We start from the raw sequence: 57,671 nt of genomic DNA, 5'->3' as shown, positions 1-57,671 counted from the left end.
TATGTTAAAATGATTGAGCAGTCACAGGAAAGTGCTAAATTAATGCATATTATTATATTCATCAATCTATCTCATTCCTACAGATAAAAACTTATTTGTAACCGTGTCAGCTTGCATCAGAAGGGAGGTTAGTCATGTCGAGAATAGTAGTTAAAGAGAACGAAGGTTTGGATGATGCATTGCGCAGATTTAAACGTCAAGTATCTCGTAATGGAACCCTTGCTGAGGCTCGTAAAAGAGAGTTTTATGTAAAACCAGGCGTCCGTCGTAAACTAAAATCAGAAGCGGCTCGTAAAGCGCGTCGTAAAAAACGTAAATAATTAATTAACTTGTATCCGAATAGTGATACAAGTTTTTTTTATGATATGATGTAAATAACAAGGAGGATTTCTTTTGACAACTCGAAATTTTGATTTATCGGATAGTAGTATTAGCCTACAGGATTTGGTAGGCGTTGAAAGTAAAACGGTACAAGCGGTTGAAAACCATTATAAAGTACGGATTAACGAACGAAATAATGCCTTAGAAATTTCAGGGGTTGAAGATGATGTGGAGCAAGCAGTTCGTTTTTTTGAACTTGCTTCTGAGGTCATTAAACACTATAAGCGTATTGATGCTCAAGACTTGGACTATTTGTTTGTACTTGTTGATAATCGTCAATCTGATCGTTTTATTGAGGTTATGGACGATGTCTTGACTCGTACGTTTGCTGGTAAACCCATTCGTGCGAAAACACTTGGTCAAAAACAATTGATAGATGGCATGAAGAAAAGGGATATGACGTTCGCAATTGGTCCTGCTGGAACTGGTAAAACATACTTGGCAGTTGCATATGCAGCGGAGCTTCTTAAAAAGAATGAAATTCAAAAAATTATTCTAACGCGTCCGGCCGTAGAAGCTGGAGAGAATCTTGGATTCCTTCCAGGTGACTTAAAAGAGAAAGTAGATCCTTACCTTCGTCCATTGTATGATGCTTTGGATGATATGTTTTCAGCTGAGCGAACACAACGTTACATAGATAAAGGTATCATCGAAATTGCGCCGCTCGCGTATATGCGTGGTCGGACATTGGATGATGCGGTGGTCATTCTTGATGAAGCCCAAAATACTACCAAAGCTCAGATGATGATGTTCTTGTCACGACTTGGTCGTAATTCGAAAATGATCATTACTGGTGATATTGATCAAATCGATTTGCCGCGTAACGCTCAGTCGGGATTAAAAGTTGCGAAAGCGTACTTGAGTGATATCCCAGAAATAGCATTTGTTAATTTATCGCATACGGATGTTGTGCGACATCCACTTGTCATAAAAATACTTAAGAAGTTTGCGGAAGGAGATCGCAATGAATCGGAAAATTCTAATAATCGAAGATGAGGAGGGCATTCGCCGACTATTACGGTATGATTTACGTCAAATGGATTTTGAAGTAGAATCTGCGCGAGATGGTCGTGAAGGCTTACAGATGGCAAAGGAAACCAACTATGACGTCATTATAGTGGATTGGATGCTTCCATATCACTCTGGTGTTGAATTAGTTACAGAGTTTCGTAAACTTGGGATGGATTCCATTCTCATCATGTTAACAGCGAAAGATGAAGAGAGTGATATATTAGATGCATTTGAGGCTGGTGTGGATGATTATCTGACAAAGCCATTTTCGCCACGCGAACTAACTGCTCGAATCAAAGCACATCTGCGTAGAGCAACAACGTCGTCAAAGAGCCATACCATTGAAGTTGGAAATATAACGGTTCTGTTAGATCAACATACTGTAAAAGTCAACGAAGATATTATCGAACTTACGAAGAAAGAGTTTGATTTATTAATCTATCTCTTGCAAAATGAGAATATTGTCCTATCGCGAGATCAAATTCTATCAGAAATATGGAATTATGATTATGATGGTGACACCCGTATTGTTGATGTCCACGTGTTTAAGTTGCGATCAAAACTAGAAGCATCGGATGTTAAAATAAATTCATTGAGAGGGGTTGGATACGTTGCGAAACGTGAATCGAATTAATGTTATTATTTTCCTGTTTATTGCAGGGATAACCCTTTATTATCAGAACTTGATTTCGATAATTGTCCTCATTATTGCGGCAATATGTATGCTTGCTGTGAACAGCCTTAAGCAAAGTGATGCTGTCCATAGTATTCGTAAGCACGCAGAAAAAGAAAAAAAAGAAGCACATTATCGTGCAGATGATGCTACAGATAAGCTTGTTAAGCTGATTAATGCAATCCCATCGCCATTGGTCTATATCAACCAACGTGGTGATTTTGAGGTTAGCAATCAATACTTCGATCAAATGCTCGTATCACAAGCACAAAATGTTTATGATGTGAATATTGATTCGCCAATCCGTCAAACGCTTCTTGATGCCTTTCTCAATGAACAACAATTTGTGCGTCAATTCAGCTATAAGGACATCGATTATCAAGTCTTGTCAATTCCACTTTTGACTGAAACGCGACGTTATCATGGGTGTATGCTAATATTTCAAGATGTTACCCGTGTCGTTGAAGGTGAGAAGATGCAAAAACGATTTATTGCAGATGCTTCGCATGAACTTCGCACTCCCATTACGTCGATTAAGGGGATGGTCGAGATTATGACACGACCTGACTTTGATGATGATCAAACACGAACTGAGTTTTTGGACCAAACAAAAAAAGAAGTAGAGCGTCTTGACCGTATCGTTGAAGACTTGTTGTTACAATCCCGTCTGCGTGCCAATCAAGTATATCTTGAGAAAACACATTTCAATTTGAAACAGTTTTTTGAAGGTTTGATTTATGATCGTCGCCAAGCGTTGCATCAACACAATATAGAAGTACAGCTCAATTGTCCATCTGATTTAGAGATATTCGCTGATCAGTTCCGAATGAGCCAGGTATTCTTGAACCTCTTCAATAATGCCATTAACTATGCTCATGGCGGATGCATTCGTATTGTCTGTACTGCCGAAGGCCGTCGTGTAAAGATTGATTTCTCAGATGATGGTGACGGTATCAGCGAGAATTTGCTGCCGCATATCTTTGAACGCTTCTACCGTGGTGAAGATTCTCGTACCCGAGATACCGGCGGAAGTGGCTTGGGGCTAGCGATATCCAAATCAATAATTGAAGCACACCGTGGCCAACTGAGTGTCACAAGTCAAAAAGGAAAAGGAACAACCTTCACAATCAATATCTAGGAACTCATCTGAGTTCCTTTTCTTATGTATTTAACAATTCTTCGTATTAATTAACGCACAATTAACAAAACGACAACTTTATTTTCATGAATAGGGGGTAATATACACGTAGCAGGTTGATACTGCAGGAGGACACCATGAAAAAGCTATTAGTTAGTGCATTAGCTTTATTAGTATTAGTAGGATGTGGAGCACAAGGCTCAAAATCATCAGAATCAATAAAAGTTTATACTCGTGATGGATCATCAGGAACTCGAGAAGCCTTTGAAAGTATTATTGGACTTGAATCACTTACAAGCAATAGTGCTGAAACAACTTCAAATGGAGATATGGCGAAACAAGTAAGTTCTAGTCCAGCCGGAATTGGTTATGTTTCATTAACAACTGACTTTGAAGCCAATGAATTAACACCGGTTTCATATGAAGGCGTTAATCCAACTGTTGAAACGGTTAACAACGGAACTTATAAGTTAGCACGTCCATTTAGTTTTGTAACACGTGCTGCTGGTGATTTTGGTTCACAAGATAAAGAGCAACTTGTTGCTGCATTCCTTGACTACCTTGTAAATTCAACAGAAGGACGACAAGTCGTGCTTGCAGCTGGTGGAATTGTTGATGTCGGAGCTGGTAAACCTTGGTCTGAACTCAAAGCAAACCATCCAATTGTTGATCAAGATAACAGTGGCATCACTCTTAAAACAGGGGGATCAACATCAGTTGATAAAACAATCACTGCTGCAGTTCAATCATTCATTCCGATGGCAGGTAATTTCAAATTTGAGCCAAACCATACAGGTTCAGGAGATGGCTTCAAACGTACACTCGGCGGTGAAAAAGACGGTGCAAACGCAATCGATATTGGTTTCGCATCCCGTGCATTTAAATCCGAAGAAACAGTAGCATCAGGCTTAATGTCTGGAGAATATGCAAAAGATGCAGTCGTTGTTGTTGTTCCAGTAAAGAACGATGCAATCAAAGATCTTACAGCAGCTCAGCTCGTGGAAATTTTTAGTGGAAACGCTAAAACATGGGCAGACATTAAGTAAGCTTAGCAATCGCTAAGCTTTTTGTCAGTAATTGAAATGTAAAAGAAAAGAAGGGTTAGATTATGAATACTCAGTGGTCCGAATCATATCAAAAACGAAAAAAGATAATCGATTTGATATTCCGTTCATTATTTAAAATTGCAGGAATTTTAGCTGCATCGATGATTGTTTTTATTTTCATCTTTATTTTCCAAAAAGGGATTTCTGTGTTCTTGCCAACTTACGGCGATTCACAGGTTAATTTTTGGTCATTTATATCAGGCTTTACATGGCGTAATGATAAACAAATCTATGGTGTCTTGTTTATCGTTATCAATACGCTCATAACAGCATTCTTTGCGATGCTGATAGCATTCCCAGTATCAGTCTTAACAGCGCTCTTTATTGTAAAAATTGCTCCCAAAGCATTGGGATCGATTCTAACAACTGTTATTGAGCTATTGGCCGCAATTCCGTCGGTAGTTTACGGGGTTTTCGCGTCCGGGGTTATCGTTTCTTGGGTTGACAATGTCGCGCAAGTGTTCGGATATTCAACATTTGGTGGTCGCTCAATGCTTGCTGTTGTTATTTTGCTAGCGATTATGGTTATCCCAACAATGACATCTCTTTCAATAGTTGCAATTAAAGCTGTTAAACCGGAACTTGAATTAGGTTCGCTTGCACTTGGCGCTTCTAAAACACAAACAAACTTTAAAGTAGTTCTTACAAGCGCTAAATCCGGTATTTTTGCAGGTCTCATTTTAGGACTAGCGCGCGCATTTGGAGAGGCGACAGCGGTATCCATGGTTGCGGGTAATAAAGCCATGGGACCAACATGGAATCCATTTGATATTACACGTACACTAACATCAACTATGCTCTCAGGTTTAAAAGAAACGACGGGTGTTGATTATGATATTCGCTTTTCAGTCGGAATTGTGCTAATGGTTACGATTCTTCTGTCAAACCTCATCATTCATATCGTTAAGAAGAAAGTGGGGGCAGAAGGACAATGACACAATCGCGTAAAATTAAAGATGGTATTGCTAATTTCTTTACTTATCTTGCATCATCTGCAACATTCTTAATTCTTATTGCAATCTTTGCCTTTGTTATTGCAACTGGTAAAGATACGCTGAGCATGGAAATGTTACGGAATGATTATTGGTCACAAAACTACCTTGTAGAATGGACAGACCAAACACAACAAACATTTATAAAACCCGATCATTTGGGTGACGATGTCGTTTATAGTACGAAATATGGTATTGGTTTTACGAATGAGATCAATCATGAAAAACAACGCCTGATTCGCGTATCATACATCGATGATAATTCTGTGTTTAATCAATCGGTCAACGCAACCAAAGGTCCGAGTTATGGTGAGAGTCTGACAGTATCCATTGGTGATCAAATCGAAAAAATTGAAGGTGTTAACGCAACAGGAACCACAATTCTAATGGGAACAACCTTTGCGGATAAAGCTGAATCGATGGTTATGAAACTTGATTCTACTGAGACGCTTACATCGCTATACTATAAAACACCTGGTGGCGGAATTTGGGGATCACTCATCGCAACCTTAATGCTCATTGGTATTTCATTGCTTTTTGCACTTCCAATTGGAATTTTTGCAGCAATCTATTTGACGGAAATTGCCCAGCCTTCCAAATTCAACAGTTTTATTGAACGTTGTATTGAAATGCTAGCAGGTGTTCCAAGTATCATTTTTGGGTTAATGGGAATTGTTGTCTTGTACCCGATTACTGCATTTTTTAATATTAGTGGTTTAAGTATCCTACTTGGTGGTATGACGATGTCTGTAATGCTTTTGCCGGTCATTATTCGATCGGTTCAAGAATCGCTCATAGTTGTACCGCGAGATTATCGCTCTGCTTCACTATCCCTAGGCGCAAGCCAAACGCAAACGATCTTTAGAGTTATTTTGCCATCGGCACTGCCTGGAATTCTCTCGGCAATTTTACTTGCTGTAAGTCGTATTATTGGAGAATCCGCCGCACTTATTTATACTATGGGTACATTTATTAATGATGCACCACGTGTGGGTGAAGGTGCTACGACCCTAGCAGTCCACATTTGGTCCGTAATGAGTCACGAACAACCGAATTTTGAATTAGCAAGTGCCATCTCTATTATTATTCTTGCTTTAGTACTCGTTTTAAATTTATCAGTAAAACTTATGAGTCGTCGACTCAATAAGAAGTTAGGAGCTTAAGATGAATAGTTTTCACGTAACAGACCTTGATTTGTTTTATGGCGATAATCAAGCCCTCAAGAGTCTAAGTATTGATATTAAAAAACAAAAGGTAACCGCATTTATTGGACCATCAGGTTGTGGGAAATCAACGTTCCTACGTACATTTAACCGTATGAACGATCTAATTCCCAATGCACGCATTGAAGGGATCATCGAATTTGATGGGGTTAACATTTATGCGCCGAAAACAGATGTTGTTGAATTGCGAACAAAGGTTGGGATGGTTTTCCAACATCCAAACCCGTTCCCAATGAGTATCTATGATAATGTCGCATACGGCTTACGGGTTCAAGGGATTAAAGATCGTAAAATTCTTGACGAAGTTGTTAAGGAATCCTTGCAAAAAGCTGCACTTTACGATGAAGTTAAAGATCGTTTAAATCAATCAGCACTTCGTTTATCTGGTGGTCAACAACAGCGTCTTTGTATTGCTCGTGCGATTGCTCTCAAACCTGAAGTTATTTTGATGGATGAGCCAACATCAGCATTAGATCCAATTGCTACTGCAAAAATCGAAGAACTTATAGTAGAATTAAAGAAAGACTTTACCATTGTCATCGTTACGCACTCAATGCAACAAGCGGCGCGTATTAGTGATATGACAGCATTCTTCTTGTTAGGGGAAATTGTAGAGTATGATGAAACGAAGAAATTATTCCATACGCCTAAGGATAAACGTACGGAAGACTATATTACAGGTCGATTCGGATAGGGAGGTCCACAATGAGAATTGAAGACAAAATGATTGATTTCGAAAGCGAATTGCTAGAAATGGCATCACGCGTCCGTAAATCAATGTCACAAGCCATAGAAGCTCTAAATACGCATGATAAAGAACTTGCATTACATGTTATTGAGCGTGATGATCAAGTCAACTACTACGACGAAAGCATCAATGACTCAGCAATCCAAACATTATCGTTAATGCAACCGGTCGCACGCGATCTACGCTTGCTTGTAGGGGGTATTAAAATTGCGACTGATCTTGAACGCATCGGTGATTATGCGAAAAATATAGGTCGATTTGTGATTAAAAGCAATGTTGATAAAGAATTTCTTAATGAAGAAATTACAGAATTAGGAAATATTTTCCTTGAAAATTTCGATAGTGTTATTGAAGCCTTGAAAGCACTTAATGTAAAACAAGCGTATGCAGCTGCAGAGTTAGATGATAACCTTGACGAAGCATTCGCAAAAGTTATGATGAAATTCGTTGATATTGCGGAAAAAGAAGGCCGCTTTCCAATTGAGACGACAGGAATTCTAAGGAATATTGAACGTGCCGGTGACCATGCTAAGAATATCTGTGAGCAGATAATCTATATCGCCAAAGGTCAACACGTTGATTTTGGATAAAAACTACCATTCGGTAGTTTTTTTTACTAGGTGGGCCGAGAAAGACTCAATTATAAATTCACGAATATTAAGAGATAATTATATTTTGAACAAGTCTATTAATTTACGATTTGTGTGTTTCATATAGAAGCGTTAACATATTCTTATTATCTAGGGGGGGTAATTATGAAAAAGTATACAGCAAGTTTACTTGCAGTTTTTTTAGTTATGAACAGTTTTACAGTACCTATGCATGCAGAAGAAATAGGTACTGTAAATCTTAAAGATCGTGAAATGGAGGGTGTTGTTGATGCATCAACTCTTGAAAACTATGAATCAGAAGCGTTGATTGCAGATGGAAACACAAATGAACCCGCATTAATGGAACAACAAGAAGGAGTGGTTTTAGCTGATGATCCTGAGACTATCGTTTCCACCTATATGCAATTGGTTGATGCACTCGCTATTGCCCAAAATGGTGATACTATCACAATTCAAGAAGGGGCGGTTATCACTTTAGACCAGAGCTTGAAAATCAATACTGGTTCACTTTCGGATATCTCCTTCAAATCCAGTGGGGATGCTGCAGTTACTTTATTAAGTACGTCCAACCATCGACATGTGGAAGTAATGGGAACAAATCATTCCTCCATTCATTTTAATAATATTGTGTTGTCGGGAGATAACTCAGCTACAAAAGGTGGAATAACCTATAATGTTAAAAATGATAATCACGTTCTGTCGGGACTTGTTGTGCGTAATAATGTTTTGAAGACGGATTGGTATGACGGTTTTATTAAAGTAGCTGGAAATGGTGGCTCTTTCCGTTTGGAGAATGCACTTTTTGATGGCAATACATTTAAAGCATGGACGGATGGAAAAGGATCAGGAATTGTAATTCTTGACACGGTAAAAACAGATGTCACGGTGTCCGATGTTGTATTCTCAAAGAATGTAACAGCGAATCAAGATGGCGAACCGTTGCAAGTTTTCAATAACAATGGGAATTACACATTTGAGCGTGTTTCGTTTTTGGATAATTTAAGTCATGGTCGATCCGCAGGGATTGCCTATTCTGGATCTTCAAATTCAAATTTAACGATTGACGATTCGCGCTTTGAGAATAATATCCATCACGGATATAAAGGCGGTGCCATTTCGTTTGATTTAGAGGGCGCCGCGAATGTGCAAATATTAAACAGTAATTTTGAAAGTAATACTTCAAACCGAGGTGGTGGTGCTATTTATGCAGATATCGATTCAGATGGTGGCGCACTGACGATTGATAATTCAAGCTTCACAAATAACAAAGCGTCGCGCATCGTCTATAATCCAGAGACAGGTGAATCAGTAGGTGAATTGAGTGATGGAGGCGCTATTTCGATAACGCAACTCAGAAATTCTAGTCATGTTGCAATCACAAACAGTCAATTTGCAAATAATGAAGCAACAACTGGTGGTGCATTCTACTTGGACAATGAACATGGAGCAACGACCCAAGTCCGGATAGATAATGTGGAATTTGATGGTAACACTGCAGACTATACTGGTGGTACATTAAACTTTAATAACAACAATGACATGACATCAGACGATTTGTATATTATTAAGAATAGTCGTATTGCTAACAGTACAGTTTTGGGACATCACGAAGATTCTGGATACAATGAGGGTGGTGATGGCGGTGCTATTTATTATGCAGATATCGAAAACTATCCCTCACTGCTAAGGTTGGAAAATGTCCAGTTCGAAAACAATGTGTCTCAAGCACCAACATATTGGCAGTACAAAGAAGGGACATCAGGTTTAAGTGCCTATTATACGTCGAACTTCAAAGATGTGACGCCAAGTACTGGTCGAAACTCATTTATGAGTGCATACTCCAATGCATTAAATAATGACGATGTCTACTACCCATACAGTGGATTTACATACTTTGAATTTCTTGATGATAATGATATTGCGGATAACTTCGAATCGTTCCAGTATATTCATTCTGTTGTAGGAGAAAAGACACAAACACCATTAATGCCAACTGCATCAGGATTCCGCTTCATAGGATGGTTTGATGGTTCCGATTCACTTTGGAATTTTGAAGGTGAAGCGCAAACCGAAACACACCATGAACTTTATGGGAAATTTGAAAAAATTAGAACGTACATTGTCACATTTGAAAGCAATGGAGGATCTAAAATAACGTCGCTTAAGGATATTCAAGCGGGATCGTTAATTGCTTCTCCGTTAAATCCAACCAGAGAAGGATATGTGTTTAAAGGTTGGTTTGTTAATCCCGAATTGACTACCCCATGGAATTTTGTGGAACATCGTATCAATGCGGATACAACATTGTATGCGTCATGGGAAAAGGTGATGACTGAGACGTTCACCGTTCATTTTGATTCACAAGGTGGTACAGCAGTAGCATCATACATTGATATCGAAAAGGGTGCTTTTGTCGAAGAACCTGTCGCACCAATCCGAAAAGGATTTGTGTTCGGTGGTTGGTATCAAGATGCGACACTCAATAATCGCTGGGAGTTTTCATCGCATGCTGTGACCGAAAATATTACATTATTCGCTAAGTGGGCCAAAGTTGCTGAGTTTATCGATCCAGTTGATCCGACAGTACCTGTTAATCCGGTAAAACCGATCGGACCGGAAACAACAACACCGGAAACAGGACAACCGGTAACCTTACCACAAACGGGAGTATCACAACGAAATGGTGGTATGATGTTATTGGTAGGTGGATTAAGTGTGTTAATTTTACATGCAAGCTTGATCCGTCGTAAACAGCAAAATCGCAAATTATAAGAAATGTGGAGATATCTGTGTTATGCTGAAATGCAGGTCAACAATTAAACCACTTAACCAGTAGCATTTGCTACTGGTTTTTTATATAATGAACATACTAAAAACAATTGTGAAAGATAACATCTCAGAGTGAAAAACAGGCATTCTAAGTGGAGGTTATCTTGTTTCAATGTGTTTTAGCCTGTGATATAATAGATTAGGATGTGATAATTATGCAAATTAACTATATTAATAACAGTTCGGAAGCGTCATGGCGTGCCTATCAGAAATATTTGAAACCAATTCTGAAAGAAACGTTACGCTTAACAGGTAACCAAGAGCACGTAAGTGTCAACGTCGTGTTGGTTGACGATCCTGAGATTCATACATACAACAAGGATTTCCGTGATATTGATAGACCAACCGATGTACTTAGTTTTGAAGATGGAGAAACTGAAGACGGAATTTTCCAAATGGGAGATATTATCATTAGTGTTGATGCAATTCGACGCCAAGCAAAAGACTATGAACACACACTCAAAAGAGAGTTCTGTTTTTTAGTCGCACATGGCTATCTTCATTTGCTGGGATATGACCACCATACTCCTGAGGAAGAGAAAGAAATGTTTGGGCTTCAAAAGGAGATACTCAATGACATCGCTCCAAAAAACGATTAAGCGCGGGGCATCAAAATTCGGTGCAGCATTCGCTGGAATAAAAGCTGGACTTTTATACGATCGAAGCATACTGCTTCAAGTTGTTCTTGGTGTAATTACAGTCATTGTTTTTGCACTACTTGATATAAGTACAGTAGAGTGGTTGTTTGTGATCAGTGCGATTTTCATTGTCTTAATCACAGAATTTTTAAATTCTGCAGTGGAAGATTTATGTGACTTACTCATTCAAAGTTACAATTTACATGTAAAAGAAATAAAAGATATTGCAGCGGCGGCAGTGCTTCTAGCGGCAATATACGCAATTATAGTGGCCAGTGTTATTCTGGCGGGGAGAATCTTATGAAAGAAGAATTGATTGAATTAGCATTTGGTGCAATGGAAAATGCATATGCACCATATTCCAACTACCATGTTGGATCATGCATACGTACACGTGATGGACAAACATTCATTGGCGCAAATATTGAAAATGCTTCGTATGGAGCAACTAACTGTGGTGAGCGATCTGCCGTATTTGCATGCTACTCACACGGGTATCGTGCGGATGATATTGTAGGGATTGCGATTGTAACAGATGGCGATATTCTTGCAGGACCATGCGGGATTTGTCGTCAAGTGCTTTCGGAACTTCTTCATGAAGATACGCCAATCTATCTATCGAATCGCAAAGAAACACAGACAACGAATATGCAGAATTTATTGCCAATGATGTTTGGAAAGAAGGACCTTAAATAGTGAGTTTTAAATCAGGATTTATATCTATTATTGGACGACCTAATGCAGGGAAATCCACATTAATTAATCAACTCGTAAAACAAAAAATTGCAATTGTTTCCGAGAAAGCGCAAACGACTCGCGATGCAATTATCGGGGTTTTAACAGAAGAGGAGTATCAACTTGTATTTATTGATACACCCGGAATTCATAAACCAAAGCATGAATTAGGGTCACGTATGAATCGTGCATCATACGCTCACTTTAAAGGTGTTGATGTGATTTACTATATCATTGATGGGACAGAGCCTTTTGGTAAAGGTGATCAGTTCGTTATGGATAAATTAGCGACGGTTAAACTTCCGAAATTCCTCATCATCAACAAAGTTGATGCGATGAGCGAAAATGACTTGATTGCGAAAATCAACCAATTTTCTGAGTTTGGGTTCACTGAAATTATTCCGATTTCTGCGAAAGAAAACAATAATGTCGACAAACTCTTAGAAGTAACACTTGATTATACGGAAGAAGGGGTTATGTATTACCCTAAAGACCAAGTAAGTGCCTATCCTGAACAATTTATTTACGCAGAAATTATACGTGAAAAAATCTTGCAATTAACTGAAGAAGAAATTCCTCATTCAGTTGCTGTAACGATTGAACGGATTGTAAAGAAAAAGAATTCGACACTTATTAATGCGGTAATTCTTGTTGATCGAATGTCTCAAAAAGGAATAATCATTGGTAAACAAGGGTCAATGATTAAAGAAATTGGATTGCGTGCCCGTGAAGAATTAGAAACAATTATCGGTGAAAGTGTTTATTTAGAGACATTTGTTCGTGTTGAAAAAAACTGGCGCAACCGCAGTCGAATGCTAAATCAATTAGGTTATATCGAAACTGAGTATGAATAACCAATCAAGTGATATTGGTTTTGTATTAAGTACGACACCATATAGAGAATTTGACTGTATGGTGCATTTTCTTGGAGAAAAGTCCGGTCTGATCAGACTTGTTGTTCCAGGATACTATAAACCCACTTCAAAACAAGGAAGTTTGGGGTTAGAATTTTCGAAAGTAAACTATCGTTTTAACTTTAAAGAAAACAGTTTAATTCGAGTCAGAACGGGAGAACTCTTAGAGAGTCATCACCAATTACGACAAAATTTCAAGTGGTTACTGCAAATGTCATTGATTTGTGAGATAATCATTCGGACCTATGATCCAAGTCATCATGACATTTTCTATGCGAGAATGGATAAAATTATGGGAAGTGATGCGACACAGACACAAATAATTCTGGCTATCACTGAAATAATTAGGCTCCAGGGAGTTTCTCCCAATGTCGATGCGTGTGTCCGATGTGGGAATACGGGAATTAATACATTCTCCATTGAGTACGGTGGTTTTCTGTGTGCTAAGCACAGCCCGTCGACACATAAAGATTCAAAAATGGTATTGGTTGCATTAAAAGGTCTGTTTGATAATCAAAATGTTGAAGCATATCTCAACTCATTTGATACTACGCCACTATTAGAGAGACTTGTGCGCTATTTAGAATATCATTCTGATATGACATTAAATAGTTGGCAACTCATGTTGAATGTTTAAATATTGAAAGGTGATATTATGAAGAATAAAAATTTTGAAACAGTCGTTAACCATGTACGAACTTCTGGATTTGTTTTCCAAGGAAGTGAAATTTATGGTGGTTTAGCAAATACATGGGACTTTGGACCATTAGGAGTTGAACTCAAAGAAAATGTAAAGAAATTATGGTGGGAATCTTTTGTTTCACGTAATCCCTATAACGTTGGAATCCAATCTGCGATTCTAATGAATCCGCAGGTTTGGAAAGCAAGTGGGCACTTAGATACATTTAATGATCCACTCATGGATTGTCGTATTTGTAATACACGTCACCGTGCTGATAAACTTATCGAAGAGTTTAGTGATGTGGAAATTAATGCGGGAGTTATGACATTGGAAGAAATGGAAAACTATATCGAAGCACATAAAGTTCCATGTCCAAAATGTGGTGGACACGATTTCACAAAGATTCGCCAATTTAACTTAATGTTTAAAACATTTCAAGGAGTTATCGAGGACAGTTCAAATGCTATCTACTTGCGTCCGGAAACTGCACAAGGAATGTTTGTAAACTATCGTAATGTTCAACGCTCAATGCGTAAAAAATTACCATTTGGTATTGCTCAAATTGGTAAATCTTTTAGAAATGAGATCACACCAGGGCAGTTCATTTTCCGTACACGTGAGTTTGAACAAATGGAACTTGAATTCTTTGTTAAACCTGGTGAAGACATTAAATGGTATGAGCACTGGCAAAAATTTGCAATGGATTGGTTAGTAAGTCTTGGTATTGATCGTGATAATTTACGAATTCGCGAGCATGATGCTGAAGAATTGTCACATTACTCAGTAGCAACTTCAGATATCGAATACCGCTATCCATGGGGCTTTGATGAACTTTGGGGTATTGCTGATAGAACTGACTTTGATCTTAAACAACACCAAGAACATTCAAAAGTAAGCATGGAGTATCATGATCCTGAAACTAACGAAAAATATATTCCTTATACTGTTGAGCCATCATTGGGAGTGGAACGCTTAATGCTTGCACTTATGTGTGAAGCATACGATGAAGAAACACTTGAAAATGACGATACACGTATTGTTATGCATTTCCATCCTAAAGTTGCACCAACTCAAGTAACAGTATTGCCACTTTCAAAAAAATTAGGCGAAAAAGCGACTGAAGTGATGCACGAATTAATTGGTGATTTCGCATGTGATTATGACGAAACTGGAAGCATCGGAAAACGCTACCGCCGTCAGGATGCAGTCGGAACACCTTACTGTATTACAGTTGACTTTGACTCTTTAGAAGATAACCAAGTTACAATTCGTTTCCGCGATTCAATGGAACAAAAACGTGTTACGATTGATGAAGCTAAATCAATCATGAAACAAGAAATTTACGGGTGATGTAAATGCGGCGAATGCCAGAAGAACTCATCAACGATATTCGCTCAAAGAGCGATATCGTTGATACAATTTCACAGTATATGACGCTGACGAAAAAGGGCAAAAACTATTGGGGAGTTTGTCCTTTTCATGATGACCACGATCCGTCGATGTCGGTTTCGCCCGATCGTCAAATATATAAATGCTTTGTATGTGGTGCGGCAGGTAACGTATTTTCATTTATAGAGAATTTTGAACATATTACCTTTATTGAATCAGTCACACGGGCCGCGAGTCGCCTTAACATAGACGTCTCGGAGTACCAAACGGTCAATGTTGTGCCCAAGGACCCCGAAAAAGAAAAAATTTATGAAGCACTCAAAGAGGCGCAACAATTTACTGCATTACAATTATCAACTAAAGATGGTAAAGAAGCACACGAAAAGCTGCAACAAAGAGGATATACTCAAGCTACGATTGACCGCTTTGGCATTGGTGTAGCACTTGGTAATAATCAAATATATAATTATCTGTCCGCTAAAGGGTTTGATGATGAATTATTGATTAAAGCAGACCTTATTCGAATGACAGACGATGGCTTCAGAGATGTTTTTTATAATCGGATTATGTTCCCTTTACACGATCCATACGGGAAAGCAATTGGGTTTAGTGCCCGGGCCTTACATGATTCAAATTCCGTCAAATACATCAATACGTCCGAAACTGAAGTGTACACCAAGGGAAATATGGTCTATAACTTTCATAATGCGAAGGAATATGCGCGAAAAGAAGGATATTTAATCATTACTGAAGGGGTAACAGATGCGATTTCATTTAGCACCATAGGTGTTGAGAATGTCGTGTCCCTATTAGGGGTAGCTTGTACTCCACAGCAGATTAGAATCTTGAAACAAGCAACTAATGACATCGTGTTAGCGTTCGATGGGGACCGTGCCGGTCTTGAAGCGACATTTGCAATTGGACAGAAGTTAAGAGACGCGCAATGTACAGTGTCAATATGGTATAATGATACAGGTATGGATCCAGATGATGCGATACGAAATCTCGGTCCAGAAAAAGTGAAAAGCGGTCTGGTAGACCGCATTGGTTGGCTTGATTTTCTAATTAGTTATGCAATCGGAAATTATGGTCTTGAATCCTTTGAAAATCGTAAACGTATCGTAGAATTTATGCTCGAACATTTACGAACCGAAGATGAATTGACCCAAAGTTACTACACGAAGAAAATTGCAGATATGACGAATTTTGAAGTAAGTGTTTTAAATCAACAATTACAAGCAAAAGTTCAAGCACCAATCCATCGACAGACACCCATAGTTGTTCAGAGTAAAGACTATAAAGTACTGATACCTGAGCGTGCTATCTTAAAGCAAATGTTGGAGTCGAAGGAAGCAGCATACCAATACCGTGACCAACTTGGATTTTTGGTCAATGATATCGCAACTGATTTTGCATTAATTATTCTTGATTTGTATCGTAAAAACGATGCAATTGAAATCGCTGATATTTTATCACATGATATTCAAGAAAATATGAGACAATTTGCAATAGAAATCGATTCGAGTGATGTTGTTGGTGACTATGATGTTCGCAGTCTTGAACAAAACATAGCACTAATTCGCACTGAATTGAGTCGCCTTGGGATTCGAGGGCTAAAAGATGAAGGACGGAAGCAACTTCAACTTGATGAGCAACAAAGGCTTCTTGAAGCTGCAATACGATTAAAAAGAGAGAATAATAATCAAGGAGGAGAGAATTAGTATGACACGTAAAAAAATGAAAACACTTGATGAAGTAAAAGAGTTTTTTATTAAAGAAAATGAAAAGCAAGGTGCCTTACTGAATGCTGTTGTTGAAAAATCGACAAGTCATTTATCACTAAGTGACGAAGATAACGAGGAATTATTCCAATGGTTTAGCGATAACGATATTCGTTTAGTAGATGAAATCGGCGAAGCAGAAATTTCTGAAGAGATGATCGAAGACGATGATGAAATTGCTGAAGAATATCTTGGTGAAGATGGTGAAGATGGCGAAGGGCCATTTGACGATTCAATGAACAAAGTTGACCTCAGCTCCTATGAAAATGAATTAACAAGTGCAAACATGGTTCGTATTAATGATCCAGTTAAAATGTATCTCAAAGAGATAGGCCGCGTTAACTTACTCGATGCGAAAGATGAGCCAGAAATTGCACGTCGACTCCAAGAAGGGGAAGAAGCACGGGTTCTCATTATAAATATTTATCGCGAACGCTATGCACCAGATGTAACCGATGAAGAATTTGATGAATTATTAACGACGATTAAAATTGAAGAAATATTTGAAATCTTGAAAGAACATTTTGTTGATGATGAAGCAAACCTTGCTTATATCGAAAACTGTGAAACTACCTATTATGACGGGCTTGAAGCACGCCGTATTTTGATTTCAGCAAACTTACGTCTTGTCGTATCAATTGCTAAAAAATACGTTGGTCGTGGTATGTTGTTCCTTGACTTAATTCAAGAAGGAAACATGGGGCTTGTTAAGGCTGTTGAAAAATTTGACTATACTAAAGGCTTTAAGTTCTCAACATATGCAACATGGTGGATTCGCCAAGCAATCACACGTGCGATCGCTGACCAAGCGCGTACGATTCGTATTCCAGTTCATATGGTCGAGACTATCAATAAATTAACACGTATTCAACGTTCATTAGTTCAAACATTAGGGCGCGAGCCAACAGCAGAAGAAATTGCTGCTGAAATGGAAAATATGACACCTGATAAAGTACGCGAGATTCAAAAAATTGCACTTGATCCGGTATCACTCGAAACCCCAATTGGTGAAGAAGATGATTCACATCTTGGTGATTTCATTGAGGATAAAGATGCGATGTCACCAGATGACTATGCAAATAATCAACTTTTAAAAGAAGAAATCAATATGGTCTTAGAGGGTCTTACTGAACGTGAAGAAAAAGTTCTACGTCTTCGTTTTGGTCTTGAAGATGGCCGTACTCGTACACTTGAAGAAGTTGGTAAAGAATTTAATGTTACACGCGAACGGATTCGTCAAATTGAGGCAAAAGCGCTTCGTAAATTGAAACATCCAACACGTTCAAAACGTCTTCGTGACTTTGTTGACAAACGATAATTTATGAAGTTATCGCAACGATTACAAAGACTATTAGATATGGTTCCTAAAGGGGCTCGAATGGCAGATATTGGGACCGATCATGGTTTACTAATGATCAAATGCCTTGAAGATGGCATTTGTGACTTTGCCTATGGACTTGATATTGCCCCGATGCCTTTGGATGCAGCACGTCAAAACGTCGTGAAGCATGGTTATGAAGATGTGACGGAGCTTGTTTTAAGCGATGGTCTTAAATCATTTAATGGGCTTGCAAATTGTTATGTCGCTGCTGGTATGGGAGCGGAAACTATTTGGGAAATTATCAAAGAATACCAATTTAAAGACAATGATGTAATTTTGATACAGTCTAATACTAAAAATGCATGGTTTCGGGATATTGTGTCACAATCGGGGTTTACGATTGTCGACGAAGCGTTTCTAATGGAACGCGATATCCCAGTCTTTATGATGAAGCTACAAAAGACCGGAATTGCCGTCAAACTAAGTTATGAAGAGATAACTCTTGGTCCAATTCTTATGAAGAATCTGGATACTGACTACACAAAATATCTGATAGGACGTAAAGAACATCTGGATCGCATCAAGCAACACGATGCGACACTTGAAGAAGAGTTTCAATTATTAAATAAAATTGTATAGAAAGGAGTGTTAGTATGAATAATATCAATAAAGCACTAATTAAGAAAAATGGTTTTAAATCATTAACATCAGTTCAAGAAAAGGTGCTCGACCAAATCTCAAAAAAACGTGACTTGATTGTAAAATCGGACACGGGTACAGGGAAAACACATGCCTTTCTATTTGCGATTTTAGAACTTATTGAAGTAGATTTAGAACAAACACAAGCAGTAATACTCGCGCCAACACGCGAACTAGCAATGCAAATTTTCGAGTTTTCGAAAGATATCATGGAAATCGATAATCGATATAGCATCGATTTAGCCATTGGAGGGATGGACAACTCACGTTTACGCAGTAAACTTGAAAAACAGCCCCACATTTTAATTACAACTCCAGGAAAACTTTTAGATATACTATCTTGGAATGTTATTCGTATGGACTACATCAAAGCATTTATTGTTGATGAAGCCGATATGATGCTTGACTATGGATTTATCGAAGAAGTAAATACTATTGCGTCACGAATTAAAGATGATGCACTATTTATGTTGTTTAGTGCGACAATTCCACAAGGATTGCGTGCATTCATTAAAAAATATTTGAAAAACCCAATTGAAATCGTTTCAGAGGAAGAAGTTTTAAAACCTCGAATTGAACATATTTTGATTAATCAACGTCATCGTGATATGAACGAGGCGGTTCTGGATGTTCTTGGAAGTATTAATCCATTACTTGCCATTGTATTTACAAATACAAAAACACAGGCAACTGAGATTGCTGCATATTTACGTGATTATGGTATTGATTGTGTTGAAATTCATGGTGATGTGAGTGACCGTGGACGTAAACAAGTTATTAGCCGAATTCATAGCAAGAAAGTTCGTTACATCGTTGCAACTGATTTAGCGGCTCGTGGTATCGATTTACCCGAGATTAGCCATGTTATTAATGCAGGATTGCCAACCCACGATTTGGACTTCTACACACACCGTACAGGACGTACAGGACGAAGTGGTCGTGAAGGGTTTGCGATAAGTATCGTTGGACCTAAAGATCAAAGTTCGGTTACACGTTTGATGAAAACTGGTGTGAACTTTGAATATAAACGAATTCGTGATGGTCAATTGGATGATGTCCGTCCTTGGTATAATATTCAAAAACGTACAAAACAACTTGATCCTGAAGTTGTTCAAATTCTAAACCGTAAAAACGTTAAAGTTAAACCAGGTTATAAGAAAAAACGAAAACGTGAAATTGAATCACTAATGCAAAAGAAACGTAGAGATATGATTCGAAATGAGATTCGTGAGCAAAAGAAAGAACGTGCTAAAGAACGCCAACGTGAACGTGAGACTTACGAAAATTCATAGGAGGTAGTTATGGATCGTCGAAGACAAAAAGATAAAGTCAAAAACTACAGTGGTAGTAGTGAACATTTGAAAAAAGATCTCAATATCAAAAAAGTCATCGATGTCCGTTTGCAGATATTTATGATTTTGTTGGCGGCAATTGCCGGAGGTTTGATTTATCGTCTTTATACGATTCAAATTGTTCAAGCAGATCATTATGCAAACCTATATGAGAAATACCAAACACCACCACTTTACTCTCAAACAATGCGCGGCGAAATGGTGGACCGTAATGGTGTTAACTTAGTGTCAAATCAAGCTAAAAAAGTTATTGTTTATGACCGACCAAGGAATACATCTGCAGCTGATCAATGGGATGTTGCAAAATTGTTTGCCAAAACTTTTAATATCCAACATTCATTGAATGAAGATGACAACAAGGTACTATGGCTAAGACTAAATGACTATGGCGAAGATTTAGTTACTGAAGAAGAATACAAGTCGTATACAAAAGGCAATATGACGAAGGAGGAGTATGATGAACTTATAAAATCACGTATTACTCCAGATCATTTGAATACACTTACAGAAGAAGACAAGGCCACATTTGAAATCCAAGTAAAGATGAATAATGGTCAACTGGGTCAGTCGTCTATCGTATATGAAAATGCAACCAACGAACAGATTTCATATCTTGCTGAACATTCAAATGATTTTCCAGGGTTTAGCTATGATACAGAGTGGGAACGTGTTTATAACGAAACGGTTGATATTAAAAATTTATACGGATCACTTGGAGATATTCCCGAACAAAAACTTGATACCTACATTGCCAAGGGATATCAAGCAGATGATGAAGTTGGTGTTTCGGGACTTGAGTATCAATATGAAAATGAATTATCGGGTATTGACACACAATATGAGTATCAGTCAGGAACAAAACAATTGCGTTCTGAAGGACGTAAAGGTTATGGTTTAAAACTTGCCTTGGATACGGATCTACAGAAGTTTGTAGAAGCAGAGCTTACCAAAAGAATTACGGATGTTAATAAAGATCCGCAACGTACAGCTATGGATCAAATGCATATGATTGTTTCGGATCCACGGACAGGAGATATTCTTGCAATTGCTGCTATGAAGGAAAATAATTCAAGTGGTGAAATGAAGTATTGGAATGATATTCAAAGTACAATGCTTTCAAACGGAACGTTTGCTGTCGGTTCGACTGTCAAACCGGCAACGGTATATATGGGTCTATCCGAAGATGTAATTCAACCGAATGAATTAATTCTTGATGCACCGATGAATATCGGAGGACTCATTCGACATTCATGGAAAGATGGAATTGGCAATGTTGATGCGCGTTCGGCGCTTCAGATGTCAAGTAACATCTATATGTTCAATGTTGCAATTCGCCTTGGTAATGCAACTTACGTACCTGGAAGTTCACTGATTTTCCCAGATGGACCAGCAACATATGACTTAATGCGTTCATACTATTCACAATTTGGTTTAGGGGTTCCAACTAATGTTGACTTCCCACGTGAAGAAATTGGATACATTGGATCTCGTGAAGCTGATAGTAAATTACTCGAACTTGCTATTGGTCAATATGATACCTATAACGTCATGGAATTGAATCAATTTGTTGCAACTATAGCAAATAATGGAACGAGAATGAAACCACGTCTCGCAACAGGGACGTTCAACCAAGATACTAAAGCGATGGTCAGTGAAAACACGCCTCAAGCATTGAGTACGCTTGATGATCTTGAATCGTTGCGTGTTGTTCAAGAGGGGATGAGACTTTATATTTCCTCTGGAGAAGGGTATGCATCTGGAAAAGAAAATTACAAATCAGCCGGTAAGTCTGGAACGGCTCAAATTAGTTCTGACGGCATCGAATTACGAAATAGTACGTATATCGGATATGCTCCGTATGAACAACCAGAAATCGCAGTCAGCTGTATTGCACCGAAATCTGTAACTGAAGCACAAGCGACGCGACAAACAATCGCTAACGAATGCGGGTATGCAACGCATGCTGTTATGGATTACTATATGGCACGTAAATCACAATAATTTAGTATAGGCATTGCAAATAAAGTATGGTATAATGTCTAGGCTATGAGTAAATGGAGGTAATTATGAGAGCACAAGCTATTTTAAAATGCACAGAGTGTGGCGAAGAAAACTACTACACATCACGTAACAAAAAAGTCCAATTAGAGCGTATGGAAATCAATAAATATTGCCCACGTGATCGTAAACACACTTTACATAAAGAGAAAAAATAAGTCGTAAATCGACTTTTTTTCTATTATGAAAATAACGAAACAAGTAATGGGGTATGTTGAGACCAATACATACTATCTTGAAATTGATAATAAGGTAGTTGTAATTGATCCATGTATGGACCCGAAAAATAACGCTCAACGTTTATTAAAACCACTAGAAGGTAAAGAAGTCATTGCAATTTACCTTACCCATGGACACTTTGACCATATATCTGGTGTTGATACAATTACTGAAATATATAAGTGTCCAGTCTTTGTATTTCATGAAGAAGCACACTATTTAACGAACCCCAATGTTAATCTCTCAAATCAAATGCCTGAATCTGTTGTTCTGACTTCGGATTTTGAGACATTTTTTGAGGAACCACAAACAGTCGGACCGTTTAGTTTTGATGTCATCAAAACTCCAGGCCATACAAGTGGTTCAGTGAGCTTTATTTTTGAAGAGGATGCCATTGTTGGTGATTTTATATTTAAAGGAACCATTGGACGTACTGATTTACCTACGGGAAGTATGGCAACGATGAATAACTCTTTAAAGATGTTTATTGAAATGTTTGAGGATGAGCAATTAAATCTTTATCCCGGACATGGCGATATTACGGATTTAGATACCGAGAAATTAACTAACCCATTTATTCAAAAACTAAAATAGCCTAAAGGCTATTTTTTTATTTTAGGTTAAATTAAAAAACAAGTGTATTTAGAAGTATGACTAAAATAGAGATACAATTCGACCAACTTATTAAACAGTGTGTTCAACATCGAATCAGTGATATTCATATTTATGGGTCGGAATCACAACAAGAGATAGTTTTACGTAAGCATAAGCATATGGTAATGAAAGTAGATGACATTGATCCGAAAGCGTTATTTATCTATTTGAAGTTTATCGCGGGTTTTGACATTACAAATCCAAATCCGCAGACGAAGGTATTCCATTACTATATTGCTGAACAAGACCTTCAAATACGGTTTGCGGGCATCCACAATTCAAATAAATACAGTGGTGTTGCTCGAGTTTTAAACATTAATGATAGTAATCTTTGGGCTGATTTATGCCCATTTAAAACGATTCGTAGCAAAATTCATGAAATCATACAAAGTAATTGTGGAATTCTTTTATTTGTTGGTCGAACTGGAAGCGGAAAATCAACAAGTATGTTTTATGCACTATCACAACTCAAGACCAAGCAAATTTATACTTTAGAGAATCCGGTCGAACGGATCAACGAACGGTGGATTCAAATCGATACAGAATGTGTTGGTACTCATCTAACGCAACTATTGCGCCATGATCCGGATATTATTGTACTTGGAGAACTAAGAACCGTTCTAGATATATCTGAGTTAATACGTGCAGGACTCAGTGGGCATATGATTGTCGCAACAATGCACGCATCAACGTTACAACAGGCATTACGAAGGCTCGCTGAATTGGGGGCAAGTGTGGAAGATTTACGCGAATTACTGGAAGGCGTTGTACTTCAGGAAATGAAGATGGATGTTAATGGAGAGGTGAAGGTTTTTTTTGAAATGTTTGATAAGGAAAAAATTAGAGAAAATCTATGAACAACGTCGATTGAAGATGCAAAGCGAAGAAATCCTAGAGTCTTTAAAAAACGGTATGAATATTCAAGATATCAATACACAGTACGGTTGTGACTTTACTTCACTGGAGAGACTCTATGAGTGCTTGGACGCAAAAGGTGAGGGTATTGTTATAAATCCCTTTGTTAGTTTAAAATCTTATGTATTTTGGATTAAACTCAAGCAAAAAATATACAGCGAAATTGCACAGAAAATAGCTTATCCAATTCTTCTTCATGTAGTGTGTATCGTGATGATTAGCATTTATTCTAATCAGATAAGGTACCAGATAAGTGTTCTTTTGGAAGATAGTGCATTGAGTAGTACTAGTATTGAAACTGTATCCAATCTATTTGCAATCATTTTAGCAATACATTGCATCGTAGTTGGAATAATTGCATGTTGCTGTTTTAGTCTGCGTGTTTATCCAACACTAAGTTTAATCATAATTAACAAATTTTCGCGGATATATCGACTCATGGGCACAATACGGATTATTAATCTCTATAGCAATAGTACACTTTTTGCAATCTCATTTCATGATACGTTTTCATTACTAAAAACCTCGAATTGTGAGATCCTAAAATGGTATGGATATCACGTTCTAGACAATTTAGAAACTGGGAAAAGCATACAAGAAATATTTTCGCATGATATTTTTGACAAGGATTTAGGTAGATATTACGTATTCAAACAAAATGTTTTAAAGCAAAAAGAAGGGCTCGATTCATACATACGTCACGCTACAAAGAAACTTAGTAGATATTTCGGGCGTGTAATCATGATTTACAAACTGCTTGTATATGGTTTTGTGATATTAACTGTGTATGGATACTATCAAGTAATGTTGATTCCAATCAATTTGATGGAGGGACTATGAAAAAAGGATTTACATTGATAGAAATGGTCTTGGTTATGGCGGTGATTGTTGTATTGTTGTTGCTAACAATGCCGAATATTCAACGAACATTGAATGTAATTAATGAAAAAGGATGCGATGCACAACTAAAAATAATCGATGCTGCTATTTTACAGTGGCAACTAAAGCACGATGGAGTTCCTGTATCCATTCAAAATCTCGTTACAGATGAGTTTATAACAGAAAGGCAGACACGATGTTCTGATGGAAAAAATATTGAAATTGTTCACGGTCAAGCGACAATACAGTAATGGCTTCACGATGATCGAACTATTAATTGTACTTAGTTTTGTTATCTTTGTTACAACGATGGTCAGTCACCATCAGATTTTCAAGGAATTACCGTATGCTAACAAAGGGATTATCACACTTCAAGTTGAAGCGATGTATAAACTGAGACGCAAGTATGTTACTGCAGATGTGTGGTTTAATGCTAACGGAAATGTAAATCATGCAAGGGATTTTGATTACAACAACAAAAAATGTACGATACAACTAGGTTTTGGACGTTATCGTTGTGTATAAAGGATACTTAATGGTGGAGCTTCTTTTGGCAATTTTGATAGTTGGAGGTGCATTCAAGTTAGTCGTCGATGTTTTCAAGCTGGTTTCACGTTAGTTGAGTGCATGATAAGTTTTACAGTGTGGGGACTTATTACCATATTGATTCATCAAATCCTCATATTAATGGTGAAAATTCACCGTCCAACAATTTACCCGATTTCAGTATTTAAACTACAGCTTACGCAACTTTTAAACCGTGCAGCCAATGTTAATACCGAGAATGGCACCATATTTTTTTCTTTTGATGAGAAACAATTTGGTATTTCATGCAAGGATTCACGGGTAGTCAAAGAACCGGGATATGAAATTTTAATTGATGAAGTAACAACATGTCAAATTGATAGGAGTCTTATGAATGTATGTACAAAAGATAAATGTGAAGCGATATCAACGTGGCATGATTTTAATACATAGTCTTATATTTTTGACAGTTATTTGTTTCTGGATTAAACGGGAAGTTTCTATATCCAAAGAGTATTATGAAACTGTAAGCTATATGGAAAAGATTGAAAAACGTCTAAATATAGAAAGAACAGTCTTTAATTATTTTAGAAAAAATCCCGAAAGTACCGCATATGAGGATAGTGGAAACCAGGTTTCTGCTGAAAAAATTGAAGATAAAATCTATATAAATATAAATGGAGTTATCCCATATAGATTAGAGTATGCTATAATGAAAGACGAAAGTTTCAAACTTTACATAACGGAGGAATAATTATGATTTCATCAAACGACTTACGTTCTGGAATGTCAATTTTACATGAAGGCAATCTTTATGTAGTTATTGATACATCACACAATAAAACAGCACAACGTCAAATGATTATTAAAGCAAAAGTACGTAATATGCGTACAGGTTCAGTAACTGAACTCAGCTTCATCGGAGGAGACAAGATTGAGCAAGCTCACGTTGAAAAACGACCAATGCAATATCTGTACGATGCTGGTGAGATGATCGTGTTCATGGACAATGAAACATATGAACAAATAGAAATCGATAAAGCTCGTCTTGAGTGGGAATTGAATTTTATGAAAGAAAATTCAGAAGTAACAGTTGTAGTTTATGAAAGTGAAATTCTAGGAGTTACACTTCCAGAAAAAATTGCGCTTACAATTACACAAGCAGAACCAGCGGTTAAAGGCGATACAGCTACAAACGCGCAAAAAAATGCAGTACTTGAAACAGGATATGAAATCCGTGTTCCTTTATTCATTAGCGAAGGTGAAGTTGTTGTTGTAAATACTTCTGACGGAAAATACTCAGGACGTGCATAATTAATTAAAAAAGACCTTTATTACACATAGATAAAGGTCTTTTTTTATATTTGTAAATAATTATCACAAATCATAACGTCAGAAAGAGTATAAGTGTAGACAAATAAGTACTGAGTTCATATAATTACAATGTACTTCAGGGCAGGGTGAAATTCCCGACCGGCGGTAGACCCCGCGACCCATCAATGATGGTTGAATTGGTGAAATTCCAATGGCGACAGTATAGTCTGGATGAAAGAAGTTGTTTTTTCATGTCGCCTTGAGTCTTATTTTTTCACAAGGAGGACAAAAATGAAAAAATTAAGCACTCGAATTATGGTGAAGATATCAATACTTACAGCAATGTCGGTGATATTTTACTATTTTGAATTTAGGGTTATACCTGGATCGCCATTAAAAGTTGATTTGAGCGATGTACCGGTCTTAATTGGCGCGTGGTTAATGGGACCACTTGCAGGTTTTATGATTGCGCTATTGAAAAATTTAGTTCACTTTCTAACAATTTCAAGTGATGGCAATATTGCTGGAGAACTTGCAAACTTTGGATTTTCGGTATTACTCATGCTTCCAGTAGTGTTCATTAAAACCGATCGTAAATTCAAGAATGGGATACTCACGATTGTTTCTGTCGTCGGCGTTTCTCTAATAATGAACGTGTTCAACTATTACGTAACATTTCCTTTGTATGGGTTAGACCAATCGAATGCATGGGACATACTAAATGCCGTTTACTTACCATTCAATATCGTTAAAGGTACCATACTTATGGTCTTATTTATGCTTATTAAACCAACACTAAAAAGAATTCAATAGGACTCCGGTCCTTTTTTTTATGAATGCAAGGAAAAATTTGTTATAATAGATAAAGGTCATGAAGCAATTAAAATAACTTATGTAACTAATCCAATCATTAGTGACTTTTAATATGCTATAATTTATCAAAGGAGTGATATTGTCATGAAATCTCGCGTTCAAAAAAATCAAGCACTACATGAGGCATTGTCTTCAAATGCAGAGAGTGGAATCGAAAATTCAAATCTTTCACAATTTGCTAATCGATTAAATCAAATTGATGATCAGTTTAGAAAAATGGATGAAAACGAACCCAAAGTCGACCATGAACCAACTCGGGCGCGCCAACATATTCCATCACAAAGTGAACCAGTTGAACCCAACACATTTGACACATTTGAGAATACATATTTAAAAGAGTTTTTGAATGAAGTTAAAGAGTACAATGTTAAAAAAGGGTATCGTGATGAAGGCAATACACAGTCCAATATCTTTAAAGAACTTGATATTGATGCTGAAACAATTCAAAAAATCAACCCAGACATTATGCAATCGGTTATCAATGAAATTGATCCAAGTCTAAAAGCGGATGCTAACATACTTGAAGAAACTCGTGTTTTCCGTGTTGATTCGCTTCAAGACGAACATAGTGTTCCAGATTTAGAAAAAACAATTTCAATGGCCGTTCATGAGATGGCGCAAGATGTTGATACTCCTGCGGATACTCAAGTGGCTAAAACACAAACTCAAGAAACTGAAGCGGAGCCTGCTGTCGAAGTATCTCAAGATGATTATGTTGATGTTGCACCAATTGATGAAGTTGTTGAATTGGATATCGATATGTTAGACGATAAATATGAAGAGAACTTAGATGAGGTTGGATCATTTAATTTTGACTCAGAAAAATTCAAACGAGAATTATTAGACCAAACACAAACGTTACAACACAAAATTATAGATCAAGAACGTCATATTGAGGAAATCAGTGATACAATGGTTAAAACGAATCGTATGATGAATGTCGTTATTTCACTTCTTGTCTTAGCTATTTTTGTTGTTATTATTTTAATATTGATTCAAAAAGTATAATTAGAGGTGAAAAAGTGATTAATATAGCAATTGATGGGCCGAGTGCATCGGGAAAAAGTACGATCGCAAAGCGGTTAGCAAAAGATTTAGGATATACACATATTGACACTGGTGCGATGTATCGTGCAGTAGCATATGAGTGTATTAGACAAAACGTGGATCTCGAGGATGAAGTAGCTTGCTTTGAGGTTGCTATGAAAACAGAAATAGAACTTTCGCCAGAAGGTTCTATCTTTGTGAATGGCGAGGACGTAAGCAATAATATTCGTACTGATGAAGTATCTCAAGGTGCTTCAAAAGTATCAAAATTTGCAAGAATACGTGAGCTGCTCGTTGCAAAACAACGTAAAATGGCTGAAAAGAAGGGGTTTGTGATGGATGGTCGAGATATAACCTCCGTTGTACTTCCAGATGCTGAGATTAAAATTTTTCAAACTGCGGATGTTACTGTACGTGCTCAGCGTCGATTTGAAGAATTAACCAAAAAAGGATTCGATGTAGAATTCGATACCTTATACAAAGAATTAGTGGATCGAGATTATCGTGATATGAATCGAGAAGAATCACCATTAATCAAAGTTGAAGATGCAATTGAAATTGATACAACCTATCTCAGTGTTGATGAAATTGTAGCGTTAATTAAGAAATATATAGAGAGTAGGTAGTAAAAATGATAGATGGAGTTGTTGCGATCGTTGGTCGCCCAAATGTAGGGAAATCCTCATTGTTCAACCGTATCATGGGTGAGCGATTATCAATCGTTCACGATGAAGCAGGAGTCACACGTGACCGCTTATACGGAAAAGCAACATGGTTAACTAAAGATTTAAGATTTATTGATACAGGTGGAATTCAAATCGAGGGACAAGCATTCGCGGATGAAATTCAAATGCAAGTCGATATCGCTATTGATGAAGCAGATGTAATTGTTTTTGTTGTTAGTGGAATGGAAGGTCTGACTAATGATGACCAGCATATTGCCCGCCTATTACGTGAAACGAATAAACCTGTTATTGTAGCGGTCAATAAAGTTGATGATATTCAATTTCAAGCAGATATTTATGAATTCTATGCACTTGGCTATGATGAGCCAATGGCAGTAAGTAGTTTGCATGGAATTGGTGTTGGGGACTTACTTGATACGATTATTCGAAAACTCCCTGAAAAGGGTCTGACAATGTATGAAGATGAATTGAAATTTTCAATCATTGGTCGTCCGAATGTAGGGAAGAGTTCACTTGTGAATGCAATGCTTAATCAAGAACGTGTAATTGTTTCTAATATTGAAGGAACAACTCGTGATGCAGTTGATACACCGTTTAGATTTCACGATAAAGATTATGTCGTTATTGATACAGCAGGAATTCGTAAGCGTGGTAAAGTATACGAAGACGTTGAAAAGTATTCAGTCTTACGTGCGATGAGTGCCATTGAACGATCAGATGTGGTTTTATTTGTGTTGGATGGAGAGCAAGGAATTCGTGCTCAAGATAAGCACGTTGTTGGTTTTGCGCACGATGCAGGAAAACCTATCATTATCGTTTATAACAAATGGGATACAGTTGATAAAGAAGAAACATTGATGGATGATGTGCGTAAGCAAGTTGCTGGTGAATTCTTGTATCTTTCATATGCGCCGATTGCGTTCGTATCGGCTCTAACCAAAAAGCGTGTTCATACTTTGCTTCCCCTTATTGATCAAGCGTATGAAAATAGTAAACGCCGTATAGGAACAAGCGTTCTTAATGAAGTTATTCAAGATGCAATTCGTTTAACGCCACCTCCATCACACCATGGAAAACGTTTAAAAATTCTATATACATCACAGGTTGCTACAGCACCACCAACGTTTGTCGTGTTTGTAAACGATCCAGAGTTATTACATTTCTCATACAAACGTTATCTAGAAAATGCTTTACGTCGTGCGTTTAACTTTGATGGTACGCCGATTCGTATTTTAGTCAGGAAGCGAGGAGCGTAATGAAAATTGGGATTATTGGTTCAGGAAGTTGGGGAACCGCATTAGGACAAGTTCTTGCTGATAATCAACATGAAGTTCTCATCTGGGGGCGTAAGCTGGATGAAGTTGTTGATATACATTTGTACAGCCAAAATGAAACATATTTTCCAGGTATTAAATTGAATGAATCTTTGGATGCAACACAAGATTTTGAAGAAGTAGTAAATGCCGATGTCGTATTACTTGCAGTACCGACAGGTGCTGTTGAAGAAGTCTCGAAGCGTTTGAATGAAACATTAACAAGACCAGTAACAATCATTAATGTTGCCAAAGGGTTTCATCCCGAGACTCACGAGCTCTTAATTGATGTTATTGAGCGAGTGGTTGATGCTGAAAAGCGTCTTGGGGTTGTGAGTCTGATTGGGCCTTCCCATGCTGAGGAAGTTGTATTACGTGATTTGACAACAATTAATGCGGTATCTTTAAATCAAGATGCTGCAGAGCTTGTACAGAATCTTTTTTCAAATGATTATTTCCGTGTCTATACTAATAATGATGTGATTGGTGCACAGGTTGGTGTGGCAATCAAAAATATCATTGCGATCGCAAGTGGATGCTTGCAAGGATTAGACTATGGGGATAATGCTCGTGCTGCATTAATGACCCGTGGTCTTGCAGAAATGACACGTTTTGGAGTTGCATTGGGTGGAGAAGCAGAGACATTTTTAGGACTTTGCGGGGTTGGAGATTTGATTGTAACAGCTACAAGTCAACATTCACGAAATTTTCAAGCAGGGTTTATGATTGGAAAAAACAACTCAGCCCAAGCATTTTTTGACACAAATGACAAGACCGTTGAGGGTGTTTTTGCGGCTAAAGTTGTCCATAATATGGCGAAATCAATGAATGTATCGATGCCAATCACAGAAGAGGTCTATAAAGTCGTCTTTGAAGGCAAAGAACCAGTCACCGCAATTCGTGAATTAATGCAACGCGATTTAAAAGCAGAGTAGCTTTAACTTGTGTTTTAAGCAGTATAATGATATTATTTCAATATGAAATGGAGGTTTCAATATGAGTGAAACATACAACAAAAAGTTATTAGGGGAAGCAATTGCAACAAACCTAGACGTAAGTAAGAAACAAGCTAATGAGTTTATTGATGCATTCTTAGATGAAGTCAAAAAAGTCTTAGAAGAAAAAGGTACAGTTGATCTTGCAGGGTTCGGTAAATTTGAAGTTCGTCACCGCGCAGCACGTGATGGTTTCAATCCACAAACAAAAGAAAAGATCCGTATCGAAGCTTCATACAGTGTAGGGTTCAAACCTGCAAAAGCATTAAAAGACGCAGTTAAATAATAATTAATTGAGGAGCGATGCTCCTCTTTTATTAATAGAAATTTGGAGATTAATTTATGATGCCATATCTTTATTTTAATCCCGTAGGTATGGGTTTTATTCTAGTTGCCGCAATTTTATCATTAGTTGCACAAATGTTTGTAAAATCTAACTATAGCAAATATAGTAAAGTCAAAACTATGGGATCAATGACAGGTGCTGATGTAGCACGCCGTATTCTCGAATTGAATAATATTACAGATGTTGAAGTGGTTCAATCAAAAGGAGGGGTCTTAAGTGACCATTATGATCCTACTAAGAAAATTGTAGCCCTTTCACCAGATGTATATAAAAATAATTCAATTGCTTCAGTGTCAGTTGCAGCCCATGAAGTCGGGCATGCTATTCAACATGCGGAAGCATACGCTTTTATCGGAATGAGAAACAAGTTATTGCCTCTGGCAATTACAGGTAACAGTATTTCTATGATAGCAATCATGATTGGGATTTTTGCGCAAGATACTACGATTTTCTATGTCGGAATTGGAGCATTATTACTGATGGCTGCATTCCAGTTGGTTACACTGCCAGTTGAGTTCAATGCTTCTGCAAGAGCCTTGAAAATTTTAGATCAACAAGCAATTTTGACCCAAAATGAGCTTCCAGGAGCTCGTAAAATGCTATCAGCAGCCGCATTAACATATGTTGCAGCTTTAGTAGCGACATTAATGTCGGTGCTAAGATACATCGCAATTTTTAATAGCAGAAAAGACTAGCATAAACATGCTAGTTTTTTTATGATTAGGCGAGTAGATAGCATATTTAAGATAGAGGTGATGTGATGAAACGATTCTACAGTATCTTTATCATGCTAGTTTGTTGCATTTTTATTCATTGTATTTCGATAAGAGTTGTAGCGGAACGTCAGAGTTTTATGCATGAAGTATCGAATATCCAATTGAATGAAACAGGGTTAGTGATAGAAGGGTGGGCATTAGTGCGAAATCGTACTCACTTATTGAATGAAAAAACACATGCATTCAAATTGGAATTAAGAGGGAATATGCATTCAATCTGGGAAACGGGTACCGTTAAAAATATTTCACTTACGGATTTGATGGAATATCGTGGATATCCTAAATGTAACTTTTTCGACAAGTATAAAACGGATTGCAATTACGACTATGAAAATGTTGGGTTCAAATTTGAAGTTCCACTTTCAAAACTAAAAATTGACAATTACTCAATACGAATTCATATGAATGTAGCAAGTACAGACGAAAGTTTTTCGAGTCGACTCAACTATCTAAACGAGAGTGACATAGCGCACAAATCTAAAATGTTATCATATACACTAAATAGTAATTTTCGATTTCAAAATATTAAAATCATACATCCCACAGTAGTTGCTAGAGCTAAACCATATTTGAATTTTCAAACACCAACTGTTCAGTATGGAAAATGCTCACAAAACTATGGAAGAGATAGTTTTTACATGCACAATACCTCTTTTAAGAAGATCAAGAGTATCCGGTCGAACGGGCTGGTAAAAGCAATCGAACTGGGTGTTCGTTTGGATAGCTGTGATGGTTTGCGTAATCGGGTTGTAGAAGGTGATGAAAATATAGCTTTCGTACAAAGCAATTTTGTATCGTATCCTCAAGATAAAGGCTTAACATTGAGTGTTGTTTCACTTAAAAGTGATCCGGTAATCATGGCTCCGGATTTAACGGTATCGCAGTATGAAACCATTGATGTAATGCACAATGTAACTGCTAAGGGCTATGATAAAGAATCAGTAACGTATCAAGTGAAGCCAAGTCAATCATCAGTTAATACGCGTAGACCTGGCAAACAAGAAATAAAGTATCGTTTTGATAATCATAGTGTTACTAGAACAATTTTAGTTCTCCCAATCGAGAAGAAATATCGCTATGTATCGAATGATAGCATAAACCAACTTATCTTATGGAATCAAAAAGAGTTTAAAGATGAGCTCCAAAAATTGGTAAAATAAAAACTCAGCCGAAGCTGAGCTTTTATTAAGCATTTTCTTTATCAAGTGCGGCTTGAGCAAGAATGTTTAAATAGTTCCAAGGGCGGTCAAAATGTGGTTGGAAGAAGAAATCAACATATGCAAGATCTTCAATCGTCATTTTATTTTGAACTGCCAAGGATAATGTGTTTGCTGATTGTGTTACGTCATATTTTGAAATAACTTGACCACCAACAATACGTCCAGTTCCTTTTTCCCAAACAAGTTTCATCATAACTTCTTCAGTTGTAGGCATAAACTCAGGACGGTAGTTATCTTTAACAACTACAGAATCAACTTCAAGACCGAAGTGTGGTGCTGAGTTTACAGTGACTCCAGTTGATCCAATGTTGTAACCAAATAAGTAAAGACCAGAAGTTCCTTGTGTGCCTCGGTATTTTACTTTATTCTCGACGATGTTACGACCTACAAGTGATCCCATACGTACCGCATTTGTTGCAAGGGGAATGTATGCATTTTGTCCATTAGGATTGTAATGAACAGCAACATTGTCACCAGCTGCAAAAATTTCTGGGCGGCTTGTTTGCATGTATTCGTTAACAATAACAGCACCATTTGGTAATGTATCTACTTTACCTTGGATTAATTCATTACTTGGACGGAATCCAACGCAAAGAATGACCATGTCTGCTTCAAATTCGCCTTCTGATGTAACGACTTTATTAACTTTACCGTTTTCATCAGCTTTGAATTCTTGAACAACTTGATTCAATGCTATGTTTACGCCACGTTCTGTAAGGTCTGCTTCTAAAACGTCTGTAAACTCAGGATCAAGATATTTATTTAAAATACGATCAAGACCATCTACAAGTGTTACTTGTTTTCCTGATTCAACAAAAGCTTCAACGAGTTCGATTCCGATGTATCCACCACCGACAACAACGATTCGTTCAGCATCTTCTTTGCGAGCGATGATTTCTTGAGCTTGGTTGTAGTTTTTACATAACAAGATATTTTCAGATTGGATACCAGGGATTGGTGGCGTGATTGGCCATGATCCTGTTGTTAGCACCAATTTGTCATATGACTCAGTAAATGATTCATTTGTAAGCATATTAGTTACACTTACAGTTTTTGTGTCAACATCAATGTTGGTGACATTGTGTTCCATATGTACGTCTGCGCCAAGACCTTTTAATTCTTCTGGATTTGAGTAAAAAAGTTCTTCCGCTTTTTTAACAACGCCTCCAACATAGAGAGCGATACCACATGATAGGAATGATACGTTATCATTTCTTTCGAAGACTTTAACTTCTGCTTGTGGTGCTTCTTTCAAAATTGCTTTAACTGCTGATGTACCCGCGTGTGTACATCCGATTACTACTACTTTCATACATAAACCTCCTATATGTACTTTCCAATTATACGTGAGCAATTTGAGAGAAGATATACTTTAAAAGTGAAAAGTAGTGAAAATCGTTGACAAAAATAACAAGCAAATCTATAATTGTAGTTGCAAAAGATTTGCAACTGGAGGGAATATGAAAAAAATACTGATCATCATAAGCACAATGCTTATGTTAGCAGGGTGTTCAGCGGCACAACAAAGAGCCTCTTTGAATGTCGTTACAAGTTTCTACCCACTTGCAGATTTCGCTACACGAGTGGGTGGAGAGCATGTAAACGTCTATAATATTCTGCCGAGTGGTGCAGATGCTCACAGTTTTGAACCAACACCCAAAGATATGAAAAAAATCTCAGAAGCAGATGTATTTATAGTTCATGGTCTTGGATTTGAAGCTTGGACAGATTCAGTACTCAAAAGTTCGATTGTGAAAAATACGCACGTATTAACAAGCGGTATGTATAGTGAAGTCATCGAACGTGAAGAGATTCACAATGATGAAGGTGAAACGGGACATGAAAGTCATGACCATGACCATGACCACGATCATGGTCCGATGGATCCTCACACTTGGTTAGATCCGCTTAATGCACTCCGTCAGGTTGAGGCAATCAAGGATACTTTTATCGCTCTTGATCCAGTGCATGCTTCGGATTACACAGATAATTTTGAGATACTGAAAAAAGAACTGGAAGACTTAGACAATGCCTACCGAACTGCATTAGGTCCGTATGAGGGGAATACTATTGTTGTTGAGCATGAAGCTTTTGGTTACTTAGCACACGCATATGGATTAGAACAACGTGGCGTTATAAATGGACTTCTTAGTGAAGAACCGACACCTCGACGTCTGCAGCAATCAATTGACTATATTAAGGAAAATAATATTTCTGTATTATATGCGACGCCTTCTGGCTCTTCCAAAACGCTTGATGTTATTCAAAAAGAAACGGGTTCTCACATTTTGGAACTCTATACCTTAGAAAGTTTGACCCGAGCACAGATTGCGGAAGGAGAGAACTATACAACCATTATGTATAAAAACTTAGATTCATTAAAGGACGGATTATCTTATGGAAAATAGATCAGTAATAAAGGTGCGTGACTTATCATTTTCGTATGATAAACGGTCCGTATTAAAAGATGTTAGTTTTGATATCAATCAAGGAGATTTCTTGGCGCTTGTTGGCGCAAATGGATCAGGTAAGTCAACATTGATGAAACTTATGTTGGGTCTTCTAACACCCCAACAAGGTTCGGTTGAAATATTTGGATCCAATATTTTGAACCTCAAAAATTTTGCGTCAATCGGATATGTACCACAAGGTGGCCTGGGTACCGTTTCTAACTTTCCAGCAACTGCTTTGGAGGTTGTATTATTACGAATCAAGGGTGGTAATTTTTTCAATTTTTCAAACAAAAAACGAAAAAAACAGGCGATGGATGCATTACGTCACGTTGGACTTGAATCAAAAGCGAATGATTTAATTTCAAATCTTTCAGGGGGGCAATTGCAACGTGTTCTTATTGCACGTGAACTCATGATGAATCCGGAAATTATGTTTCTTGATGAACCTACAAGTGGATTGGATAGTCAATCGATTGCGACTCTTTTCGAATTGCTCCAACATATTAACGAAAAGCACAATATAACTATAGTAATGGTTACGCATCAATTGGATCAAGAGAACTTACCCATTAATCGTGTACTGACAGTATCCGATTATGATGTGAAGGAGATATAGAATGTTTCAGTATGAATTTATGAGAAATGCCTTTATTATTGGTGGGATTTTGGCAGTTGCTATTCCTTTAATTGGGGTCGTGATTGTATTTAAACACATGTCGATGATTGGGGATGCATTGTCCCATGTGTCTTTGAGCGGTATTGCGTTAGGACTTATTCTAAATGTTAATCCATTAATAGGTGCGATTGTGATGGCGCTGATTGCGACATTAAGTATCCAAATCATTCAAAATCGTTTTGGGAAGTATACTGAGTTAGCGATTGCAGTGATCATGTCTTTTGGGATTGGATTATCAGCAATTTTGATGGGATTTGTAGACAATCCGGCCAATTTCAACAGTTTCCTTTTTGGAAGTATCGTGGCGATAGGCGGAAGTGATAACATTTTGGCTATCATTCTATCAATTGTACTGATAATTGCATCCATTTATTTTTACCGTCAATTCTTCTTTATCGCTTTTGACGAAACTTCTGCACATTTTTCGGGAATTAATGTCAAAAGGACAAACATAATCTTCTTAATTCTAACTGCATTAACAGTATCTGTCGCCTCTAGAATTGTTGGGGCTTTAATTGTTTCCTCTCTGATGGTAATTCCGACTGCAACAGCAATGCAAGTTGGAAAGAGCTATCGTCAAACAATGTACTATGCAATTCTATTCTCGCTTATGTCAGTTTGGGGTGGTCTTGCTGCATCGTACACATTCGATATTGCACCTGGAGGAACCATCGTTATGGCTGGGATTCTGATTTTACTTGCAGTCATCATTCCAACAGCTGTAAAGGATCGACTTAAGTCATAATGACTATGATATACTATAAATATAAGTGTAAATTACAATATGATTTACACTTTTTTTATTAGGAGGTTATCATGAGATTCTCAAGTATTTCACCGATTACATTCAAGATTGCTGTGAAAGGTCATATCTTTAAGCGACATGCTCGCAATTTTTTGGACTCTAATCGTTATGCTAAAACATTTTCCGATGAAACGTTACCTTATAAAATCTATAGTCATAAGTCATTAATAATGAGAAAGCTAGGAAATACAAACCTGCAGCTCCAAGCTAATAAAAAAGTCAACCTTGGCATCGCTGCACCAAAAATCACGAATATTCTAATTCGCCCTCAAGAAACCTTTTCTTTTTGGAGTCTTGTGGGACCACAATCTTCGCGAAGAGGGTATCTTGAGGGTGTGACCATATCAAACGATCGGATATCTCAGGACTATGGCGGCGGCATGTGTCAATTCACCAATTTATTACACTGGATTGTCTTGCACACACCTTTAACAGTTACTGAATATCATTCTCATGATCGATTTGATTTGTTTCCGGATTATAAACGCCAAGTTCCATTTGGAATAGGAACATCTATTTACTACAATTACCTTGATTATTGTTTTAAAAACGAAACAGAAAACACCTATCAATTATGCGTATGGTGTGATGATACGTATTTAAACGGTGAAATCTACTGTTCAAATCCGCTCCCAATGAAATATCACGTCCGATGTGAAAATGAAGTCTTTGTTATGAATGATGGGGTTGTTTACCGAAATAATGAAATTTACCGGGTCATGAATGATAAAACTACAGGAATTCAATTAAAAAGAGAATTACTAAAAAGGAATCATGCACGGGTTATGTACGATTATGATTTAATTCCTGTACCTGTTGAGGGGATGACTAAGGTCGTAGCAATTTAAGACATTATTTCTAATGCGGTAGATAAATGGTAAACAAGGAAACATCCTTGATTAATACCAGTGAATTAGGTATAATTGATTCGATATAAATCGTTGAAGAGGAATAGTAATAACACCCTTTAATTTACAGAAACTTAGGATGATGAGACCTAGGAATTAAACTGTTATGAATTCACCTTGAAGAGAAGCTAATCACTTCCGTGTTGTTTGCGTTAAAAACTTTAGAGATGTATACATTAGTATAAATCAGGATGGTACCGCGCTTGACGTTCCTGGACGTGTGGTACTTTTTTATATTTTAGGAGGAAGTTATGGACTTAAAAGAAATTATGGAAAAAGGTCTTGCAGCAATCGGGCATGCACATTCATTAGAAGCATTGAATGATGTACGTATCGAATATTTAAGCAAAAAAGGCCATCTAACCAAAGTAATGGGAACAATGAAGGATCTCTCAAATGATGAGAAACCACTATTTGGAAAGCGTGTCAATGAAGCTAAAGAAGCGATTGATTCAGCGCTTAAAGCGAAACAACAACAATTGGAATCAGTCCGATTAGACGAAAAAATGAAAGCTGATGCAATTGACGTCACGATGCCCGGAACGCTCTTTAATATTGGAACACAGAATCCAATCATTTCAATTCAACGAGAAATTGAAGAGCTATTCCGTGAGATGGGGTATCAAGTCGTTGAAGGGGATGAGGTTGAATTGGATCTCTACAACTTCGAACGTGCCAATATTCCTCAAGATCACCCAGCTCGTGAGATGCAAGACACTTTTTACATTGATGAACATACGTTACTTCGTACGCATACCACAGCCATTCAAACACGCACCTTGGAAGCATATGCACCTCATGTTCCATTGAAAGTAATTTGTCCTGGAAAAGTTTACCGACGTGATGATGATGACGCAACACACTCCCACCAATTTGTTCAAATTGAAGGACTTGTTGTCGGTCATGGTATTACACTGAGTGACTTAAAAGGAACTTTATCACTATTTGCTAAGCGTATGTTTGGGGAGTCACGTGTGATTCGTTTCCGTCCGTCATACTTCCAGTTTACTGAACCTTCAGTCGAAGTTGACGTATCTTGTCACATTTGTGATGGTAAAGGTTGCAATGTCTGCAAGCAAACGGGTTGGATTGAAATTTTAGGTGCTGGGATGGTTCACCCCCAAGTATTGAAAGATGCTGGTTACACCGATGAAACCCTTACAGGATTTGCATTTGGTGCTGGTGTTGAACGTATTGCCATGCTCAAGTATGGAATCGAAGATATTCGGTCATTCTATATTAACGATAAGCGCTTTATCGAGCAGTTTAAGCGATACGAGTAGGAGGAGTCTATGTTAGTTAGTCGAAAATTATTAGGAAGATATGTAGATATTAAAGGAATTACAACTCAAGAAATTGCAGATACCTTAACAAATGCTGGATTAGAAGTTGAAGGCGTCGATAGTTTACTGCAAGGAACAAAACTTGTGGTGGGTCATGTTCTTGAGTGTGAACCACATCCAGACAGTGACCATTTGAACGTCACTCAAGTTGATTTAGGGACTCATGTCGAGCAAATTGTCTGTGGTGCATCGAATATTGCGAAAGGGCAATACGTTGTTGTTGCGACAGTGGGCGCAGAGCTTAAAGATTTGACAATCAAAGAAACTAAAATTCGCGGCGTCGAATCAAAAGGAATGATTTGTTCTTTAACTGAGTTAGGCGTTGCAGAAAAATTCCTCACAGACGAACAAAAAGAAGGCATCGTTGTTTTACCAGAAGCAAAACCAGGGAGTAACCCAGCAGTAGCATTGGGCTTGGACGATGAGATTATGGATGTCTCACAAACACCAAATCGCTCAGATTTCTTATCTATGTTTGCGATAGCACACGAAGTGAGTGCACTCTTTAAACGTCCATTGACATTACCAACTTTTGAAAATGCTGCATCCGATGGTGCACCAACAAATCTAAAAATCACATCATACACAGAGAAAAGTCCATTATTTTTGGGTAAAGTTATCAATAGCGTCACAATAGGCCAATCTCCAGACTGGATTCGTGAAGCACTGATTGGTTCTGGCATTAAGCCAATCAATAACGTTGTTGATATTTCAAACCTTGTTATGTTAGAAACAGGTCAACCACTTCATTTCTATGACATTGATTTCTTAGCGAATCAAGATTTATCCGTTCGTGATGATATTGAAGGAAGTTACGAAGCCCTTGACGATAAAACCTACACATTGAACAAAGGTGACCTCGTAATTATGAATGGCGATACACCAGTTGGAATTGCCGGCATCATGGGACTTGGAAATTCAATGATTCAGGATAACTCACGAAGGATTGTGATTGAAGCAGCTCGTTTTAATCATGTTTCAGTACGAAAAACGGCAACTCGAATTGGTGTAAACACAGACGCTTCAGCACGTTTCACGAAAGCAATGGATCCTTTATCAGCACACCAAGCAATGGACCGCGCAGTTCAACTCTTAATTGAATATGCTAGTGCAACCGAAATTGAAGCAACAGTTCAATATGGATCTATTTCCTACGAACCAAAACAAGTATCCATTACAGTTGACCGGATCAATGCTTACCTTGGAACGCATTTAACGGAAGATGTTGTGATGGATGTATTTGAACGTCTCTATTTCGCACCGACGGTTACGGATGGTGTTATTACATGTACTGCACCTTCATTTAGAAACGATATCGAAATTGAAGTAGACTTAATCGAAGAAGTCATCCGCGTTGTTGGATACGATGTTCTTGAAGAGACATTACCGCTTATGGATTTAACATTGGGTAACTTGACACCATTCCAAAGAAATATTCGATTAATTGAATCAGTGATGTTAGGGTTTGGAGCCTATCAAACCAACACCTATACTTTAGTTGAAAAAGCGATGACTGAGGGGTTCGAAAGTCTTGGTGAACCTGTTGGTCTTATGAGTCCAATGAGTGATAAACGTGCATATCTGCGAACCCAATTATTCCCATCAATGCTGGAAGTAGTTGCTTATAACAATGCACATAAAGTGTCTGATGGTCTTTATTTCGAACATAGTGCAATTACAGCAAAAGATAAAACATCATACCGACTTGCAATAATTGGGCAAGGAAAAGTGTTCAGTGAAAACTGGACAAAGTCGTCAGTGGATATTGACTTCTTTAACGTAAAAGGAATGTTGATGTCGTTACTTGATAAACTCGGCTTTAGCGAAAAACGTATCGGCTTTAATACAGATACTGTGGATACATCTGTTTTACATCCTTACAAATCTGCGGAAATTACCTTGAACCGACAACATCTTGGTGTGATCGGTCAGGTGCATCCAACACTTGCAGCTGAACATGACCTCAAAGATGTTATGTATGTTGAAATTGATTTGGACTTCCTGCTCAATCAAAAGCGTGGTCAAATTAAAGCCGCACCTGTTGCGAAATATCCAATTGTTACCCGAGATCTTGCAATCTTATGTGAGAAGTCTGTTAAAGTTAGCGACTTGAGTGCATCAATTGAGAAAGCATCTCGTCGTTACCTTGTTGGATTAAATGTATTTGATGTGTTTACATCTGAAAAACTTGGTGACAAGCAATCCATTGCATTTAAATTATCAATGGGTCAAAACCGTACTTTATCGGTTGAAGAAGTTCAAGAAGTAATGGATGCCATTACGCAAGAACTTGTATCAAAATATAATGTAGAAATTCGTTAACATAGACACTAGAGGAGGAAAATTTATGGGACGCGCATTTGAAGTTCGAAAAGCATCCATGGCGAAAACGAACGCAGCTAAAACAAAAGTTTATTCACGCTATGGAAAAGAGATTTATATGGCTGCGAAGGCAGGGGTTCCTGACCCGGAAATGAACGTTGGCTTGAAACGTATTATTGATGAAGCCCGTGCAAAACAAGTTCCTGCTGATGTCATTAAACGTGCTATTGAAAAAGCTAAAGGTGGATCAGAAGAAAGCTATCATGCAGTAACGTATGAAGGATTTGGACCTGGAGCTTCAACCTTTATTGTTGAATGTTTGACGGATAACGATAACCGTACTGTCAGTGAGGTGCGAAACTGCTTCACAAAATCCAAAGGTAAAATGGGCGTCAGTGGTAGTGTAATGCATGGTTATGACCATGTCGGCATTCTTTCATTTGAATACGATAACGACGAAGCGATTATGGAAGTCTTACTCGAAAATGATGTTGATCTTCAAGATATCGAACTGGAAGAAGGCTCTATTACAGTAACAGTAGATACTGCTAGCCTACATAAAGCAAAAGAAGCAATCGAAACATTATTACCAGACGTGACGTTTGATTTTCTTGAAATCACATTCTTACCACATGAATATGTAGCGGTTGATGAAGAAGATCAAGCCAATTTTGAAAAACTCATTAATATGCTTGATGAAGTTGAAGATGTTCAAAATGTCTTCCATAATGCGCAACTTTAAGATGAAAATTGTGTGGTAAATAATCACCATACTTGAGACTTCTTAACAAACCCCTTATAATTTAAATATGAAAAGGGGGTATACATATGGAAAATATTGTAGATAAAGCAAAAGAACTTTTAGAAAAAACAAAAGATCAAGCAAGCGAAACCACCGACGAACTTAAAGATAAAGCCAGTGATGTAGCTGAAGATCTTAAAGAAAAAGCAGATGAACTAGCCGATAAAGCTGGAAAAACTGCTGAAAATCTAAAAGACAAAGCTGAAGATGTCGTTGAAGACATCAAAGAAAAGTTTAATAAATAAAAAACGCCATCAGGCGTTTTTTTATGTGTGGGTGTGTAAATGAAATCGGTGTATGATATGATAAAGAAAACGGAGGGATTGCGATGTTTGACTATCTAAATGTTTCAGATAATGTTTCGCTATTTTACATGAAGCACTTGGTTCCAAATCCACGTGGGACTATTGTGATGTGTCACGGATTTACAAATCATAGTGGAGATTATGAACATTATATCAAAATGCTAAATGCCGAGAACTATTCAGTGTACAGTTATGATATGCGTGGTCATGGAAAAACATCTTCAGAACTGGGAGATCTTGATCACTATCAGACGTATATCAATGATTTACATGTCATGGTTCGCATGGCTTTAAGAGAAAACCTACACATACCATTATTTACACTTGGGTTTAGCATGGGAGGGTTGGTTTCGGCTATGTTTGGCGTTCAGTATCCGAATACTCTTAGTGGGCAACTCTTTCTAGGTCCTGCAGTTGGTTATGTTGCTGCAGTCGAAGGGAATTTGAAATATTTAACGTCTTTAGGTGGCAAAATTGCCCCAAATCTATGGGTTGAATTTAAGGGTGATACAATAAGTCTGAATGACCCGCGCAAAAAAGAGACCCTTGAGGATAACTTTGTTTTCACGAGCAAAAATCCATTGCAACGAAAATACTACACGATGCGATTTGTTAATACGGTATTTGTTGCGGCGCCTAATTATCTTTTAGATGTACTTCAAGATTATCGTTATCCATGCTTTATTATGCATGGCGCATTGGATAAAACAGTCCATCCAAGTGTTGGGAAACACTTTTATGATACGATTTCGTCGAAAGACAAGTCGTGGAAGTTGTACGAAGGTATGCACCATGTCCTCTATGATGAGCCTGATGGTGATACTGTAATCATGGATTCAATTGCGTGGCTCAACGCAAGGACATCTTTTCAAAAATAAAACTGTCAGAGAACTGACAGTTTTTTTCTTATAATTCTTCGAGTTTTTTAGGGAAGTGTATGCGTCCCAAACGAATCATCCATTTATAGCATACAAATGCAAAGACAACGATCATCACCGTTATTAAAGGTGCAGATATAATAAGCTCAGTATTTAAGATAATAAAGACGCTAATAATCGATAGCCCCATCATGACAAACATTGGGACAACGGCCATAAAGTTGTTCTTAACGGCTTGTTGTTCATTTTCCCAATTCAGTTTTGGTGCGTATACGTCAGTCACCATTGCGATTGTATTCTCACAGACAGTAGCAAGTACTGCGGCAATCATATAACCTATAAATGATAAGACTGGGACTCTAACAATAATAAGTCCGACCACCCCGATTAGAAGTGGAACGATAACCATCGTTAGTGTACCAAGTAATATTTTTGCTTGGAGTAGCGTTTCAAACGGTATCGGCATGACTGAGAAGCTAAGCATTGAGCGTCCTTCTCTAGAGAATGCGGTGGAAGATATTGTTCCCATCGCACTCATGAAAAATGCGATTAAGAATCCTCCGATAAAGAAAATCATGAGGAGTTGCATACTGTCAACTTGTTTGAAGAAGTCTGCAACCATTGGTAAACCACCCATAATTTCCACCAACCCACCACTGAGCAATATTGGAAGGAACATAAAGAGAGGCATGATTAATACAATTAAGAAGTAATTCATCATGTATGTTGGTGTTCGTAAAATATTTTTAAAATCGTATTCCAGTATAGCTCGGCGTTGTGATTTTGAAATGCTTTCACTGTAGGTTTCGGAATGTGACATTTTACGTTTTTTGGCTGTACCTTCACTGATACCGATAGCACCTTTAAAATACATAAATTGTGTTAAGAAAATAATTGCAATCGTACTTACGATCGAAATAACAATTCCTATTATAATTGACAATAAAGACGTATTCACGATACCTCTTGCCAAGAAATCGCTGCTTGGGAAGATGCCACTTAAGAGATTAATAAGTGCGTTATCACCAGATTGTAGCGATAGGAGCATTTGCTCGATATTGAAGGATGACTCTGGATCAGCAATTTGAATTGCAAATATAAAGAAGAATACCATCGCAAATCCAATGAACATGGATATATAGGTAAATACATCTTTATTCTTAAAGAAAGGAATAAATGTAAAGAGAATAATGATAATTCCGACTGACAATGCGACCGGTAAAAGTGGTAAGAAGAGATTCGCAAGGATGTAAAATGGAATGAAGGACCATCCCGGATTCACAACAACAAAGTATGCGATTCCAAATGGAATCGTAAACATTGCCATTTGTTCAACCATAAGGACAAACGTTGTCAGCAATTTCGCACTTACAATCTCAAGTGGTCGTATCGGCATAACGAGTAGCCGCTCTATATCTTTAGAAAAATAGAATACAGTGGGTGTAAAGATAATTCCCATTAGTAATAGATAAACAGATACTCCAATAAATAACATTTGGATCGCAAGGCCAGGTTGACCGACTGCATTGAGTGCAGCAATTAATTGGTATGAGAAGAATCCGACAATTCCGAAGATATACAGATAGAGAATTCCGAATAGGACTTTACGCCCTACAGAGGACATACGCTTGTTTTTCTTCTTTTTACGTTGACTGAGGCCAGATTTCATAATCTGATCGCGAGATGTTTTAAGGAGCACTCGAGTCAAGGTGATGATGCGACTTATCATTTGGTAAGCTCCAAGAAGATTTCTTCAAGTGAAAGTTCATCATACTGAGCTTTCAAGTCTTCAAGAATACCGGTATAGACGATTTTTCCATGATTAATGATTGCAATGCGATCACATAGTTTTTCTGCAACCTCTAGGACGTGTGTCGAAAAGAAGACTGATTTTTGTTGATTAGCGCGCTCACGCATTAATTGCTTGAGAACATATGAAGATTGAGGGTCGAGTCCTGTAAGTGGTTCATCTAAAATCAACAGGTATGGATCATGAATTAAGACACCCATAACCATCATTTTTTGACGCATTCCATGTGAATACGAATCAATCCGATCACCGAGTGCCTCCTCCATTTTTAATAATTCAGAATAATGGCGAATTCGTTCTTGACGTAACTGCGTATCGACTCCGTACATATCAGCGACAAAGTTTAAATACTCAATGCCTTTCAATTTTAAGAAAGCATTTGGATCATCAGATACATATCCAAATTGTTGTTTTGCATGGATGGGATCACTGAAGATATTGTAACCATTGATCTCGATATTCCCTGAATCCGGTGCAAGAATCCCTGTAAGCATTTTAATGGTTGTTGTTTTCCCAGCACCATTTGGTCCGATAAATCCAACAATTTCCCCTGGTTGGATTGTTAATGTTAAATCATCAACGGCTTTGTGATCTCCGCTGTAAGTCTTTGATACATTTTGAATAGCAATCATAAACTTCTCCTTTTAGTGTGTGACTACACTAACACAATAGCACGACAGTACAAAAAAAGCAACGAAATCGTTGCTTACATCCATGTTATTTTTCGTTCAGTATGGCTCATAATACGCTTGATATTTTCGCGATGTCTAACAACGACAATGACGGAAATAATGGCGCTAGCCAACGTTACACGAATATCAGGTTGTGTTAATGCAATAATCAATGCTCCAGCAGGAACTGCAATGATTGATGAGAGCGAAACAATCTTTGTAATATAAAGTAATAAGACAAAAATCGCGAGTGGTAATACAAAGTGCAATAACACATTATGTGTTATTAATATGGAAACACTTAAATAAAATCCCATAGCAGTTGAAACGGCTTTTCCACCTTTGAAATTTGCGAAAACAGGGAAACAATGACCGATTGTTGCAAAGAAGCCTGCAAAAATCATTGCATCAGGAGCAATAAAATACGTAATCACCATTGCTATTGCAGCTTTCAATACATCGAAGATAATGACGAAAATCCCAGCTTTTTTACCTAACGTACGACCAGCATTGGTCCCACCAAGATTTCCGGATCCGTGTTGGCGTATATCTGTTTTATAGAAAACTTTTCCAATAACTAATGCAAATGGAATGGATCCTAAGAGATAACCAATCAAGGATGCAATAAAATAATTCATAAGTTCACCTCAAATTGTTTGAATACCAAATAATTATACACTATTTGGTAGTTTTGAAGCAAAAGAATTAGTGATAACTTCAATTCTTTGAAAAGCGTGTTATAATTACGCTTGAAAAGGAGTTGGGGTAACTTGAGTAAACAAGATTATTCAGCATCAAGTATTGAAATACTTGAGGGGCTTGAAGCCGTTCGTAAGCGTCCCGGGATGTATATCGGATCTACAGATCAACGTGGTCTACATCATTTAGTTTGGGAAATTATGGATAATGCGATAGACGAAGCGCTTAACGGTTATGGTAAGTCTATTAAAATAGTGATTGAAGATGATATGACACTTTCAGTACGTGATGAAGGACGTGGAATGCCAATAGAACTCCATAAAAGTGGAGTTAGCGCACTTCAGGTTATTTTTACTGTGCTGCATGCAGGTGGAAAATTTTCTGCTGAAGGAGGCTATAAAACGAGTGGAGGGCTTCACGGTGTTGGAGCATCTGTCGTTAATGCCTTAAGTGAAGAAGTAGAAGTCAAAGTGTACCGTAAAGATGGTACTTATAAAATGAATTTTAGTAATGGTGGTAAAGCCGCAACAGAACTTGAACAGATTTCTGAACGCGGGCCAATTGGAAGTTACGTACGTTTCAAAGCGGATCCACTAATTTTTAAAAATAGTAAGTTTAATTTCGACACCATTTGCGAGCGTGTTCAAGAGAGTGCGTTTCTTTTGCAAGGCATTCGTTTTACCGTTGTCGATGAACGCATCGATGAGACGCGTGACTTTGAGTACGAAGACGGACTCAATGCATTCATGGCATATGTTCATGAAGATACTGAAGTCTTAAGTGAAGTTATTACATTGACTGGAAAGTCTGAATCCATCGATGTGAAAATTGCATTACAATACAATGAAGGCTATAACGAAGATACATACTCTTATGTAAACTTAGTGCGTACTCATGATGGTGGAACTCACGTAGCAGGTTTTCGTAGTGGTTTTACCAAGGTTATTAACGAATATGCGCGTAAACACAATATTCTAAAAGAAAAAGATAAGAATTTTGAGGGTGGAGACATTCGTGAAGGTTTATCGACGATTATTTCAGTAGGAATTCCTGAAGATATTTTACAATTCGAGGGCCAGACAAAAGGGAAACTAGGAACGCCCGTCGCACGGGTTGTGGTTGATTCAATTATAACTGAACAACTGCCATACTATTTAGATACTCATCATGAAGAAGCCATGAAGATTATTCAAAAAATCCAAAAAGCGACTCATGCCCGCCAGGCAGCGCGGAAAGCTCGAGAACAAGCCCGTTCAGGGAAGAAAAACCGTATCGAACGCTTGTTGTCAGGTAAACTTGCGAATGCTCAAACGCGAAACAAGAATAAAAACGAACTTTTCCTTGTAGAGGGTGACTCTGCTGGTGGAAGTGCTAAACAAGGTCGTGACAGTAAGTTTCAGGCAATTCTACCGTTACGTGGTAAAGTATTGAATACACAAAAAGCAAAGTTTGATGATATTTTGAAAAACGAAGAGTTGAACACGATTATTCATACAATTGGTGCTGGTGTTGGGAAAGAATTTGATGTTGATGACAGCAACTACCGCAAAATCATTATTATGACCGATGCGGATACTGATGGTGCGCACATACAGGTGCTATTGTTAACTTTCTTCTTTAGACATATGCGTCCGCTTGTTGAAGCAGGGTATGTTTACATCGCTCAACCGCCATTGTATCGTGTAAAATCGGGAAAAAATCTCCATTACTGCTATAGTGATGAAGAACTTGATAGTTACCGTGAAAAATATGGCAAAATTGAAATTCAACGTTATAAAGGACTTGGTGAAATGAACGCTGATCAACTATGGGAAACTACAATGGATCCTTCGACGCGATCACTTATTCAAGTTCAAATTGACGACTTTTTAGCTGCTGATAAACGTGTGTCAGTCCTCATGGGAGATAAAGTTGATCCACGCCGTGACTGGATTGAAAAGAATGTCGCGTTTACATTGGAGGAGGAACAAAATGTCGCATGATACAATAATTCAATTACCAATTGAAGACATAGTTGGTGAACGTTTTGGTCGTTATTCCAAGTATATTATTCAAGAACGGGCACTTCCAGATGTTCGTGACGGATTAAAACCAGTTCAACGTCGAATACTATATGCGATGCATCATGATCGTAACCATTTTGACAAAGCATACCGTAAGTCTGCGAAGACAGTTGGACTCGTAATTGGTAACTATCATCCTCATGGTGACAGATCGGTCTATGATGCCATGGTTCGGATGTCGCAAGATTGGAAATACAACATGCCTTTGATCGATATGCAAGGAAACAACGGGAGTATTGATGATGACCCTGCAGCGGCGATGCGATATACCGAAGCACGTCTGAGCAAAATATCTCATTCGTTGTTAGAGAATATTGATGAAGATGTTGTTCCGTTTGTATTGAACTTTGATGATACAGAATGGGAACCGTCCGTATTACCTGCTCGTTATCCAAACTTATTGATCAATGGATCTACTGGAATTGCTGCGGGTTATGCAACGAATATTCCGCCATTCAATTTAAAAGAAGTTATGGATGCAGCAATTTTCCGTCTACACAATCCTGAAAGCAATGTCGATGATATCATGACATTTATCCAAGGACCTGACTTTCCGACGGGAGCAATTATTCAAGGAAAAGAAGGCATTCGTGATATTTTAACTAAAGGTCGCGGTCGAGTTGTCGTTCGTGCAAAAACAGAAATTGTCGAAAACAAGACAATGAAGCAAATTGTAATTACGGAATTACCTTATGAAGTTATTAAGTCCAATGTCGTTAAAAAGATAGATGAACTTCGTTTTACGAAAGCAAATCAAGGATTTGGCGACGTTATGGATGTTCGTGACGAATCAGACCGAAATGGCTTGCGAATTGTTATCGATTGTAAACGCGACGCAGATGCTGAAAGCATTCTAAATCTCTTCTACAAACAGACAGAACTACAAGTTTACTATAATGCGAATATGGTTGCGATTGTTGATCAACGTCCGCAAGTCTGTGGTGTACTCGAAATTCTTGATGCGTATCTAGAATTTCGTCAAGAAATTGTCCTGAATCGAAGTAAGCACCGCTATGCACAAAAAGAAAAACGAATCCATATTCTCGAAGGACTCATGAAAGCGACATCGATATTAGATGAAATTATCGCAATTATTCGTGCTTCCAATAACCGTGGGGAGTCACGCGATAACATTATGGAAGCGTTTGGATTTACTCATGAGCAAGCAAGTGCAATCGTTGATTTACAACTTTACCGTTTATCATCAACTGATATCAATGCGTTACGCGATGAATTTGCGAAACTTGCGAATGAAATGGATTATCTAGAGACGGTTATCAAACACAAAGAAATGTTAAATAGCCTCATCATTAAAGAATTCCAAGAAGTTCGTGACACGTTTGAAGTGCCACGCCGTTCTGTTATTGAAAATGAAATTTCTAACCTGGAAGTTGACCATTTAAGTTTGATTTCAAATGAACAAGTAATGCTCACACTTACACGAAATGGATATCTCAAACGCGTTTCACTTCGTTCTTATGGATCCAGCCAGAAAGAAATCTTTGCACTTAACGAAGATGATCGTATCGTCTTGAGTAGTGAAGTTGAAACAACGGATTATCTTGTTTATACGACAACAAAGGGCCGATATGGTATCCTTCTTGTTCATGAAATTGAAGAAGCACGTTGGCGCGATATTGGATCACATATGACGCAATATATGAAACTGGATCCTGAAGAGAAAATAATTAGTGCATTTACACTTAAATCGTTTGACACACACATGTTTGTTGTAACCACGAGTGCGCAAGGTATGATTAAGAAAACCGCAATCGCTGATTTGGAAGTTAAGCGCACTAATAGACTTTATGACATCATGAAGCTGGGTAAAGATGATGTTCTCATTGATACTTCGATTGCCTACGAACATGACCATCTCATGATTGTAACGCGATTGGGTCAATTAATTCGCATTGATTTGGCTGATGTAAATCCAATTGGTGTTCGAGCTAAAGGTGTGATTGGAATTAAAGTTCGAGTGGGGGATCGTGCTGTTGCTGCAGGGATTTTCCATGATGAAACAGAAGTTGTGATCATGTCTGAACGCGGTCAATTCAAACGTATGAAACAAGATGAGATTCCAGTTCATAATCGAGCAACACTTGGCTCAAGTATTATGAAAACTGTTAAGAGTAATCCTCATTACGTTCAAGATGTTGTAATTGCTAAACTACAAGATGATATTTTCATCTATAACGACCATCTCGCAATTGTATTGGTGAAAGATGTTCCACTAATGGGTGTTGATGCAACATTCTCAAACGTAACCTCAGAAGCAGGATTCACAATCTTGCATCCACGAATTCACGTTCCAGTTGTTGCAATCCCACAAAATGCGGAAATAACGCATACTGAACCTTTGAAGTTTGATATATAATTCTGTATAATTGTTAGGTGATATAACCAAGCAAATACAACCAACATCTGGTGGTAATATCCACCAGATGTTTCTTTTTAAGGAGGCTTTATGATCAATCGTTATTCAAGACCTGAAATGCGACGTTTATTTGAAGATTCGGCTCGTTTCGACGCATGGCTTGAAGTTGAGCTATGTGCTGCGGAAGCATTTTCTGAAATGGGAGTTATTCCGCGTGACGATGTGAAAGTGCTGCGTGAACAAGCGCGCTTTGATATTAACCGAATTTACGAAATTGAACAAGAAACACGACACGATGTGGTTGCATTTACGCGTGCCGTTAGTGAGTCGCTCGGTGTTGAAAAACGATGGATTCATTATGGGTTAACAAGTACTGATGTTGTCGACACAGCGTATGGTTACATTTATAAGCAAGCGAATGAAATTCTTGAACAAGGAATCGTAACACTTCTTGAGTCATTAAGACTCCAAGCAATAAAATATAAAGACGTTCCAACAATCGGTCGTACCCACGGCGTCCATGCGGATATAACGAGTTTTGGTCTTAAGTTTGCATTATGGTATGACGAGATGAATCGTCAACTTGATCGCTTTCGCCATGCTCGAAAAGATATTGAAGCTGGGAAAATATCTGGCGCAGTTGGAAATTTTGCCAATACGCCACCATTCGTTCAAGATTATGTGTGTGAAAAACTTGGCATTACGTCAACGCATATTTCGACACAGGTGCTCCAACGTGATCGCCACGCTTATTACATGTCAACACTTGCGCTTATTGCGACATCCATCGAGAAGATGGCGACCGAAATTCGCCACTTACAACGTACAGAAGTTCGTGAGGCTGAAGAGTATTTTAATCCAGGTCAGAAGGGTTCATCCGCAATGCCACATAAACGAAACCCAATCGGTAGCGAAAATATGAGTGGCTGTGCACGCGTAATTCGTGGCTATATGACAACCGCCTTTGAAAATGTTGCACTTTGGCATGAGCGTGATATTTCACATTCAAGTGCCGAACGCATTATTTTCCCAGATGCAATAATGTTACTCGATTACATGCTTGTTCGCTTTAACCGTATCGTTAGCAATCTTGTTGTCTATGAAGAAGTGATGATGAAGAATATTCATCTAACGCATGGTGTCATTTTTGCACAACGTGTGATGACGACTCTCATTGAAACAGGAGGCATGAGTCGAGAAGGGGCATATGATTTTATTCAGCCACTCTCGATGCGCGCGTTCAATTCATCTGAACATTTCAAAAATGTCCTCTTAGAGGATAAAAGAATTTTAGATTACATGGATCTTCAAACATTGGAATCATGTTTCGATGTCGCATACTTCTTACGCGAAGTCGATACAATATATGAAAGGGTAAATATAAATGGAAATTAAAAAATGCATGGGATGTGGTAGCGAACTACAGATAGCACATGCGGATCAACGTGGTTATGCACGGTCGATGGATCACGACTATTGTCAATCATGCTTTAGGCTGAAACACTACCGTGATTTTAAACGAGTTAAAGCACGTGTTGATGATGGAGCAACGCTCGAATTTATTGATGGCTTCAAAGGTAATATTTTTTGGGTGTTGGATATCATGCACCTGAACCAAAGTATTCATACAGGATTATTGCGCTCACTCCGTGGTAAAAAAGTCGTACTTGTCGTGAATAAACGTGATTTACTACCAAAATCAGTATCAAATACTAAAATTGAGCATGCAATTATGCGTGCACTCCGTGACGAACCTGTATCAGTTATGGAAATAGTCTATGTTTCTGCTCTTAAACGAGAAACACTTGAACCACTGCTTCCATATATCGAAAACGATGAAACAGCGTTTGTGGGTTGTGTGAATGCAGGTAAATCATCACTACTCAACGCACTTCTTGGAAATCAGAACTTATCGGTATCTCCTGTTGCATCTACGACCGCAGATGTTGTTCGCATCGAAACAGGGCTTGGAGATGTTATTGATACACCAGGATTAAGTAATGAGACAGAACTTGTCGATAAAATCTCTGATGATACCTTAGTGTCATTGTCCCCACAAAAAACGATTAAGCCAACGGTTTTCCAAATTTATGAAAAGCAAACGATTCTCTTTGGTAATTTGGGAGCAATCACCATTACGCCAAAGTCAACCGTCAACATCATTTCTTATTTACCGCTAACCTTAAAACGAATTAAACCAGAACGTTTGGATGCAAACTTAGCTCTAGAACACGAGTTCATGATTGAAAATCCAGAATATCGTCTTCGTAACTGGCCTCAGCTTGAAGACAAAATTGATATGGAAATCTATGACCTTGGATTCGTAAGCATTCAAGGCGAAACAGTGGCTGTCGAGACATACTTTGATAAGTCTGCTGTAATCACAATTAGAAAGGCAATGATTTAATGTTAAACAAAGATCAATTAAAAGAATTACGTCGTTTATCACACAATGAAAACGCAATCGTATCCGTAGGGAAGAATGGTATGACACCAACACTTCTCGAAAGTTTTGAATCCGCATTACTTGCACACAACCTTGTTAAGGTATCGATTCAAAAAAACTCAGACATTACCAAAGAAGCACTCATCGAAGAAATTGAAGATCGTTTTGGTGCAACAACTGTCAGCAAAGTAGGGCGTGTTGTTGTCTTCTACCGCTATAGCGTAAAAGGCCGTATTAAAGTTTGAAACATGTCATTTTATTTGGAGGGAGCTTTGATCCCATCCACTATGGTCATCTTGAGATAGCCAAAGCTGCTCTTGTATCACGTAATGCCGATGAGTTATGGTTTATTCCAACGAAACGAAGTCCGTTTAAAAATGATAGTACATCGTTTGACGATAGGAAACATATGATTGAGATGATGATTTCGGGACATAAAAAAATGTCCGTAAATTCTGTCGAATCGATGTTGCCAGAACCTTCATATTCGATTGATACTGTCAGTGAATTAAGAAAGCAGTTCCCTGATTACACGTTTGATTGGTTGATTGGTTCAGACCAACTTCCAAGAATGCATGAATGGAAACAATTTGATGTGCTTAAAGACAGTGTGCAATTTATTGTATACAATCGAGGAACCGAACATTTAACAACCGATTATCCAATAATCTCTGGGAGCGTCTTTCCATACAGTTCGACTGAGATTCGTGAAGGGAAATCGATGGCTACCAAACCATCAATATTGCGATACATGACGGAACAAAGTTTGTATATGCAAACACTAAACAGAGCCAATCTCACACCCTATCGGGCAGAGCATGTGTTCCGAGTTGTCGCCTTAGCTCAAGAGTTAGCGCGTGCACATAACGTTGATTATGAAGCAGTTACTTTAGCTGCGTATGCACACGATTTAAAAAAAGAGACAGATAAAGAAGATTTAAAAATGACCATGCAAGCAAAAGCACCGCAGCACGAAGTGTTACATCCAGCGTTCTATCATGCATTTGCTGCAAAATACCTACTCACACGGAAGTACTACATCAAAAACAAGCATGTTCTTCAGGCAATTGAAGGTCATGTTGATGGTCATAGTACGAATCCAGTGGGGATGATTCTCTACATAGCAGACAAGTGTGAGCGTGGTCGTTCGTGGGACAGCGAACCCTTTATTAAGCTCGCAAAACAAGATTTACGAAAAGGATTCAAAGCGTTACGAAAGTATCAACGTGAATTTGAACAAGCGAAAGGAAATTTAAAATGAAAGAATTAAAAGATTTAATTGTGGCGACGTTAGATGAACGTAAAGCCAACGATATAAAAGTTGTGGATTTTGAAAATGGAAACCCATTGGTAGATTACTTTGTTATAGCAGATGCAGCAAGTCATCGCCAAATTAAGGCACTTGCAGACCATGTTGTCGATGCAATAGAAAAAGCAGGATACAAAATTAAAACGGTTGAGAGTGAGCGAGAATCATCATGGATTCTCATTGATGCATATGATGTGGTTGCACATATTTTCTTAACTGAAGATCGTGCTCACTATAATTTAGAGAAACTATATCAGGATCTTATTAAATGAAAAGCTACTACGATGCACTCTTCTATGATCCAGAAGGGGCAAAACGCTACTACGACTTTGTAAACAAGCATGCAGTCGGACCGCGTGTCATTGAGTTTGCGTGTGGAACTGGGGATATCATGAAGATGTTAAGCCCTGATTTTGAAGTTGTGGGTGTCGATATAGATCCTGATATGATTGAAATTGCTCACCAAAAATATCCTGAGTTAAAGGACGTCACCACAGTTGGTGATTTCCTTGATTACACGCCTGAAGCACCCTTCGATACAGCTTTCTGTATTGGCGATAGTACCAACTACATTCTAACACCAGAAGATCTCGAACAATTTATTGAAACAATGAGTAATACTTCAAACCATTTAATCGTTGATTGTCATCACCCCCATAGACTTAATGAGTTCGCGGATGATTATTATGAAGAAGGCTCAACCGATACATTTGACTATGCATACCAAATTGAAGTCAATGAAGAACACTTGGTTCATGTCATCAATTTCTTGGACGGAACGTTTGATGCTATTTACCAATGGGTTTTTGATCCAAAACTCTTAATTGATGGATTCGAAAAACGTGGTTATAAAGTAACTGTGTACACAGATTATATTCATGAAGGTTTCTTACCTGAAGGTGAAAAAATTGTCTTAGTTGCAACAAAGGAGACACTATGATTCTCATAATTGGTGCAATGATTGAAGAAGTGTCGGCGCTGACACATAAAATGAAAAATGTTCATGAACAGACAGTGCAAGGGGTTAATGTATGGGAAGGGTTGCTATCTGATCAAACCGTTACCGTTGCTTTGAGTGGTGTAGGGAAGGTTAATGCAGCGTATACTGCATCGGTCCTTATTCATGCTTTAAAACCTGAAGTTGTCATAAACATCGGAAGTGCCGGAGGATTGCAAAAAGGTCAAAATATTGGGGATGTTGTTGTAGCTGAAAAGCTTCAGTATCATGATCTCGATATCGGGCCTACAACCCATGAAGATCCTCGATTTATCTTTTATTCAGATGAAAAACTGATGACGAAAGCTACAGAAACACTTAAAACATTAGAAATGCCATACCATCAAGGTTTAATTGTTACTGGTGATCAATTCATTACGAAGCATCAGCCACAATTTAATGTTATCCAACAAACATTTCCACACGCAATTTGTGTTGAGATGGAAGCGGCTGCGATTGCAGCAGTATGTGCACGTTCGAAAACACCGTTTATTGTTTTACGTAGCTTAAGTGATGTAACATTTATTGAGGGAAATGAAATATCCTTCGATGAATACTTACCGATTGCCAGTGCAAATTCCGCAAACATTTGTGAATTATTTGTTCAAAATCTATAATTAAAAACCTTCTGGTAATCGGAACTGACCTAGTTCCTTGGGACTCAAGAAAAAACCAAGTTAGGATGAAGCCAACCGATAATTAACGGGAGACTGATATCCTAGCTTTTCTTGTATTCGATTTTCATTGTAATATTTTAAATAGTC

The 57,671-nt window shown here is 37.8% G+C and carries 59 protein-coding genes, 1 riboswitch and 1 other annotated feature; of the genes, 54 read left to right on the top strand and 5 right to left on the bottom strand.

Annotated features, from left to right (window positions below):
- Nucleotides 1–134 precede the first annotated feature (134 nt).
- From rpsU to GVV19_RS04775, 36 genes are all read left to right on the top strand, one after another.
- The gene (gene rpsU, locus GVV19_RS04950) at nt 135–320 is read left to right on the top strand and encodes a 30S ribosomal protein S21 (RefSeq protein WP_159636479.1); all 186 of its coding nucleotides are present in this window, start codon (nt 135–137) and stop codon (nt 318–320) included.
- Nucleotides 321–393: 73 nt separating this feature from the next.
- On the top strand, nt 394–1,377 hold the full coding sequence (locus GVV19_RS04945; protein ID WP_159641423.1) for a PhoH family protein: 984 nt from the start codon (nt 394–396) through the stop codon (nt 1,375–1,377).
- Complete coding sequence (locus tag GVV19_RS04940; protein WP_159641422.1) at nt 1,346–2,026, top strand: response regulator transcription factor; 681 nt, start codon at nt 1,346–1,348, stop codon at nt 2,024–2,026. The genes GVV19_RS04945 and GVV19_RS04940 overlap by 32 nt, the downstream gene beginning before the upstream one ends.
- Entirely contained in the window at nt 2,013–3,203 is a 1,191-nt protein-coding gene (locus GVV19_RS04935; RefSeq protein WP_236262221.1) for a sensor histidine kinase, read from the top strand. Before GVV19_RS04940 ends, GVV19_RS04935 begins: the two co-directional genes overlap by 14 nt.
- A gap of 137 nt (nt 3,204–3,340) precedes the next feature.
- A complete protein-coding gene (locus GVV19_RS04930) occupies nt 3,341–4,249 on the top strand; it encodes a substrate-binding domain-containing protein (protein ID WP_159645966.1) in 909 nt (302 codons plus the stop codon).
- A 62-nt stretch (nt 4,250–4,311) separates the two neighbouring features.
- Complete coding sequence (gene pstC, locus GVV19_RS04925) at nt 4,312–5,244, top strand: phosphate ABC transporter permease subunit PstC (RefSeq protein WP_159636469.1); 933 nt, start codon at nt 4,312–4,314, stop codon at nt 5,242–5,244.
- Nucleotides 5,241–6,464: a phosphate ABC transporter permease PstA gene (gene pstA / locus GVV19_RS04920; protein WP_159636467.1), complete on the top strand. Its 1,224-nt coding sequence runs from the start codon at nt 5,241–5,243 to the stop codon at nt 6,462–6,464. Before pstC ends, pstA begins: the two co-directional genes overlap by 4 nt.
- Before the next feature lies 1 nt (nt 6,465).
- Nucleotides 6,466–7,218 (top strand): phosphate ABC transporter ATP-binding protein PstB, encoded by a 753-nt coding sequence (gene pstB / locus GVV19_RS04915; protein ID WP_159636465.1) that lies wholly within the window; start codon nt 6,466–6,468, stop codon nt 7,216–7,218.
- A gap of 11 nt (nt 7,219–7,229) precedes the next feature.
- Nucleotides 7,230–7,862, top strand: coding sequence for a phosphate signaling complex protein PhoU (gene phoU, locus GVV19_RS04910; RefSeq protein ID WP_159641418.1), 633 nt, complete (start codon nt 7,230–7,232; stop codon nt 7,860–7,862).
- A 165-nt stretch (nt 7,863–8,027) separates the two neighbouring features.
- Nucleotides 8,028–10,655 (top strand): InlB B-repeat-containing protein, encoded by a 2,628-nt coding sequence (locus tag GVV19_RS04905; RefSeq protein WP_159645963.1) that lies wholly within the window; start codon nt 8,028–8,030, stop codon nt 10,653–10,655.
- Between the two features lie 212 nt (nt 10,656–10,867).
- Nucleotides 10,868–11,311, top strand: coding sequence for an rRNA maturation RNase YbeY (gene ybeY, locus GVV19_RS04900; protein WP_159636459.1), 444 nt, complete (start codon nt 10,868–10,870; stop codon nt 11,309–11,311).
- Nucleotides 11,286–11,654 carry a diacylglycerol kinase gene (locus GVV19_RS04895; protein WP_159636458.1) on the top strand — a complete coding sequence of 123 codons (369 nt, stop codon included), beginning with the start codon at nt 11,286–11,288 and terminating at the stop codon, nt 11,652–11,654. Before ybeY ends, GVV19_RS04895 begins: the two co-directional genes overlap by 26 nt.
- Nucleotides 11,651–12,046 (top strand): cytidine deaminase, encoded by a 396-nt coding sequence (cdd, locus tag GVV19_RS04890; protein WP_159641416.1) that lies wholly within the window; start codon nt 11,651–11,653, stop codon nt 12,044–12,046. Before GVV19_RS04895 ends, cdd begins: the two co-directional genes overlap by 4 nt.
- Nucleotides 12,046–12,939, top strand: a complete 894-nt coding sequence (gene era, locus GVV19_RS04885) for a GTPase Era (RefSeq protein WP_159636454.1) — start codon at nt 12,046–12,048, stop codon at nt 12,937–12,939. The genes cdd and era overlap by 1 nt, the downstream gene beginning before the upstream one ends.
- Nucleotides 12,932–13,636: a DNA repair protein RecO gene (gene recO / locus GVV19_RS04880; RefSeq protein WP_159645960.1), complete on the top strand. Its 705-nt coding sequence runs from the start codon at nt 12,932–12,934 to the stop codon at nt 13,634–13,636. The genes era and recO overlap by 8 nt, the downstream gene beginning before the upstream one ends.
- A gap of 18 nt (nt 13,637–13,654) precedes the next feature.
- Nucleotides 13,655–15,031: a glycine--tRNA ligase gene (locus tag GVV19_RS04875; protein ID WP_159641414.1), complete on the top strand. Its 1,377-nt coding sequence runs from the start codon at nt 13,655–13,657 to the stop codon at nt 15,029–15,031.
- 5 nt (nt 15,032–15,036) lie between these two features.
- On the top strand, nt 15,037–16,791 hold the full coding sequence (dnaG, locus tag GVV19_RS04870) for a DNA primase (RefSeq protein ID WP_159641413.1): 1,755 nt from the start codon (nt 15,037–15,039) through the stop codon (nt 16,789–16,791).
- 295 nt (nt 16,792–17,086) lie between these two features.
- Nucleotides 17,087–18,169, top strand: a complete 1,083-nt coding sequence (gene rpoD / locus GVV19_RS04865; protein WP_370456906.1) for an RNA polymerase sigma factor RpoD — start codon at nt 17,087–17,089, stop codon at nt 18,167–18,169.
- Nucleotides 18,170–18,172: 3 nt separating this feature from the next.
- Nucleotides 18,173–18,811 (top strand): tRNA (adenine(22)-N(1))-methyltransferase, encoded by a 639-nt coding sequence (locus tag GVV19_RS04860; protein ID WP_159645957.1) that lies wholly within the window; start codon nt 18,173–18,175, stop codon nt 18,809–18,811.
- A gap of 14 nt (nt 18,812–18,825) precedes the next feature.
- The gene (locus GVV19_RS04855; RefSeq protein WP_159645954.1) at nt 18,826–20,163 is read left to right on the top strand and encodes a DEAD/DEAH box helicase; all 1,338 of its coding nucleotides are present in this window, start codon (nt 18,826–18,828) and stop codon (nt 20,161–20,163) included.
- Between the two features lie 9 nt (nt 20,164–20,172).
- Complete coding sequence (locus tag GVV19_RS04850) at nt 20,173–22,224, top strand: peptidoglycan D,D-transpeptidase FtsI family protein (RefSeq protein WP_159641409.1); 2,052 nt, start codon at nt 20,173–20,175, stop codon at nt 22,222–22,224.
- A 65-nt stretch (nt 22,225–22,289) separates the two neighbouring features.
- Nucleotides 22,290–22,439 carry a 50S ribosomal protein L33 gene (gene rpmG / locus GVV19_RS04845; RefSeq protein ID WP_159636437.1) on the top strand — a complete coding sequence of 50 codons (150 nt, stop codon included), beginning with the start codon at nt 22,290–22,292 and terminating at the stop codon, nt 22,437–22,439.
- A gap of 25 nt (nt 22,440–22,464) precedes the next feature.
- Nucleotides 22,465–23,094, top strand: coding sequence for an MBL fold metallo-hydrolase (locus GVV19_RS04840; RefSeq protein WP_159645951.1), 630 nt, complete (start codon nt 22,465–22,467; stop codon nt 23,092–23,094).
- A 56-nt stretch (nt 23,095–23,150) separates the two neighbouring features.
- Nucleotides 23,151–24,011 carry an ATPase, T2SS/T4P/T4SS family gene (locus GVV19_RS04835; RefSeq protein WP_159645948.1) on the top strand — a complete coding sequence of 287 codons (861 nt, stop codon included), beginning with the start codon at nt 23,151–23,153 and terminating at the stop codon, nt 24,009–24,011.
- Nucleotides 24,012–24,905: 894 nt separating this feature from the next.
- The gene (gene comGC, locus GVV19_RS04830) at nt 24,906–25,199 is read left to right on the top strand and encodes a competence type IV pilus major pilin ComGC (RefSeq protein ID WP_159645945.1); all 294 of its coding nucleotides are present in this window, start codon (nt 24,906–24,908) and stop codon (nt 25,197–25,199) included.
- Nucleotides 25,153–25,473 (top strand): prepilin-type N-terminal cleavage/methylation domain-containing protein, encoded by a 321-nt coding sequence (locus tag GVV19_RS04825; protein ID WP_159645942.1) that lies wholly within the window; start codon nt 25,153–25,155, stop codon nt 25,471–25,473. The genes comGC and GVV19_RS04825 overlap by 47 nt, the downstream gene beginning before the upstream one ends.
- 394 nt (nt 25,474–25,867) lie before the next feature.
- Nucleotides 25,868–26,227, top strand: coding sequence for a hypothetical protein (locus GVV19_RS04820; protein WP_159645939.1), 360 nt, complete (start codon nt 25,868–25,870; stop codon nt 26,225–26,227).
- Nucleotides 26,228–26,229: 2 nt separating this feature from the next.
- Complete coding sequence (gene efp, locus GVV19_RS04815) at nt 26,230–26,787, top strand: elongation factor P (protein WP_159641402.1); 558 nt, start codon at nt 26,230–26,232, stop codon at nt 26,785–26,787.
- 128 nt (nt 26,788–26,915) lie between these two features.
- Nucleotides 26,916–27,034, top strand: a riboswitch (FMN riboswitch).
- Nucleotides 27,035–27,078: 44 nt separating this feature from the next.
- Nucleotides 27,079–27,600, top strand: coding sequence for an ECF transporter S component (locus tag GVV19_RS04810; RefSeq protein WP_159641401.1), 522 nt, complete (start codon nt 27,079–27,081; stop codon nt 27,598–27,600).
- Nucleotides 27,601–27,744: 144 nt separating this feature from the next.
- A complete protein-coding gene (locus GVV19_RS04805; protein WP_159641400.1) occupies nt 27,745–28,668 on the top strand; it encodes a hypothetical protein in 924 nt (307 codons plus the stop codon).
- A gap of 14 nt (nt 28,669–28,682) precedes the next feature.
- On the top strand, nt 28,683–29,333 hold the full coding sequence (gene cmk / locus GVV19_RS04800) for a (d)CMP kinase (protein ID WP_159641399.1): 651 nt from the start codon (nt 28,683–28,685) through the stop codon (nt 29,331–29,333).
- Nucleotides 29,334–29,338: 5 nt separating this feature from the next.
- Nucleotides 29,339–30,649: a ribosome biogenesis GTPase Der gene (gene der, locus GVV19_RS04795; protein ID WP_159636415.1), complete on the top strand. Its 1,311-nt coding sequence runs from the start codon at nt 29,339–29,341 to the stop codon at nt 30,647–30,649.
- Nucleotides 30,649–31,641: an NAD(P)H-dependent glycerol-3-phosphate dehydrogenase gene (locus GVV19_RS04790; protein WP_159645936.1), complete on the top strand. Its 993-nt coding sequence runs from the start codon at nt 30,649–30,651 to the stop codon at nt 31,639–31,641. The genes der and GVV19_RS04790 overlap by 1 nt, the downstream gene beginning before the upstream one ends.
- A 61-nt stretch (nt 31,642–31,702) precedes the next feature.
- Nucleotides 31,703–31,987, top strand: coding sequence for an HU family DNA-binding protein (locus tag GVV19_RS04785; protein WP_159636411.1), 285 nt, complete (start codon nt 31,703–31,705; stop codon nt 31,985–31,987).
- Nucleotides 31,988–32,043: 56 nt separating this feature from the next.
- On the top strand, nt 32,044–32,742 hold the full coding sequence (locus GVV19_RS04780; RefSeq protein WP_236261707.1) for a zinc metallopeptidase: 699 nt from the start codon (nt 32,044–32,046) through the stop codon (nt 32,740–32,742).
- Between the two features lie 65 nt (nt 32,743–32,807).
- Nucleotides 32,808–33,983, top strand: coding sequence for a hypothetical protein (locus GVV19_RS04775; RefSeq protein WP_159645933.1), 1,176 nt, complete (start codon nt 32,808–32,810; stop codon nt 33,981–33,983).
- Between the two features lie 25 nt (nt 33,984–34,008).
- On the opposite strand, the gene GVV19_RS04770 is transcribed toward GVV19_RS04775, so the two are convergent.
- On the bottom strand, nt 34,009–35,355 hold the full coding sequence (locus tag GVV19_RS04770) for an FAD-dependent oxidoreductase (RefSeq protein ID WP_159641396.1): 1,347 nt from the start codon (nt 35,353–35,355) through the stop codon (nt 34,009–34,011).
- Between the two features lie 148 nt (nt 35,356–35,503).
- On the opposite strand from GVV19_RS04770, the gene GVV19_RS04765 reads away from it, so the two are divergent.
- The 9 genes from GVV19_RS04765 to GVV19_RS04725 all read left to right on the top strand — a co-directional run bounded on the left by GVV19_RS04765 (nt 35,504) and on the right by GVV19_RS04725 (nt 44,535).
- Nucleotides 35,504–36,451, top strand: coding sequence for a metal ABC transporter substrate-binding protein (locus GVV19_RS04765; protein WP_159646088.1), 948 nt, complete (start codon nt 35,504–35,506; stop codon nt 36,449–36,451).
- Complete coding sequence (locus tag GVV19_RS04760) at nt 36,441–37,112, top strand: metal ABC transporter ATP-binding protein (RefSeq protein ID WP_159645930.1); 672 nt, start codon at nt 36,441–36,443, stop codon at nt 37,110–37,112. Before GVV19_RS04765 ends, GVV19_RS04760 begins: the two co-directional genes overlap by 11 nt.
- A 1-nt stretch (nt 37,113) precedes the next feature.
- Nucleotides 37,114–37,917 carry a metal ABC transporter permease gene (locus GVV19_RS04755; RefSeq protein WP_159645927.1) on the top strand — a complete coding sequence of 268 codons (804 nt, stop codon included), beginning with the start codon at nt 37,114–37,116 and terminating at the stop codon, nt 37,915–37,917.
- 71 nt (nt 37,918–37,988) lie between these two features.
- Complete coding sequence (locus GVV19_RS04750) at nt 37,989–38,825, top strand: VanW family protein (RefSeq protein WP_159645924.1); 837 nt, start codon at nt 37,989–37,991, stop codon at nt 38,823–38,825.
- 84 nt (nt 38,826–38,909) lie between these two features.
- Nucleotides 38,910–39,102: a binding site (T-box leader), on the top strand.
- Nucleotides 39,103–39,136: 34 nt separating this feature from the next.
- Entirely contained in the window at nt 39,137–40,168 is a 1,032-nt protein-coding gene (gene pheS / locus GVV19_RS04745) for a phenylalanine--tRNA ligase subunit alpha (RefSeq protein WP_159641392.1), read from the top strand.
- Nucleotides 40,169–40,177: 9 nt separating this feature from the next.
- On the top strand, nt 40,178–42,550 hold the full coding sequence (gene pheT, locus GVV19_RS04740; protein ID WP_159645921.1) for a phenylalanine--tRNA ligase subunit beta: 2,373 nt from the start codon (nt 40,178–40,180) through the stop codon (nt 42,548–42,550).
- 25 nt (nt 42,551–42,575) lie between these two features.
- Nucleotides 42,576–43,292, top strand: coding sequence for a YebC/PmpR family DNA-binding transcriptional regulator (locus GVV19_RS04735; RefSeq protein WP_159645918.1), 717 nt, complete (start codon nt 42,576–42,578; stop codon nt 43,290–43,292).
- An 86-nt stretch (nt 43,293–43,378) separates the two neighbouring features.
- A complete protein-coding gene (locus tag GVV19_RS04730) occupies nt 43,379–43,597 on the top strand; it encodes a YtxH domain-containing protein (RefSeq protein WP_159645915.1) in 219 nt (72 codons plus the stop codon).
- Between the two features lie 83 nt (nt 43,598–43,680).
- Entirely contained in the window at nt 43,681–44,535 is an 855-nt protein-coding gene (locus tag GVV19_RS04725; RefSeq protein WP_159641389.1) for an alpha/beta fold hydrolase, read from the top strand.
- A gap of 28 nt (nt 44,536–44,563) precedes the next feature.
- On the opposite strand, the gene GVV19_RS04720 is transcribed toward GVV19_RS04725, so the two are convergent.
- The 3 genes from GVV19_RS04720 to plsY form a co-directional block, all read right to left on the bottom strand.
- Nucleotides 44,564–46,264: an ABC transporter permease gene (locus GVV19_RS04720; RefSeq protein WP_159645912.1), complete on the bottom strand. Its 1,701-nt coding sequence runs from the start codon at nt 46,262–46,264 to the stop codon at nt 44,564–44,566.
- Nucleotides 46,261–46,977, bottom strand: a complete 717-nt coding sequence (locus GVV19_RS04715) for an ABC transporter ATP-binding protein (RefSeq protein ID WP_159641387.1) — start codon at nt 46,975–46,977, stop codon at nt 46,261–46,263. The genes GVV19_RS04720 and GVV19_RS04715 overlap by 4 nt, the downstream gene beginning before the upstream one ends.
- A 74-nt stretch (nt 46,978–47,051) precedes the next feature.
- On the bottom strand, nt 47,052–47,654 hold the full coding sequence (gene plsY, locus GVV19_RS04710) for a glycerol-3-phosphate 1-O-acyltransferase PlsY (protein WP_159636387.1): 603 nt from the start codon (nt 47,652–47,654) through the stop codon (nt 47,052–47,054).
- Nucleotides 47,655–47,786: 132 nt separating this feature from the next.
- Between plsY and parE the strand changes: the two genes are divergently transcribed.
- The 9 genes from parE (at nt 47,787) to GVV19_RS04665 (ending at nt 57,524) form a co-directional block, all read left to right on the top strand.
- Nucleotides 47,787–49,697: a DNA topoisomerase IV subunit B gene (parE, locus tag GVV19_RS04705; protein ID WP_159645909.1), complete on the top strand. Its 1,911-nt coding sequence runs from the start codon at nt 47,787–47,789 to the stop codon at nt 49,695–49,697.
- Nucleotides 49,687–52,155: a DNA topoisomerase IV subunit A gene (gene parC, locus GVV19_RS04700; protein WP_159645906.1), complete on the top strand. Its 2,469-nt coding sequence runs from the start codon at nt 49,687–49,689 to the stop codon at nt 52,153–52,155. The genes parE and parC overlap by 11 nt, the downstream gene beginning before the upstream one ends.
- A gap of 90 nt (nt 52,156–52,245) precedes the next feature.
- Nucleotides 52,246–53,550 carry an adenylosuccinate lyase gene (gene purB, locus GVV19_RS04695; RefSeq protein ID WP_159641383.1) on the top strand — a complete coding sequence of 435 codons (1,305 nt, stop codon included), beginning with the start codon at nt 52,246–52,248 and terminating at the stop codon, nt 53,548–53,550.
- Nucleotides 53,540–54,562, top strand: a complete 1,023-nt coding sequence (gene rsgA / locus GVV19_RS04690) for a GTPase RsgA (RefSeq protein WP_159645903.1) — start codon at nt 53,540–53,542, stop codon at nt 54,560–54,562. Before purB ends, rsgA begins: the two co-directional genes overlap by 11 nt.
- Entirely contained in the window at nt 54,562–54,846 is a 285-nt protein-coding gene (locus tag GVV19_RS04685) for a YhbY family RNA-binding protein (RefSeq protein ID WP_159636377.1), read from the top strand. Before rsgA ends, GVV19_RS04685 begins: the two co-directional genes overlap by 1 nt.
- The gene (gene nadD, locus GVV19_RS04680) at nt 54,843–55,862 is read left to right on the top strand and encodes a nicotinate (nicotinamide) nucleotide adenylyltransferase (RefSeq protein WP_159645900.1); all 1,020 of its coding nucleotides are present in this window, start codon (nt 54,843–54,845) and stop codon (nt 55,860–55,862) included. Before GVV19_RS04685 ends, nadD begins: the two co-directional genes overlap by 4 nt.
- A complete protein-coding gene (rsfS, locus tag GVV19_RS04675; protein ID WP_159636373.1) occupies nt 55,859–56,182 on the top strand; it encodes a ribosome silencing factor in 324 nt (107 codons plus the stop codon). Before nadD ends, rsfS begins: the two co-directional genes overlap by 4 nt.
- Nucleotides 56,179–56,850 (top strand): class I SAM-dependent methyltransferase, encoded by a 672-nt coding sequence (locus GVV19_RS04670; protein ID WP_159645897.1) that lies wholly within the window; start codon nt 56,179–56,181, stop codon nt 56,848–56,850. Before rsfS ends, GVV19_RS04670 begins: the two co-directional genes overlap by 4 nt.
- A complete protein-coding gene (locus GVV19_RS04665; protein ID WP_159645894.1) occupies nt 56,847–57,524 on the top strand; it encodes a 5'-methylthioadenosine/adenosylhomocysteine nucleosidase in 678 nt (225 codons plus the stop codon). Before GVV19_RS04670 ends, GVV19_RS04665 begins: the two co-directional genes overlap by 4 nt.
- Before the next feature lie 60 nt (nt 57,525–57,584).
- Here the strand turns inward: GVV19_RS04665 and GVV19_RS04660 are convergent.
- Nucleotides 57,585–57,671 (bottom strand): IS3 family transposase (locus GVV19_RS04660; RefSeq protein WP_159638028.1); only part of this gene is annotated, 87 nt, incomplete at its 5' end.

It is taken from the genome of Erysipelothrix anatis (assembly GCF_009828745.1).
GTDB classification, from domain to species: Bacteria; Bacillota_I; Bacilli_A; order Erysipelotrichales; family Erysipelotrichaceae; genus Erysipelothrix; species Erysipelothrix anatis.
The sequence above is the reverse complement of the archived record's forward strand: the minus strand, read 5'-3'. Positions and strand labels throughout refer to the sequence as shown.

What these genes read in the sequence shown, in the direction of transcription:
- GVV19_RS04790 (WP_159645936.1), top strand. Translation starts at nt 30,649, where the DNA reads ATGAAAATTGGGATTATTGGTTCAGGAAGTTGGGGAACCGCATTAGGA.
- GVV19_RS04860 (WP_159645957.1), top strand. Translation starts at nt 18,173, where the DNA reads ATGAAGTTATCGCAACGATTACAAAGACTATTAGATATGGTTCCTAAA.
- GVV19_RS04750 (WP_159645924.1), top strand. Translation starts at nt 37,989, where the DNA reads ATGAGATTCTCAAGTATTTCACCGATTACATTCAAGATTGCTGTGAAA.
- rpsU (WP_159636479.1), top strand. Translation starts at nt 135, where the DNA reads ATGTCGAGAATAGTAGTTAAAGAGAACGAAGGTTTGGATGATGCATTG.
- GVV19_RS04770 (WP_159641396.1), bottom strand. Translation starts at nt 35,355, where the DNA reads ATGAAAGTAGTAGTAATCGGATGTACACACGCGGGTACATCAGCAGTT.
- GVV19_RS04895 (WP_159636458.1), top strand. Translation starts at nt 11,286, where the DNA reads ATGACATCGCTCCAAAAAACGATTAAGCGCGGGGCATCAAAATTCGGT.
- pstC (WP_159636469.1), top strand. Translation starts at nt 4,312, where the DNA reads ATGAATACTCAGTGGTCCGAATCATATCAAAAACGAAAAAAGATAATC.
- GVV19_RS04850 (WP_159641409.1), top strand. Translation starts at nt 20,173, where the DNA reads ATGGATCGTCGAAGACAAAAAGATAAAGTCAAAAACTACAGTGGTAGT.
- plsY (WP_159636387.1), bottom strand. Translation starts at nt 47,654, where the DNA reads ATGAATTATTTTATTGCATCCTTGATTGGTTATCTCTTAGGATCCATT.
- pheT (WP_159645921.1), top strand. Translation starts at nt 40,178, where the DNA reads ATGTTAGTTAGTCGAAAATTATTAGGAAGATATGTAGATATTAAAGGA.
- GVV19_RS04720 (WP_159645912.1), bottom strand. Translation starts at nt 46,264, where the DNA reads ATGATAAGTCGCATCATCACCTTGACTCGAGTGCTCCTTAAAACATCT.
- der (WP_159636415.1), top strand. Translation starts at nt 29,339, where the DNA reads ATGATAGATGGAGTTGTTGCGATCGTTGGTCGCCCAAATGTAGGGAAA.
- GVV19_RS04665 (WP_159645894.1), top strand. Translation starts at nt 56,847, where the DNA reads ATGATTCTCATAATTGGTGCAATGATTGAAGAAGTGTCGGCGCTGACA.
- GVV19_RS04715 (WP_159641387.1), bottom strand. Translation starts at nt 46,977, where the DNA reads ATGATTGCTATTCAAAATGTATCAAAGACTTACAGCGGAGATCACAAA.
- GVV19_RS04730 (WP_159645915.1), top strand. Translation starts at nt 43,379, where the DNA reads ATGGAAAATATTGTAGATAAAGCAAAAGAACTTTTAGAAAAAACAAAA.
- GVV19_RS04820 (WP_159645939.1), top strand. Translation starts at nt 25,868, where the DNA reads ATGTATGTACAAAAGATAAATGTGAAGCGATATCAACGTGGCATGATT.
- pstA (WP_159636467.1), top strand. Translation starts at nt 5,241, where the DNA reads ATGACACAATCGCGTAAAATTAAAGATGGTATTGCTAATTTCTTTACT.
- dnaG (WP_159641413.1), top strand. Translation starts at nt 15,037, where the DNA reads ATGCGGCGAATGCCAGAAGAACTCATCAACGATATTCGCTCAAAGAGC.
- GVV19_RS04685 (WP_159636377.1), top strand. Translation starts at nt 54,562, where the DNA reads ATGTTAAACAAAGATCAATTAAAAGAATTACGTCGTTTATCACACAAT.
- GVV19_RS04760 (WP_159645930.1), top strand. Translation starts at nt 36,441, where the DNA reads ATGGAAAATAGATCAGTAATAAAGGTGCGTGACTTATCATTTTCGTAT.
- GVV19_RS04775 (WP_159645933.1), top strand. Translation starts at nt 32,808, where the DNA reads ATGAAACGATTCTACAGTATCTTTATCATGCTAGTTTGTTGCATTTTT.
- GVV19_RS04780 (WP_236261707.1), top strand. Translation starts at nt 32,044, where the DNA reads ATGATGCCATATCTTTATTTTAATCCCGTAGGTATGGGTTTTATTCTA.
- purB (WP_159641383.1), top strand. Translation starts at nt 52,246, where the DNA reads ATGATCAATCGTTATTCAAGACCTGAAATGCGACGTTTATTTGAAGAT.
- GVV19_RS04805 (WP_159641400.1), top strand. Translation starts at nt 27,745, where the DNA reads ATGAAATCTCGCGTTCAAAAAAATCAAGCACTACATGAGGCATTGTCT.
- efp (WP_159641402.1), top strand. Translation starts at nt 26,230, where the DNA reads ATGATTTCATCAAACGACTTACGTTCTGGAATGTCAATTTTACATGAA.
- GVV19_RS04905 (WP_159645963.1), top strand. Translation starts at nt 8,028, where the DNA reads ATGAAAAAGTATACAGCAAGTTTACTTGCAGTTTTTTTAGTTATGAAC.
- pstB (WP_159636465.1), top strand. Translation starts at nt 6,466, where the DNA reads ATGAATAGTTTTCACGTAACAGACCTTGATTTGTTTTATGGCGATAAT.
- recO (WP_159645960.1), top strand. Translation starts at nt 12,932, where the DNA reads ATGAATAACCAATCAAGTGATATTGGTTTTGTATTAAGTACGACACCA.
- rpoD (WP_370456906.1), top strand. Translation starts at nt 17,087, where the DNA reads ATGAACAAAGTTGACCTCAGCTCCTATGAAAATGAATTAACAAGTGCA.
- GVV19_RS04725 (WP_159641389.1), top strand. Translation starts at nt 43,681, where the DNA reads ATGTTTGACTATCTAAATGTTTCAGATAATGTTTCGCTATTTTACATG.
- GVV19_RS04825 (WP_159645942.1), top strand. Translation starts at nt 25,153, where the DNA reads ATGGAAAAAATATTGAAATTGTTCACGGTCAAGCGACAATACAGTAAT.
- GVV19_RS04930 (WP_159645966.1), top strand. Translation starts at nt 3,341, where the DNA reads ATGAAAAAGCTATTAGTTAGTGCATTAGCTTTATTAGTATTAGTAGGA.
- GVV19_RS04940 (WP_159641422.1), top strand. Translation starts at nt 1,346, where the DNA reads ATGAATCGGAAAATTCTAATAATCGAAGATGAGGAGGGCATTCGCCGA.
- GVV19_RS04810 (WP_159641401.1), top strand. Translation starts at nt 27,079, where the DNA reads ATGAAAAAATTAAGCACTCGAATTATGGTGAAGATATCAATACTTACA.
- GVV19_RS04835 (WP_159645948.1), top strand. Translation starts at nt 23,151, where the DNA reads ATGACTAAAATAGAGATACAATTCGACCAACTTATTAAACAGTGTGTT.
- GVV19_RS04855 (WP_159645954.1), top strand. Translation starts at nt 18,826, where the DNA reads ATGAATAATATCAATAAAGCACTAATTAAGAAAAATGGTTTTAAATCA.
- pheS (WP_159641392.1), top strand. Translation starts at nt 39,137, where the DNA reads ATGGACTTAAAAGAAATTATGGAAAAAGGTCTTGCAGCAATCGGGCAT.
- GVV19_RS04875 (WP_159641414.1), top strand. Translation starts at nt 13,655, where the DNA reads ATGAAGAATAAAAATTTTGAAACAGTCGTTAACCATGTACGAACTTCT.
- rsgA (WP_159645903.1), top strand. Translation starts at nt 53,540, where the DNA reads ATGGAAATTAAAAAATGCATGGGATGTGGTAGCGAACTACAGATAGCA.
- GVV19_RS04670 (WP_159645897.1), top strand. Translation starts at nt 56,179, where the DNA reads ATGAAAAGCTACTACGATGCACTCTTCTATGATCCAGAAGGGGCAAAA.
- cdd (WP_159641416.1), top strand. Translation starts at nt 11,651, where the DNA reads ATGAAAGAAGAATTGATTGAATTAGCATTTGGTGCAATGGAAAATGCA.
- phoU (WP_159641418.1), top strand. Translation starts at nt 7,230, where the DNA reads ATGAGAATTGAAGACAAAATGATTGATTTCGAAAGCGAATTGCTAGAA.
- GVV19_RS04765 (WP_159646088.1), top strand. Translation starts at nt 35,504, where the DNA reads ATGAAAAAAATACTGATCATCATAAGCACAATGCTTATGTTAGCAGGG.
- GVV19_RS04755 (WP_159645927.1), top strand. Translation starts at nt 37,114, where the DNA reads ATGTTTCAGTATGAATTTATGAGAAATGCCTTTATTATTGGTGGGATT.
- parC (WP_159645906.1), top strand. Translation starts at nt 49,687, where the DNA reads ATGTCGCATGATACAATAATTCAATTACCAATTGAAGACATAGTTGGT.
- GVV19_RS04785 (WP_159636411.1), top strand. Translation starts at nt 31,703, where the DNA reads ATGAGTGAAACATACAACAAAAAGTTATTAGGGGAAGCAATTGCAACA.
- rpmG (WP_159636437.1), top strand. Translation starts at nt 22,290, where the DNA reads ATGAGAGCACAAGCTATTTTAAAATGCACAGAGTGTGGCGAAGAAAAC.
- ybeY (WP_159636459.1), top strand. Translation starts at nt 10,868, where the DNA reads ATGCAAATTAACTATATTAATAACAGTTCGGAAGCGTCATGGCGTGCC.
- rsfS (WP_159636373.1), top strand. Translation starts at nt 55,859, where the DNA reads ATGAAAGAATTAAAAGATTTAATTGTGGCGACGTTAGATGAACGTAAA.
- comGC (WP_159645945.1), top strand. Translation starts at nt 24,906, where the DNA reads ATGAAAAAAGGATTTACATTGATAGAAATGGTCTTGGTTATGGCGGTG.
- GVV19_RS04735 (WP_159645918.1), top strand. Translation starts at nt 42,576, where the DNA reads ATGGGACGCGCATTTGAAGTTCGAAAAGCATCCATGGCGAAAACGAAC.
- GVV19_RS04840 (WP_159645951.1), top strand. Translation starts at nt 22,465, where the DNA reads ATGAAAATAACGAAACAAGTAATGGGGTATGTTGAGACCAATACATAC.